Origin of the sequence: Tenacibaculum sp. MEBiC06402 (assembly GCF_049239625.1) — a bacterium.
Classification (GTDB): Bacteria; Bacteroidota; Bacteroidia; order Flavobacteriales; family Flavobacteriaceae; genus Polaribacter.
The window spans coordinates 57,672-115,342 of sequence record NZ_JBMKKT010000099.1; the positions used below are offsets into that span (position 1 = coordinate 57,672).

Genomic DNA, 57,671 nt, shown 5'->3' on the forward strand with positions numbered 1-57,671 from the left:
GACAAAGCATTACAAACCATGATTAACAATATGCCTGAAAAAACAGGTAAGTCTTTAAACGAATGGAAAGCTATTTTAAAAGAAAAGGCTTTTGCTAAACATTCGGAAGGTGTGAAGTTTTTAAAAACAGAGCATAATGTAACTCATGGTTTTGCAAATACCATTGTTACTTTATCAAAAGAAGAAAATAATGCTCCCGATGATTTAGTAAGTAACCAATATAAAGGGAAAGAAGTACTTTTTCCTATCTATGAAAAGCTTATCGAATTTGTAAAAACATTAGGTAATGATGTAACCATTACACCTAAAAAAGGTAGTGTTAGTATTATTCGAAAAAGACAATTTATTCTCATAAAACCTGCAACTAAAACTAGAATAGATTTAGGGTTTAAGCTAAAAGACAAACCGACTACTGAAAGACTTGAAAACTCTGGTCCATTCGGAACCATGTGTACACATAGAGTAAAATTATCTGAAGTTTCACAAATTGATGATGAATTAAAAAACTGGATTTCGGAAGCTTACTCAAAATCTATATAAGTTACATGTTTAAAATATTTGCACTAAATTTAAATCGCTGAATAAAAAAAGATGATAAAATATATAAAATACTTACTCTCTCTAATACTTGTTTTTGGTCAAGCCGGTGGTGAGTATTCTATATATTCTGAATTAAGTCCTACATCTTGCTATCAAATTCTTTTTAATAGTAGAAAAAGTTCATCTACTAAAACTTCATTTTCTTATAGTATAGAAGTTGCTAAAACAAATACACAAACTTTACTTTTAAAAGACTTTTCATTTGTTTCAAATGAATTTAGCAAGCGATATAGAGTCTTAATTAAATTATACCTTGAGTATTTTGAATCTTATAAAAATATATTTTCTCAACTACACTTCTTAAATACCAAAATTACTACAAGTAACCTAGTTTAAAGTTTATACATAATTAAAATGGCGTACTACGTCTAACACGCTTTTGCACTCTCGCAAAAGCTAAATCTTATGTTTAATTATCTATAAGTATGTCATGTATAAACACACAAAAAACACTCGAGATAAAATTGTAAAAGGAAAAAAATCTTGGTTAAAAAGAAAACTACTATATATCATCACTGCATTCATGTTAGGAATGTCAAATGCAATGTATGATGAAAGTAAAATGATTACTGGAAATCAAGATTATATTGAACAAAAACAAAAGAAAGAGTAAATTTTCACAAAAATTAATGATATTGTAGTTGAAAAATTCAATCAACCATATTTATGAATATTCATATAGAAACGGAACGTTTAATTATTCGCGACTTAGAGGAATTTGATGTAGACGGAATGTTTGCTTTAGATTCGGATCCTGATGTCCATAAATTTTTAGGAAACAGACCTATTTCAACTAAACAAGAAGCTGAAGAAGTAATTGCCAATATCAGACAGCAATATATTGATAATGGAATTGGACGTTGGGCAATTGTAGATAAAAAATCTAATGATTTTGTGGGTTGGACCGGTTTAAAGTATGAAACTGGTCTGAGAAAAGAGTTTAATTATTACGATTTAGGCTATCGGTTACGAAAAGAATATTGGGGAAAAGGTATTGCAACCGAAACAGCTGTAGCTTCTTTAAAATACGGATTTGAAAAAATGAACTTAAAAGAAATTGGAGCTGCTGCTGATATAGATCATATCGTTTCAAACAAAATTTTACAACGTATTGGATTACAACTTGTAGAAACCTTTGAATATGACAATACACTTAACAATTGGTATAATTTAACTAAAGAAGAATGGTTAAAAAATAATGAGCTTTAATATTACAAAAACCATAGAAATTCTAGAAAGAACACCTAAAACCTTAAAGTCGTTGTTGTTAGGAGTTTCAAAAGAATGGATTTATAACAACGAAGGTGAAAATACTTGGAGTCCTTATGAAATAGTAGGTCATTTAATTCATGGCGAAAAAACCGATTGGATTCCTAGAGCTAAAATTATTTTATCTAACTCAGAAAATAAGACATTTGAGCCTTTCGATAGGTTTGCGCAAAACAAAGTTGAAAAAAAGCCAATCGATGAATTAATTAAAGAGTTTGAAAACTTGAGAAAAAACAACATAAAAACACTCAAATCTTTTCAAATTGATACCAATAAACTAATGCAAAAAGGAATACATCCAGAACTTGGTGATGTAAACCTAAAACAATTACTATCGGCTTGGGTTGTACACGATTTAGGGCATATTGCTCAAATTTCTAGAGTAATGGCGAAACAATATGATAAAGAAGTTGGTGTATGGAAAGAATATTTAGGTGTTTTAAATAAATAATTCGTGTTAGATATCAGTTTCTTTTAATTTCTACTTTATCTATTAATTCATCTAATTTTTCCTGAGGAACAAAACTCTTCAACATCATTAAAGCTCCAAAAGCAATCAATAAAACCCCCATACCTCTTTTAATACGATAGATTACTAATGGGGTTAATTTATTACGAAGTTGTTTTGCCAACAAAATTTTAAGAATATCTGTAGCAAAATAACCGATGATTACCAAAGTAAAGTACCAAAAAATTGACTTCGGTTCCATGTTTAAACTCGGTCCAACTACAACCATAATACCAAGCCATCCAGCTAAAACACCAATATTAATAAAGTTTAAAAAGAAACCATTTAGAAAAAGTTTGAAATAATTATTCCCTTTAGGTACTTCAATTTTAGCTTGATCTAGTTCTTTTTTATTGTTTTTATCTAAATAAGTAATGAGTCCGTAAACAATTAAAATCAATCCGCCTGCAAAAAAAAGTCTAGGATCATCCTTGATTTTTTCTAGTAAGTTTCTACTTCCGTAATACGCGATACTAATAAAAACAATGTCTCCTAAAATTACTCCCACATCAAAAGCAAGAGCTGCCCTAAAACCTTTAAGAACACTTGTTTTTAATAACATAAAGAATACAGGACCAATCATAAAAGACATGAAAAGTCCAACTAAAAAAGCATCTTTATAATCTAGTATACTCATAATTTTTAAGCAATTTTATACATCATCGAAATCAACTGTAATTTTTGATGTTGTTGGGTGCGCTTGGCAAGTTAATATAAACCCTTCTTCTAATTCAGCATCTGTTAAAATTTGATTTTTAACCATTACCGCTTTTCCTTCAGTAACTTTAGCAATACAACTACTACAAACTCCTCCTTGACAAGAATAAGGTGCATCTACATCGTTACGTAAGCTTTCAGATAAAATATCTTTGTCCTGAGGCATTGTAAATGAAATTGTTTCTCCATCTAATAATACATCAACTTGAGTTTGCCCATCTTTAACTTGACTCGCAGCTTCTTCATCTATTGAAGAAGTAAATAACTCAAACAAAATAGCGTCTTCAGCGAAACCATTATCTGCTAACGTTTCAGAAGCTGTATTAATCATCTCTTCAGGTCCACATAAAAAGGCTTTATCAAGCTTCATTTCTTTGTAAACATTCTTGATAAAGTAATTTACATGAGCTTTATCAATTCTTCCAAATACAGAACCTTCAACATTTTCTCTACTAAAAACATAACTTAAGTTAAATCTAGAATCATACTTAGACTTCAAATCATTCAATTCAGCATAAAAAATAGTATCTGCAATAGATTTGTTTCCATAAACTAATGTGAAACTTGCAGAATCATTACTTTCTAAAACAGATTTTACCATTGATAAAACAGGGGTAATTCCACTACCCGCAACAAAACCTAAGTAGTTTTTATTAGCTTCTGGATTTAAAAGAAACTTTCCTTCTGGCTTGGAAACTTCTAGCTCATCTCCTGCTTTCAATTTTTCATTAGCATAAACTGAAAATGTTCCATTTTCTACTGCTTTTACCGCTACTTTTACAATGTTACTATTTGGAGAAGAACATAAAGAATACGCTCTACGAACTTCATCTCCGTTAATTGTTGCTTTTAAGGTAATGTACTGCCCTGCAACAAAGTTAAATTCTGATTGTAAGTTGGTTGGTATATCAAAAACTAAAGAAACTGCCGCCGCTGTTTCTCTTATCACTTCTTTTATCTTCAGTTTGTAAAATTGACTCATCTAAAAAAATTTGACCACAAAAATACGGAAACAAAAGAAGATTTGTAGCTAAAGTATTCTTATAAAAACATACCTAAGATTTTTATGTATAAGAAAATTATGTATATTTGCATACCTAAAAATCTTAGGTATTTAAAATTTGATATGGGAAATCAGAAATTATACAAGGGTTCTTTACAAACAATTATTTTAAAGCTATTGGCTGAAAATGATAAAATGTATGGATATGAAATCACACAAAAAGTAAAAGAATTAACAAAGGGAGAATTGCAAATTACTGAAGGAGCATTATATCCGGCACTGCACAAATTAGAAGCAGAGGGATTGTTGGATGTTGAAGTTGCAAAAGTGGGAAATCGCTTAAGAAAATATTATAAGCTTACTGAAACAGGAACTAAAGAAACTGTAAATCGGTTAGCACAAATGCAAGAATTTTTAAGCACTATGCAACATTTAGTAAATCCTAAATTTAGTTTAGAATAACAGCTATGGAATTAAATAAAGAACAAATAAAAAAAATAGACTCATTTCTTGAAGCTATTGGTGTTGAGTACATTGATATCCGTTTTGAAATGGTAGATCATATTGCAACTGAAATCGAAGAAAAAATCAACGATGTAGACTCATTTTTTAAAGAAGATGGTTTTCAAACTCCTTTTTTAAAATATATGTTAAGCAAGCAGCAATCATTAATGACTAAGTACGATTCACAAATAAAAAAATTGAATTGGTATTATTTTAAAGATTTATGTAAAGGTGTTATTAAATTGATATTTAATCCAAAAGTTCTAACAATTATCTCATTATTAATTTTCTTAGTGTTGCAGTTTGGAAATACATATTCGAAAGAAATTTCAATATTGTTTTTTGTGCTAATCACTATAACTTCTGCATATGCAGCATACTATTTCTTAAATTTTGAAAAGAAGTTTAAAGAGATAAAGTTCGTCGATTTTTACATCAAACTAAATCTTTTTATTCTTGGCGTTCAGATTATACTTCCAAATTTCTCTAATCGCTTTTTCATGTACTTGGGCTTAGCAAATCTTATCGCGAATATATTTGTTAATCTAAACTTATTTGCAAAAAAAGAAATGATTGAAAAGAAATATGGTTTTTTAATTGAATAGCTATGAAATTAACAGATAAAAACATACAAGAATTATACAAGTTCACTCGCCAACATTATGTTGAACATTATGATGTTCAAACCGAATTAGTAGATTATTTAGCAAATGATATTGAAGCTATTTGGAAGGAAAATCCCAATCTTAGCTTTGAACAAGCTAGAGATATTTCTTTTAAAAAATTCGGTGTTTTTGGTTTTATGAATGTAGTAGAAGAAAAACAAAGTCAGTTGTCTAAAAAATACTACAAAATCATACTTTGTTTTGTTCAAGAATGGTTTAAGCTTCCTAAAATAATTCTTACAACATTTTTAGTTTGGTTTTTTTATGAAATTCAAAATATAAACTACGTATATTATATTTATGTAGTGATTTATTTTTCTATTATTTCTTTTGAATTAATAAAAATGTTTCAGTCAAGAAAAAAAATCAAACAAAAAGAAAAAATAACTGGGAAGAAATGGATGCTTGAAGATATTATTTTAGCTCAAGGTGTGGGTAGTTTAGCCTTGATTTTATTTTATGTTGTTGATTTTTCGATGCCAGATAGTGATAACTTCTTAGATTTAAGTCAAACTGGTAGATTATTCTGTGCTAGCGTTATAGTATTAACTATTATAATAGGCCATGTTACTATGCATGTAATTCCAAATAAGGCTGAAGAGTTATTAGAAGAACAGTATCCAGAATACAAGCTAGTCTAACTTATTTTTTACCATCAACAATAATTACAATTTCGCCTTTAGCTGGTTTTTCTGTATAATATGATAACACTTCTTTTACACTTCCTCGCTTGGTTTCTTCAAACATTTTGGTGAGCTCTCTAGAAACAGAAACTTGACGATCTTCTCCGAAAAATTCAGTAAAATTTGACAAGGTTTTTAACAATTTGTGCGGGCTTTCATAGAAAATCATCGTTCTGGTTTCTTCTGACAATAATTTCAATCGGGTTTGTCTACCTTTTTTAACAGGTAAAAAACCTTCGAACACAAATTTATCATTAGGTAAACCTGAATTCACTAAAGCAGGAACAAAAGCTGTTGCTCCCGGTAAACACTCTACCTCAACTCCGTTTTGAATACAAGCTCTTGTAAGTAAAAATCCTGGATCAGAAATTGCAGGAGTACCAGCATCAGAAATTAAAGCAAACGTTTCTCCTGCCTGAATTCGTTTTACAATATTTTCAACTGTTTTATGCTCATTATGCATATGATGCGATTGCATTGGTGTACTAATATCAAAGTGTTTCAATAGCTTTCCACTAGTTCTTGTATCCTCAGCTAAAATATAATCCACTTCCTTTAAAACAGTTAATGCTCTAAACGTGATATCTTCTAAATTTCCTATCGGTGTAGGTACCAAATACAGTTTACTCATATAACAAAGCTACAACAAAGTTTTAGTACATTTGTCTCATGTCTGAAAAGTTGTTACAACATATTAATTTTCCTGATGATATTAGAAATTTAAATCCTGAGCAATTGCCCAAATTAGCTCAAGAATTAAGACGTTTTATTATTGATGTTGTAGCCACAAAAGAAGGACATTTAGGTGCTAGCTTAGGAGTTGTAGAATTAACAATTGCGTTACATTATGTATTTAATACTCCTAAAGATTTATTGGTTTGGGATGTTGGACATCAGGCATACGGACATAAAATTTTAACGGGTCGAAAAGATGTTTTTCATACGAATCGACAATTGAATGGAATTTCAGGCTTCCCTAAGCGAAGCGAAAGTGAATACGACACTTTTGGAGTCGGGCATTCTTCTACTTCTATTTCTGCGGCATTAGGAATGGCAATCGCTTCTCAAATTAAAAAGGAAGACAAACAACATATTGCCGTTATAGGTGATGCTTCTATCGCCAGCGGAATGGCATTTGAAGCCTTAAATCATGCTGGAGTTACAAATGCTAATTTGCTCGTTGTTTTAAACGACAACGCTATTGGAATTGATCCTTCAGTGGGTGCATTAAAGGAATATTTAACAAGAATGAAATCAAAGCGAAGTGATATTGAACAACACAATATTATTGAAGCTTTAAACTTTGATTATTCAGGTCCAATTGATGGTCATAATTTAGAAGAATTAATTTCTGAATTAAACCGATTAAAAGAAATCAAAGGTCCAAGATTCTTGCATGTTACTACAACCAAAGGAAAAGGATTAAAACAGGCAGAAGAGGATCAGGTAAAATACCATGCTCCAGGAAAATTTGATAAAGAATCTGGAGATTTATTGCCAAAATCGACTATTACACAACCTCCAAAATATCAAGATGTATTTGGTAAAACAATTGTGGAGTTAGCACAACAAAATGAAAAAATTGTAGGAATCACTCCAGCCATGTTAACTGGAAGTTCTTTAAAATTTATGTTAGATAAATTTCCTGAAAGAACTTTTGATGTTGGTATTGCTGAGCAACATGCCGTTACTTTAGCTGCAGGAATGGCAACTGAAGGAATTATTCCGTTTTGTAATGTGTATTCTACTTTTTTGCAAAGAGCTTATGATCAAATTATTCATGATGTTGCTACTCAAAACCTTCCTGTAATTTTTTGTTTAGATAGAGCAGGTTTAGTTGGACAAGACGGAGCAACACACCATGGCGTTTTTGATTTAGCATACTTTCGATGCATTCCGAATATGATCATTTTCGCTCCACGAAATGAAATGGAGTTACGAAATATTATGTACACCGCTCAACTTGGGTTAGATCATCCAATTGCAATTCGCTATCCTAGAGGAAGAGGAATAACTTTAGATTGGCAAAAACCTTTTGAAGCTATAGAAATTGGAAAAGGAGTTTGTATAAAAGAAGGAACAGGTATTGCTGTTTTATCCATAGGAACTATTGCTCTAAATGTTTCAGAAGCAATAGATTTAGCAACTAATAAAGCTAAGGTTGCGCACTATGATTTGCGATTCGTTAAACCTTTAGATGAAAAATTATTACACTCTGTATTTCAAAAGTTTGATAAAATTCTAACTATTGAAGACGGAACTGTAAATGGAGGTTTTGGATCTGCTATTTTAGAATTCGCGGCAACACATAAGTATAACAATTCAATAACTGTTTTAGGAATTCCAGATACTTTTGTCAATCATGGAACTATTGATGAACTTCAGCAACTTTGCAAAATAGATTCAGCTTCTATTGCTAATCAAATCAATGATTTAATAAAATAAGTTTTTCTTAAAATACGAAGGTATCTTCAGATTTTAACATGGCGTGAATATAGCATTGGTTATATTTACCTTAATATATCAATCAAATATGAAAGCACAACTTACCAAATTATCGCTTTTACTATTATTGGTAGTTTCTTTTAGTTGTAAAACGACTCCGAAAAAAGAAACAGAACCAGTAAATTATGTAAAAGAAAACTACACTAAGAAAGAAGTAAAAATTGCAATGCGAGACGGCGTAAAATTACATGCCACGATTTACGCTCCAAAAGACACTACTAAAACTTATCCTATTTTATTGCAACGCACACCTTACAGTTGTAGACCTTATGGTGAAGATCAAATGAGATCTAAAATTGGTCCGAATGAGATCTTAATGAAAGAAGGTAATATTATAGTTTATGAAGATGTTAGAGGACGTTGGATGAGTGAAGGTGTTTATGATAACATGCGGGCTTATATTCCAAATAAAACTGAAAAACAGTCGGACGAAACTACTGATACTTATGACACTATTGATTGGTTGATTAAAAATGTTCCTCATAACAATGGAAAAGTTGGAACTTGGGGAATTTCTTATCCTGGACATTATGCTACAGTTTCAACAATTGATGCGCATCCTGCTTTAAAAGCTGCTTCTCCACAAGCTTGTATTGGAGACTTTTTCTTTGATGATTTCCATCATAATGGAGCGTTTTTATTAAGCTATTTTAGAGCAATTTCATTATTTGGAACATATAAAGATCAACCAACAGATAGTGCTTGGTATTCTTTCCCAAAAATGAATACACAAGATCAATATCAATTCTTCTTGGATAAAGGTCCGTTGAAAAACTTAAACGAGTATTTCCAATACGACAAACCAGACTCTAAAAATGTGGCTTCAAAAAGCGATATTGATGATTTCTTCTGGAAAGAAATTGTAGAACACCCAAACTATGATTCGGTTTGGCAGAGTAAAGGAATCATTCAACATTTAGATAAAGTACCTTCTACAGTAGCAACAATGATTGTCGGTGGATGGTTCGACGCAGAAGATTTATACGGTCCGTTAGAAACGTATAAAGGAATTGAAAAAAATCAACCTAACAATTATAACACCCTTGTATTTGGTCCGTGGGATCATGGAGGATGGTCTCGTAGTAAAGTAAAAAATACTGTTGGAAATTATTATTTCGGAGATTCAATTTCATTAAACTTCCAGAAAAATATTGAAACAAAATTCTTCAATCATTTCTTAAAAGGCAGTGGTTCAAAAGAAAGCGGATTGCCAGAAGCTTATGTTTACGATACTGGTAAAAAAGAATGGAAGTCATATGATGTTTGGCCTCCAAAAAATGCACAAAAACAATCTTTGTTTTTAGCTGAAGATCAAAATCTATCAAATACAAAAACGAACACGTCTAAAATTTCATTTGTAAGTGATATTAAAAGACCTGTTCCATATTCAGAAGATATTAAGACTGTTTTTACTCCTAGAAAATATATGACCGATGACCAACGTTTTGCAGCGAGAAGACCAGATGTGTTGGTATTTGAAACTGAAGTAATGCAAGAAGATATGACATTAGCTGGAGATATTTTGGCGAAACTAAATGTGGCAACAACAGGAACTGCTGCAGATTGGATTGTTAAAGTAATAGATGTGCATCCAGGTGATTTGAAAAACGATAATGAAGATATGCAATCTCACATGAAGCTAAGCAACTATCATATGATGGTGCGTAGCGAGGTGTTAAGAGGACGTTTTAGAAATAGTTTTGCTAATCCGGAACCGTTTACGCCAAATAAGAAAACAAGTGTTAATATAAAGCTACAAGACGTTTTTCACACAATTAAAAAAGGACACAAACTTCAAATTCAAGTTCAAAGTACGTGGTTCCCTTTAATTGACTTGAATCCACAAACGTATGTAGACAATATTTATAAAGCAGATGAGAAAGATTTTAAAACACAAACACATTCTGTATATACAGATTCTAGAATCGAATTTACAGTTTTGAAATAAACTCTCTTAAAATATCAAATAAAAAAAAGCGAATCCTAACGGATTCGCTTTTTTTTACGATTTAATACTTTAATTGAAGAGGTAAGACATACTTTACATTCACCGGATTTCCTCTTTGCATTCCTGGTTTCATTCGAGGTAATAGACTCATTACTCTTTTTACTTCGGTAATAAAATCACCACTTTTATTAATTACTTTAACATTAGTTATATCTCCTTTTTTATCGACTACAAATTGGATATAAATTCGATGGTAACCTCGTTCTAGAGTTTCAGTACATACTTCCTCTTCCTCCCCTGTTTCTGAATTCTTAACTAATTCTTTTTTTACACAGGTAACATTATTAAATCTGAATTTATGTTGGATGTGCTTTGCTATCATTATATTCATACATCTTTCTATTTCACCTTTCGTATTTTTATCAGTACAAGATGGGTGCATTGGAGGTTGCTCATCAATAATTTCAGTATCAATATCCGTTTTTGATAGTTCACTGTTATTTTTAGCTTTTTGATTTTGTGCTATTGATGCAATAGAAAAGAATATTAGAAACAGAAGTGTTAGTTTTTTCATAATTTTTAGATTGGTTTGAAATTAAAAAAGCGAACCTAATTTAGATTCGCTTTCTATATATTAATAATTAAATATCTTCTAGTTATTCAATGCTTCTGCACCACCAACAATCTCCAAGATTTCGTTTGTAATGGCAGCCTGACGAGCTTTGTTATATGTTAATAATAAGTCGTCTCTTAATTCCTTAGCATTATCTGTCGCTTTATGCATTGCAGTCATACGAGCACCGTGCTCGGCAGCAAATGAATCACGGATGGCTTTATATAACTGAGTTTTTAAAGACTTTGGAATTAATTCTAAAATAATTTCTTCTTTAGATGGTTCGAAAATATAATCTAAACTAACGTTAGAATCATTTTCAACTGGTTTTATTGGTAAGAATTGCTCAACCATTGCAATTTGCGTTGCAGCATTTTTGAAACGGTTATAAACAAGTTCAATTCTATCATAAGATCCAGCAACGAATACATCCATTAAGTGTTGTGCAATAGCAGCAGTATTATCAAAAGTTAAATCATCGAAAATCTTATTATTATTTTCAACAACATTGTACTCTTTTGATAGGATGTCATTACCTTTCTTACCGATCGAAAACACATCAACTTCTACTCCATTGTACTTCTCGTCTATTGTGCTAACTGTCTTCTTTATAATTGAAGAATTAAATCCTCCACACAATCCTCTATTAGAAGTTACAGCAACCAATAAAACCTTTTTTACTTCTCTTTGCTCAGAATAAGCACCACCAACGTTTCCGTCTAAAGTAGCACTAATACTTTGTAAAAGCTCAGTTAATTTTGATGCGTATGGGCGCATTGCTGTAATTGCATCTTGAGCTTTCTTCAACTTCGCAGCAGATACCATTTTCATGGCAGATGTAATCTGCATTGTTGATCCAATTGAAGTAATTCTGTTACGTATTTCTTTTAAGTTTGGCATCTATATATGAACTTAAAATTAGTTGGATTTCCACATCTTGGTGAAGATGTGGAAATATTGTTTTTTTATAATTAAGCTGAGTACTTAGCTGAAATTTCTTTTGCAACTTCAGTTAAAATATCAGTAACCTCATCAGTTAATTTTCCTGACTTTAATGTGTCTAACGCATCTCTATGTTTAGCGTTTAAGTATTCGATATAATCTGCTTCGAATTCTTTTACTTTATTTACAGGAACCTCTCTTAATAAGTTCTTAGAACCTGCGTAGATAATTGCAACCTGATCTTCAACAGTAAAAGGATCTCCTTGATTCTGCTTTAAGATTTCCACGTTACGCTTACCTTTTTCAATTACATTCATTGTAGCAGCATCTAAATCAGAACCAAACTTAGCGAATGCTTCTAATTCACGGTACTGAGCTTGATCTAACTTTAATGTACCTGATACTTTCTTCATTGATTTAATCTGAGCAGAACCTCCTACACGAGATACTGAGATACCTACGTTAATTGCTGGACGAACTCCTGAGTTAAATAAATCAGACTCTAAGAAAATCTGTCCATCAGTAATCGAAATTACGTTTGTAGGAATATATGCAGAAACGTCACCTGCTTGAGTTTCAATAATTGGTAATGCAGTTAAAGATCCTCCACCTTTTACTTTACCTTTTAAAGACTCTGGTAAATCATTCATCTCACTTGCAATTTTATCATCATTGATAACTTTTGCAGCTCTTTCTAATAATCTTGAGTGTAAGTAGAATACATCCCCAGGATATGCCTCACGTCCTGGAGGACGACGTAATAATAAAGAAATCTCACGGTAAGCAACCGCCTGCTTAGATAAATCATCATAAACAATTAAAGCTGGTCTACCTGTATCTCTAAAATATTCTCCAATTGAAGCTCCAGCGAATGGTGCATATACTTGCATTGCTGCAGGATCTGAAGCGTTAGCAGCTACGATAGTAGTATAAGCTAAAGCTCCTTTTTCTTCTAACATGTTTGCGATTGCAGCAACTGTAGAACCTTTTTGACCTACAGCAACGTAGATACAATATACTGGCTCACCTGCATCGTAAAATTCTTTTTGATTTAAGATAGTATCAATAGCAACTGTTGACTTACCAGTTTGACGGTCTCCAATGATTAACTCACGTTGACCTCTACCGATTGGAATCATTGCATCAACAGACTTAATACCTGTTTGTAATGGCTCAGTTACTGGTTGACGATAAATAACTCCTGGTGCTTTACGCTCTAAAGGCATTTCGAAAGTTTCTCCTTCGATTGGTCCTTTACCATCTATTGGGTTACCTAAAGTGTCTACTACACGACCAACAATTCCTTCTCCAACTTTTAAAGAAGCAATTCTTTCAGTACGTTTTACAGTAGAACCTTCACTGATTCCTTTAGATGGGCCTAATAATACAACCCCAACGTTATCTTCTTCTAAGTTTAATACGATTCCTTCTAATCCGTTTCCGAAATCTACTAATTCTCCATATTGTACGTTAGATAAACCGTAAACACGTGCGATACCATCACCAACTTGTAATACAGTTCCTACTTCGTTTAACGTAGCTTTTGACTCGAAATTTGTTAATTGTTCCTTTAAAATTGCTGATACTTCAGCTGGTTTAATTGCTGCCATCTTAAATCTTTTGATGTATAATTAAATTTTTGGAATATAATGACTATTGTCAAATTCTCTTCTTAATTCGTTTAATTGGTTTGAGATACTTGCATCATATTGCACATCTCCTACACGTAAAATAAATCCTCCTAAAATATCAGGATTTACTATATTTTCAATTGATGCACTGTTTCCTGTAATTTCAACTATTTTTTTCTGAATTTTAGCTTCTAGTTCGCTAGTTAATTCAACAGCTGTGGTTACAGTAGCAACTTGCATCTTTTTGTAATAATCGTAAATAATAGAATATTTCTTTGCTACACTTTCTAGCATTAACATTCTCTTATTTTCTGCTAAAAGATTGAATAATCCTTTAGAGATATTATTTACTTTATCTCCGAATAATGCATCTAATACTTTCTTTTTATCAGCTGCCTTTATTACTGGACTTTTAAGCATTGCATCTAAATCGTCACTCTCAGCAATGGTAGCAACAATAACTTTCATGTTATTGTTTACCTCCTCATCTGAACCTTGCTCTTTAGCTAAGTTTAAGATTGCTTTTGCGTAACGTAATGCTGGTCTTGCTTCTTTCATTTTTACTTAATTAGTTTAAAGTAACGTCTTCTAACATTCCTTCAACAAGCTTTAATTGATCATCTTGTGAAGCTAACTCTTTTTTCACAACTGTTTGAGCGATACCAATTGATAACTCAGCAACGTTCTTTTTTAATTCAGCGATAGCTGCTTGTTGTTCTTGCTTGATAGTAGCTTTTGCGTTCTCAATCATTTTAGAAGCCTCTTCACTTGCCTCTTCCTTAGCATCAGCAATAATCTTATCTTTAATTTCGCGAGCTTCTTTCATCATTGCGTCTCTTTCAGCTCTTGCTTCTTTTAATAATCTATCGTTATCTGCTTGTAAGTTTTGCATTTCTTTACGTGCCTTTTCAGCCTCGTCTAATGCATTTTGAATACCTTCTTCTCTCTCATCTAAAGAGTTTAAAATTGGTTTCCAAGCAAACTTTGCTAATAAAAATATTAAAACGATAAGGATTATCATTTGCATGAAAAATAACCCTGGAGAAAAATCATTTAATAACTGATCCATTATATACTAATTTATTCTTTTAAAATTCTTTTTGTTTAATTTTAAAACATTCCCTGCAACCAACCGTTACAGGAAAATGTTTTGCTTTTTGTTTTTTTCGGAAATTATTTTCCTAAGATTAAAGCACCAAATGCTAAACCTTCTAATAATGCTCCGATGATGATCATCGCAGTTTGGATTTTACCAGCAGCCTCAGGTTGACGAGCAATTCCTTCCATTGCTTTTCCACCGATTTGACCTAATCCGATTCCTCCACCGATTACGATTAATCCTGCTCCAATTAAATTGTACATACTAATTGATTTATATTAAATTAAACAAATTCTTATTCTATTCTTAATGATGTGCATGATCATGTTCATGCTCTTCTACCGCCATACCAATAAACAAGGCAGATAACATGGTAAAGATAAACGCCTGTAAAAACGCAACTAAAATCTCAATCACCATGATGAATGTCGCTAACACAAATGACATTCCTGTTGAAGCAACCGCACCGAAATCTTTCTTTAACACAATCATTAAAGCAATTAAACTCATCACCACGAAGTGACCTGCTGTAATGTTTGCAAATAAACGTACTAAAAGAGAGAAAGGCTTAATAAGCACGAAACCTACTAATTCGATAACTGCTAATATTGGTCTTAAAACTACTGGAACACCTGGCATCCATAATGTGTGTGCCCAGAAATCTTTAGAACCATTTGTAAGATAAATTATAGCTGTAAATAACGCTAAACACATAGTTACAGCAATTTGTCCTGTTACGTTAAAACCTATTGGGGTTAACCCTAATAAATTTAATATCCAAATAAAGAAGAATACCGTTAATAAATATGGCATAAACTTCTTGTATTTTTTCTCACCAATATTTGGTCTTGCAATCTCATCTCTTACATACAACACTAATGGCTCTAAAACACGACCTACACCCGTTGGAATAGCTCCTTTTTTGTACCCTTTAGCTAGAGAACCAAAACCTAAAAACATTAACAACGCAGCCACTAACATCCCAACAACACTCTTAGTAATAGAGAAATCTAACACTTTGTGTGCATTTGTTGCATGATGAGTCTCATCGAAAGCAACGTGATCCGCATTTGCATCTAACTCATAAATTTTACTATGAATTTTCGCTAACTTCACTCCTCCTGCATTTACAATCTCATGACCATCATCGTTGTGGTGAAACTTTGAAGACATAAAAGTTCTCAAACCCTTACTCGTCCAAACAATTACTGGTAATGGAAAACCAAAGTGTTTTCTTTCACCTGCATCGTTTGTATAAGAATACAACGTAAAATCGTGAGAATCTGCCAAGTGATGTTTGATATATCCTTTGATATCTTCTGGAGTATTAATTTGACCTCCTTTTTCAGAAGTTCCTCCGCCTCCAGCGAAAACGTTTAATGAAGAAAATACTATTGCTAGTATTGCTAAACATTTGATAGATTTTTTTGCTATCATCATACCTTTACTAAATATAGAATTATGGTCTCTAAATTTCCGTGCAAAGGTACACATTTAATTAAAACTACAAACTCTTTTTTAGATATAGTTTGAAGCCCGTTAAATTTAAAACAAAATTGAAGTAAACTACTTACTATTAAGGAGTTTTGAAACGGCTACTGCTTCTGTAATTAAAAACAGAAACAATGGAACAACCAAAGAGATTCTTTCTGGTTTAGATAAGTTGGGATTTGCAAAAACCGAAGAATTAAAAATCACAACAAAAAATCCAATTTTCAAGAAAATGGAAGCTAAATATGTATAACCTGCTTGATTTGGCATTTTATCGGCAATAAATTCTACTACGGCGTATACTAATAATGACGCTATGGTATGAAACAGATATACACTTAATAACGAAAACGAAAACTTTTCTTCTACCACCAGATAACTATTTAAAAAATAGCTAACAATAAAAAGTAAAACTAAAGCTGATAAAAAAAGTAAAATTCGCTTAATCATTATTTGAAAGATTTGTCACTTGCTTTATTACAGAATACATAGCAATGAATACTGCGGCTAAAGTACAAATTTTCACATACATTTGGTTTGGGTTTGGATATTTTCCATCAAGCCACTCTCCCAGCAAACTTCCCAAATAGATAGTTCCACCCATTTGAATGGCAATTCCACTAAACCTTACGTATTTATTAAGCTGAGGCTTGTTTTCCTTTTTTGGCATCTGAATTACCTTTCGCTAATTCTTTAATAGCTCCTTTCATATTGCAAGTTGCATTAAACGAAGCTCCTGGTTCTGTAGCTAATTGACCAACGATTACATTTCCAGTAATGTAACAAGATGACTTTGCAGTTAACGTATCAGAAACATTAAACTCACCAGAGAATTTACCTTCAACATCTGCATTTGTACACTGCACTGTACCGTTAATGAAACCTTCTTTACCAATGATAACTCTTCCTTTGGTGTTTAAAGTTCCTTCAAATTCTCCATCTATTCTGAAATCACCTTCAGAGATTAAATCTCCAGTAATTTTAGTTCCTTTTCCTATTACGTTTCTATTAGAAGACTTTCTATCTACGATAGATTCTTTTTTGTTTTTTTTACTTAACATGAGGATTATTTTAAAAGTTTAATTATTTCGGCTGCTTTCTTTCCTTCGATTCTATTGGCGAAAGTAAAGGCTACAAATTCAAGTTCTTTTTTGTATTCTTCTTTACTTTTGTACTTTCCAATTGCCAATGCCCTAAGGAGAACAAATTTAGGAAATAATTCTGAATTTTTTGCAGAATCGTTTAATTTATCTACTTGATCCACAACATCTTCAAACTGATTGAACTTATATAAACTATAAACCAGTCGGTATTTTTTATCTATTTCGTCATCTTTTTTCTCTTCAACAATTTTACTATCTGGTTTTCTTATTATTTCAGCGAATTTACTATTCGAGTAATTCGTTAAAATAATATCCTTCTTCTCTGATGCTTTTTCTTGTTCCCCAATTTCTTTATACAATTGATACAAGTGATAATTAATTGGTAATATTAAATCCGGGTTTTGATTTATCCCATACAGTGTTTCGAATTTACCAATTGCTAATTCTGGATTTTTAAACTGCTCTTTGTAAATAAGCCCCAACTGGTACAAAGCGTCGTTTCTCTCCTTTTTTAACGTAGCAATAACTATTGGGTCTGATGGAATTTTTTTTAGATATGTATCAACGACATACCTGCTGTCTGTTTTTTCTGTTTTAGTCCCATCTTCTGTAACTGTTTCTTGTCCTACTTCATTTTTATCTGACCATCGCCAATTATCTTCTAAAGTACGACTTCCCCATGTTTTTTGGAAAGCTACCTTACCAAAACCGACCGACTGTGTATTGTAGAAATACCATTTTCCTTGGTTATTACTTCCTCCAAAAGATGAACCTCCTCCAAACTGACTACCAAAGTCTTGTGAATTAAGTAAACGTTGTCTTTTCTTTTCATCATCCTCTTTAATCTTCTCAATATAACTCTCAAAAAAAGAAGTTCTCTCATCGCTGCTCATCGCAACTATTTTAAGAATACTATCGTTATTCTTAACAGTTTCTTCAAAAGACCTTAATTTTGTAAGTCCTTTATTCTTTCTTTTTATTCTTCGGATTCTCTTTTCTGTTTCAAACTCCTCAGTAGTTACATTTAAGACGCTATCGTAAAAAGAACCTGCTAATAAATACTCCTGTTTTTCGAAATAGATGTTTCCTAATTTCTCATACGCATAGGTTTTCTGATATACATCTGTACTAGGAACTTCCAAGGACTTTAAATAATATTCAATGGCTTTTTCTGTGTTACCACGATCCTCTTGTAACACCCCTGCTTGATAGTATAATTCATTCAAATACTTTCTATTGTCAGAATTTCTGATAAGTTTTCGTAAACGATCAACTAATAAAACATTTGATGAGTCTTTAGATTCGATATTTTTTACCATTTCAATACTCGCATGAATACGGTACTTTTCTGGAACCCATCTTTCATCAGCTAATTTTCTAAAAACCATTCTTGCTGAATCTTTACGATTTAATTCGCTGTATATCTGACCAAGCACAAATGCATTTCTAGCTGATTGATGATTTTTTACCAAAGAAGTTGATATGGCGAGGTTATCTATTACTTTTTGAATAGTATCTGTTTTTTCATAGGCCATTGCCATAGCTGTATAAGCTTGTTGCCTTTGAACCGGAGTTAGGTTTTTTTCATTTTTATCTAACTCTATCAACAACTTTAACGATTCTATTGCAAGTTTCTCATTTTCTAATCGAATGTTCGATTTTGCTCTCCAAACCTTTGTATCATATATTAAACTTGCTTTTGGATAATTTGCTATAATGTAATTGAAAGCTTCAATAGCAGGAATAAATCGTTGTGTATAATATCTTGATTTTCCTAATAACAAATAAGCATCATCGATTTGTCGGTTCTTTTCATAACCTTTGATATTCATAGAGTGTTTTTGAATAGCTTTTGCAGCTTTTTCTTCAGCTCTATCAAAAGGTGTTAATGGAGCTGTTTTTTCTCCTTTGGCATCGAAACCAGAACCCGGTGAACTAAACTTAATAACAACAGCACTTTTATCATCAAACTTTATTGGTTCAATAGGAAGTCGTTTCCAGAAGTTATCAGTGTAATTATTCTCGATATCCTTTAATCCTTTATTAAAGGCTTGCTCACCATTGAATAGTACGTTATACTTTGTAGTTAGTACATGAAAGTTTCTATTAATAACAGAATCTTTCTTGGTACTACATGATATTATAGCGCTAGCTACAATTAGAAATATGAATAGGTTATATGATTTTTTCATGAAAAAACGCTCTACAAGTACAACAGATAAAAATATCAACTATTGTACTGGTGAGCGTAAAAATAGAAATAAAAAGCTAATTTTCTAATTACGAAGCAAAATAGCTTTCTAATTCTTGTAAAGTAACTGGAGCTGTTTGAATATCTTTTACAACATTTCCTTTTTCAAGTACCACAATTCGCTCACAAACCTCGGTAACATGGCTTAAATCGTGACTAGAAACTAACACCGTAGTTTCTTTTTCTTGAGTTAATTTTTTGATGATGCTTTTAAGTCTTATTTGAGTTGTTGGATCTAAATTTGCAAACGGTTCATCTAAAATTACAACTTTCGGATTCCCCATTAAGGCTGCAACAATACCAGCCTTCTTTTGGTTTCCTTTACTTAAATCTCTTAAAAATTTTTTCTTTCCTAAGATTTCTCCATTGAAAAACTCTTCAAACTGACTTAAAAAGGTTTTAATATCAGCGGCGTTCATTCCTCTAATTTCTCCAATAAAGTCGAAATATTCATTAGGTGTTAAATATCCAATTAAGAAACTCTCATCTATAAAAGAACCTGTAAAAGTTTTCCATTCTTCACTTTTATTTACGGTTATGTTATGATTGTCAATTGAACCTGTAGTGGGTCTAATTAAATCCAGTAAAATATTGAATAATGTTGTTTTTCCTGCACCATTGTTTCCAACCAAACCAAATGATTCTCCCTTGGGAATATCTAAGGATGGAATATTTAAAACTTCTGTTGATCCGTATTTTTTTGAAATATTTTTTACTTGTATCATTTTCTATTTTTTTGTTTTTACTTCTTTTGATTAAAGGCGTGAATTGTGGCGTATTTATCTTTGATATACTTTTTCTCAATTAAATTCATAAAGTAGTCTTTCAATATAAGTCCTAAAACACCCACCGCTGCAATTGCGATAATTCCTGCGTTAAATCCTATAAACTTATTAAACACCCAAAACAATAACATCGGTAATCCCATTAATGGTAAAATGATTAAAAATTGAGTTGCACTTGTTCCTTGTGTATTTCCAAATCCACTAGCTTGTAAATCGATTCTTTTTCTATTAAACGAACCAGCAAACAACAAAAACAATGTATTAAAGCCAATATTGAATATGGCTCCTGCCGTAATCATTAAAAACTTATCGATTCCGTAGTAGATGTATGGAATACTTAGCACATATAACACAAAAGTCATAACACACATTAATAACCATTTACTCTCTAAAAACTTTCTGTAGCGAATATTCTGACTCATAATCATCTTGTAATATTCACTATCCCATGCAGGAATAAACTGTCCGAAGTTAATTGCAAAACCTCCAGTAACAAACAAGGATGCAAAAATTAAAAATGCAGGCATTTTCTCTTCATAGGTTTTATTTCCAAAGAAGATAACAGCATAAAACAGCATCAAAAACGACATTAGAAAAACTGTTTTCGTCCTTTTATTTCTCCAAATTAAACGCATGTCATTTTTTATGAACGGAGCTAAGTCTCCTAACTTATCTACAAATGATAAATCTGCCGTTGATGCTTCTTTCGTTTTAACCTGAACTGCATCGTCTAAATACAGTTGTGTCTTTAAATTTTTAAAGTTCAAAAAATACGATACAGTCAACAGCATCGTTGGAACCAAAACGTATAACCAATTATCGTAAAAACTCGTAAATATTGCAACGCTATCTTGTCTAAAATCATATACTCCAAACTGTTGTAAAGCGATAAAACTACCTAATATTACCAAAAGCACCCCAAACGCAACATTACTTTTGTTAGTTAAAAAGTTTAAGAAATTAGCAGTCAAAATAATTATAAGCATAGCAGTTAACCAACCTAAAACATTCGAAACTGGATAACCTTCTTTCATTAAAATCAAAGAAAATGGAATGTAAAAAAACAAACCAACAATATTGAAAAATGAAAAGATTGACTTCGTTAAAATATAGTTTACCAATGCGCTTTTTTTAATATTTAAAATAAGCATCGGCTTTACATTCATTACTGGCAATTTTTGCATAATGTATCGGAAGATTAAATCTCCAATTACATAAAACAATAGTATTCCGTTTACAATTTTAAGTGGATCTTGATTAGGAAATTGTTTTTTTAAAAAATTAAAACCTCCTAATCCTATTGCTAAAAAAGTTCCAATAAAGTATAAAGCAAAAATTCCCATTAAAATGTTTACCGCAATACTTTTCTGCCAAAACATAGAACGAAAGAATTGTTTCCACTCTAAACTTAAAAAGCGTGATATCATAAAGTTTGAATTAATAGTTGATTAATTAGTAAGTAAAACTCTCAATTTGTTACATAAAAAAAGCACCAAACATTTTGGTGCTTTAAAATTATTTAATTGGTTTTACAGCCATTGACAAACAATTCCTCCCATAATCGCTAAAGTTACTATCCAGTATCCTGCATTAATCGCAATATACTTAAAGCTCTTTCTTTCAAACATAGCCTGAATTGCTAATATTGGCATGGCAATAAAAAAGCCCGTTAATCCTCCATGTAATGCTCCATGTTTAAATGTTCTAAAACGATCTCCATAGGTTTCCATTAATGAACTAAATGTATTAAATGCTTCACCTGTTTGTTCATTAAAACCAGGCTCACCTGCAAGAGTTGAAAATACTCCCATCTGGTGAACGACAACGGGCATTAAACCAGCAGAAATAACAAGTCCGAGAACATAGCTTAATCCGAAAATAAGAGCCATATTACCTCCTTTTAAGTTTTCTTCGGTAAAGTTCATCTCTTTCATCCAAGCTTTTTGAAATAATGGTCCGTACCATACAAAACCAGTAATTAATGGCACTAAAGCAGAAGCAAATAAAATTAAGAAATTGAAATCCATGATATTGTAGCGTTAAAAGTTGATACTATCAAATATAAAAAAAAGCAGCAAATAAACTTTGCTGCCTTGATTATCAAATAATTGTAACTATATATTATTCTTTAATTTTGATAGATTTACCGATAGCCTCTAACTCAAATATAAAATCTCTTTTATTAACAGCTGGAGCATAGGTAAAACCTTCAAAAACTATTAATCGATTATTCTTTTTGTCTAAAATAGTATAATTTAAAAAAGGTCCAGCCATGAAACTATTTTTCACCTCCCACTTACCTCTTGTTTCGTAGGCCTTTTTATTGTCTATTTGTGTTTCATAAGTAAAGGGAGTGTAAGCCTTTTCAGTAATCATATACGTTCCTTCTCTACTTCCCGGAATAAAAATTTCTCCTATACTATCTCTTACTTTAGTAATATTATCTACGACCGAATTTTCATCGTTTAGAGGCAAGCTATACATTAAAATATTATTTGTTCCATCACCTCTAGCGATTCCGTTTTGAAGATGTTGACGCATCCATAAAAAGTTGTTTAATGTATCTTGCACTAAACGATATTTATTAGGAATAGTTATGTCTACCCCTAAACTTTTGATTGTAGAAAACTGATTTTGATCTAATTTTTCTCTGTAAAAAATGTTTTGTACAAATTTTACGTCTGCTTCTTTAAAAATCTCGATGATTTCTTTACCTCTTTCTTGAACCAGCTTAATCATTTCCTCTTTATTTTTAGCTGTAGCAACTACTATCACTTGAGGCGAAGCGTATTTGTCTTTTACTACTGAAATATTAGCCGTATCAGCTTTTTGAAATAATAATATCGCTTTATTATGTCGTATAAAAGAACTGAATCCTGATGGGTCTATTTGTGAGACTGACAATAGTGTTTCTGGTTGTGGTAAACCGACTTGATGCTCTCCAAAAACCTTTCGGATTTCATCCCCATGTTTTCCAGCCCAATCACTAGCTTTCATAACAACAAGAACTCGATTAATGTTTCCTGTTGCGGTAGGAAGTATTACCTCTCCTTTTCCATTTTTACAATTAACAAGTAAAATTGCTAATGTTAATAATGCTATAATTTTTTTCATGGTAGTGTTTTTGTTTGATTAATTTGATAGTGACAAAAATTATTCCATTTACATTCTTCTAGGATAAATATATAAACGCTGTCCAATACTTAAATTAGTTCCTCGCATATTATTCCATCGCTTTATGTCTTTAACTTTTACACCAAATCTTCTAGCTATTTTACCCAAATAATCGCCAGATTTAACCTTGTAACGAATTCTTTTATCCATTTCAAAGTACTTTGGTAAAGGCTTTTCACGCAATGAGTCTTCCGCTGCAGCTAAAGCATAAATTTCTCGTTCTTTATCTAAAAAATCGACAACCTTATTTCTAGGTAATCGCACGCTAAACTTTTTCTTTTTTACATACGGAATAACATCGATTTTATATTTCGGATTTAGAAAGGATAAGGTTTCCTCATCAATTCCTATTTTTTCAGAAATTTGATCAAAAGTGATTGTTCTTTTTACTTGAATTGTATCTGTTTCGAAGTGATATAACTTTGGTGCTTCCGGATAAATACCTAACTCTTCATTGTACTTAAAAATGTACATTGTTGCATAGAAAGCTGGAACATAACCAGCAGTTTCCATTGGTAAAAACGGACGAATATTCCAGTAGTTTCTATATCCTCCTGAACGTTTAATCGCTTTCAAAACATTGCCCGGACCAGAATTATAAGCCGCTAAAGCTAAATCCCAATCATTAAAAATATCATGTAAGTAACTTAAGTATTTACAGGCAGCGACAGTTGCTTTTACCGGATCTTGTCGTTCATCAACATAAGAGTTAACAGCCAGTTTATATTGTTTTCCTGTTCCGTACATAAACTGCCACAAACCTGTTGCACCAACTCTAGATTTTGCCTTTGGGTGTAAAGCAGATTCCACAATCGCAAGATACTTCATCTCCAATGGAATATCATACTGATCTAAGTACTGTTCAAACATTGGGAAATAATACTTGGCTCTAGCCATTAAAGCTGGGTAATACTTTTTACGATGTTTTAAGTAGCTATTGATAACTTTTTCTAAAGCTGGATTAAAAGCTAAGTTAAAAGGTGTACTTGAATTAATTTCGGCTAATCGAGCTTTTAAAAGTTCCGGAGTAATAACATGTGTATTTGTTCCAACAATATCTTTATCATTCAACACATATTCAAACTTATCAAATAGAGGAGAATTGAACTTAGCATCGATTAATAAACTATCGATTCTTTTTAAATCATCATCAGTGTATTTTGTTGTTTTTAAAGTAGCAACAGGAACTGACTTCACACCTATTTTAGGAATGGAATCTAGCTTTACAACAGTGTCGTTAGGCTGAACCTGAGCAAAGGAATTAAAACAAAAAACAGTAACAACAAACAAAAAAATCTTCTGCATCATAAAAACAATCTCTGTCTTTTAAAAGTCAAATTCAACTGCAACAGGACAGTGATCTGAATGTTTAGCCTCAGGCAAAATATAGGCTCTTGAAATTTTATCTTTTAATGGCTCAGTAACCATACAGTAATCTAAACGCCAACCTTTATTATTAGCTCTAGCATTTGCTCGATAACTCCACCAAGAGTATTCTTGTCTATCTGGATTTTTGAAACGGAAACTATCAATAAAACCACTATCAATAAACTTACCTAACCATTCTCTTTCTTCTGGAAGAAAACCAGAAACACCTTTCATTTTTGGGTTGTGAATATCAATCTCTTCATGACAAATGTTGTAATCTCCACAAATAACTAGATTCGGAATAGTTTTTCTTAACTCAGTTGCATAATCCAAAATCTCATCCATGTAGTTAAATTTGTAATCTAACCTATCAGAATTTGTTCCAGAAGGCAAATACATACTCATAATAGAAACGTCGTCATAATCTACACGAATATTTCGCCCTTCATTATCCATAGACTCGATTCCCGTTCCGAACTCAACGTGATTTGGTTCTTTTTTACAAAATACAGCTACACCTGAATATCCTTTCTTTTCCGCCGAGAACCAATACTGATATGGATAGCCTGCTAGTTCAAAATCTTCAGCATCAACCTGTTCTTTTTGCGCCTTTGTTTCCTGGATACAAATTACATCAGGACTAGCGGCTTTTAACCATTCCGTAAGCCCTTTTTTCAAGGCAGCTCTTATTCCGTTTACGTTATATGAGATTACTTTCATTAAATATCCATTTCAGGGATTTCACCATTTACAATTAAAGTTCCTTCCGTAGCTTCTTGAATTTCTTCTACAGATACTCCCGGTGCTCTTTCTAACAAATAGAACTTATCGTCTTTAATTTCTAAAACAGCAAGGTTTGTAACGATTTTGGTTACACAACCAACACCTGTTAACGGTAAAGAACACTTTTTTAATAACTTTGATTCACCTCTTTTATTGGTATGCATCATAGCTACAATAATATTTTCAGCAGACGCAACCAAATCCATCGCTCCTCCCATTCCTTTTACCATTTTACCTGGGATTTTCCAGTTTGCGATATCTCCATTCTCTGCTACTTCCATAGCTCCTAAAATGGTTAAATCAACGTGCTTTCCACGAATCATAGAAAAACTAGTTGCAGAGTCAAAAAAACTTGCTCCCGGCAATGTTGTAATAGTTTGTTTTCCTGCATTAATAATATCAGCATCTTCTTCACCTTCAAATGGGAACGGTCCCATTCCTAACACTCCGTTTTCACTTTGAAATTCAACTTCAATATCATCTCTAACAAAGTTTGCTACTAAAGTTGGGATTCCAATTCCTAGATTTACGTAATATCCGTCTTTTACTTCTTTTGCAATACGTTTTGCGATTCCGTTTTTATCTAAAGCCATGATTAGTTTCTTTGTCTTACTGTGCGTTGTTCAATTCTTTTCTCATATTTTTCTCCTTGAAAAATACGTTGTACAAAAATCCCAGGAATATGAATTTGATTTGGATCTAATTCACCAACTGGAACTAATTCTTCTACTTCGGCAACTGTAATTTTTGCCGCTCCACACATATTCGGATTGAAATTTCTTGATGTTCCTTTGAAAATTAAATTTCCTGCGGCATCACCTTTCCAAGCCTTTACAAAACCAAAATCTGCTTTAAAAGCTGGTTCTAAAACATACATTTTTCCATCGAATTCTCTTGTTTCTTTGCCTTCTGCCACTTCTGTTCCGTAACCAGCTGGTGTATAAAACGCTGGAAAACCAGCTTGCGCTGCTCTACATTTTTCTGCTAAAGTTCCTTGAGGAGTTAATTCAACCTCTAACTCTCCAGAAAGCATTTGACGCTCGAATTCATCATTTTCTCCTACATAAGAAGAAATCATTTTTTTTATTTGACGATTTTGCAATAATAAACCTAATCCAAAATCATCAACTCCAGCATTATTTGAAATACACGTAAGATTATCAACTCCTAATTTTACTAATTCACCAATAGCATTTTCAGGAATACCACATAATCCAAAGCCTCCAAGCATTAAAGTCATTCCACTCGAAACACCTTCTAACGCTTCTTGCACATTATTTACTTTTTTATTGATCATTATTTAGTTGTTTGCTAAGTTTTGTTTCTTTGATTTGATTAAAAATCGTCTTCCTTCTTCTCTTCTTCTTTTTGTTCTCCTTCTTTCTCTTGTTTTTTATCGTCTTCGTGTTTTTCACAATCGATATTAATAGAAAGATCCGATGGTTTCTCAAAAGCCTCTTTACTTATATCTAGTGTTTTATCATTATAACATTTACGCATATAAATCGCCCAAGTAGGTAAAGACATTGCTGCTCCTTGCCCTTTATCGATTCCTGCAAAGTGAATAGAGCGATCTTCTCCTCCTGTCCAAACACCAGTCATTAAATTCGGAACCATTCCCATAAACCATCCATCAGTGTGATTTTGAGTCGTTCCTGTTTTTCCTGCGATTGGGTTACTAAACTTGTAAGGATATCCTGTTACATATTTAGGTCTGTTATACGTTGTTCTCAATCGAAGTCCAGATCCACCTTGCGTTACACCTTCCATTAAATTTAAAATAACATAAGCGGATTCCTCATTTAATACCTCTTTTGTTTCAGGAACAAATGTATCTAGTACAGTTCCATTTTTATCTTCGATTTGCGTGATAAACATTGGTGACACGCGCATTCCCTTATTAGCAAAAGTTGAGTAAGCACTTGCCATTTCTAATAAGCTTAAGTCTATAGCTCCAAGCGCAATAGAAGGATTAGCCTGAAACTCAGTTTCAATTCCGGCAGACTTAGCCAATCTTGCTACATTTACTGGCGAAACCTCATCAATTAAACGAGCCGTAATCGCATTAACTGAACCTGCTAATGCCTCTTTAAGCGTTAATTCACCTCCATATTTTTCACCAACATTTCTAGGAGTCCAATCATCATCCATTCCGTATTTTTCTTTCGGAATTGTATAAGGCGTATTTGGTAATTTATCACATGGAGATCTCTTCAACTGATTGATGGCTGTTGCGTATACAAACGGTTTAAAAGTTGACCCTACTTGACGTTTTTGCTGCTCAACAGCATCGTACTTGAAGTGCTTATTATTAATTCCTCCAACCCATGCTTTAATGTGACCTGTTTGCGGCTCAATAGAAACTAAACCTGAACGCAAGAAGTATTTATAATAACGAATAGAATCATACGGACTCATGATTGTATCTCGATCTCCTTTCCATGTGAAAACTCGCATGTCGGTTTTAGTTTGGAAAGCTTTTTCAATTTGCTTATCCGTTTTACCAGCAGCTTTCATTCTTTTATAGCGATCAGAATTTCTTTTTGCTCTATCTAATATTTTGCGGATATCACTTTTATCTATATCATAAAAAGGCGCGGTTCTATTTTTCTTTTGCTCTTCAAAAAAGTACTTCTGAAGATTAGACATATGCTCAGTCATTGCTTCCTCTGCATACTGTTGCATTCTAGAATCGATAGTTACATAAATTTTTAATCCATCTTTATAAATATCATAAAACTCACCATCTGGTTTAGGGTTGTTTTTGGCCCATCTTTTCATGAACTGTTTTAAATACTCTCTAAAGTAAGTAGCCAAACCATCACTGTGACTTTCTGGAGTGAAATTTATTTTTAATGGTAATTTTTGTAATGAATCTTTTTGTTTCTCTGAAATAAAACCATTTTTCTCCATTTGAGAAAACACAACGTTTCTTCGTCCAAGAGATTTCTGCTTTGATATTTCTCTATGCGGATTATATTGACGAGGGTTTTTTAGCATTGCCACTAAAATCGCAGACTCCTGTAAATCTAAATCTTTTGGCTCTTTACCAAAATAAATTCGAGCCGCAGAACGAATACCTGTTGCGTTGAACAAGAAACCTTGTGTGTTTAAATACATAGTGATTATTTCTTGTTTGGTGTATTGTCGCTCAAGTCTGACAGCGATTACCCATTCTTTAACTTTCTGCGTAAGTTTTTTTACCAATGATGCATTTTCTCTTTTATGAAATAAATTTTTAGCTAGCTGCTGTGTAATTGTACTAGCTCCTCCATTTCTTCCAAGATTAGCAACAGCTCTTGCTAAACCTCTAAAATCAATTCCTGAGTGCTCATAAAAACGTTCATCTTCTGTAGCAACCAAGGCTTTTACTAAGTTTTCTGGTAAATCCTTAAACTGAATAGGTGTTCTATTAGCTTTTAAATAATATTTTCCTAAAGTTTTTCCATCAGAAGAAATGATTTCTGTTGCTAAATCGTTTTTAGGGTTTTCGAGCTCTTCAAATGTTGGCAGTTTTCCAAATGCTCCCCATGAAGCAAGAAGAAACACAAAGCAAATTGCGAACAAACCTCCTAAAACGATTCCCCAAAACCATTTAATATATCTTGCGAAATTCATAGTTTTCTTTTTTGTCATTCTTTAATTTATTTTCTCTATCCTAAATCCCACATTTACAACACCGCTTAATTCGTCGATTCCATTTACTTCTCCTCCTTTTCTCATAGCATGAAAAACATCTAAAGTATATGTTCCTTGAATTGGGAATAGAATTTGTTCTTTATAAAATAATTTATTCTCTTTTAATTCGGAAAAACCTTTACCTAAGAAATTACCGTTTTTATCCGCCATATCATATTCCAACGTGTCGATAATTTGGTATCCATCAGGAAAACTCATTTTTGTAATTAAAAATAAGTTACTGTACTCATAATCATTATTATTTCTAATGTTTATAAACAGGTTTCTTTTAGCTAAAGTATCTTGAACTTCAAAGTTATACGTAACAGGAGTATTTATTTTCCATTTTCCGTCCTCAATCGAAGTGTATTCATCATAAATTCTTTTGGAATCACAAGAAACCAGAATAAATAAAAGTGCAACGAGCTTTACAATTATGTTATTGCTTATTCTTTTGAGCATTGTTATTATTTCCAGAATTACGACGTTTATTTCTTCTCTGATTATTATTAGTCTTCTTATTTGAAGGAGAAGTGTTCTGTTTCTGATTTTGCTTTGTTTGTTTGTTTTGGTTTTGACCAGACGGTTTATTTGTTTTATTAGCACCTCCTTTTTTTGGAGTATTCTTTTGATTTCCTTTTTTAGATTTATTAGAAGGTGAATTACTAGCTCTCTTTTGATTCGAGTTTTTATTTCTATTCCTGCTTCTATTTCTTTTTGGTTTTTTTGGAGTATCGAAACGCGTTAAACTATCTTGACCAACAACATTTTCAAAATCAATTTTTGCTTCTTCTGTAATCTCTGCTTCATAATCTTCTAGAGGAGAACCTAACTCATTATTAGCATTCAACTCTATAATTTCTAATACCTGATCTAAAGATAATTTATACCACTTAAATTTTTCCTCTTTGTATGTATACCAGATAAGCTTTTTGAAAATGTCCATTTTCACAAAAATAGCCTCTCCTTTTTCTGTCTTAAGAACGACATCTTGCTTAGGAAAATTGCTTAAGGCGTCCAGATATGAATCCAACTCAAAATTTAAACAACACTTTAATTTCCCACACTGACCAGCTAGTTTTAATGGATTCAATGATAATTGTTGATAACGAGCAGCAGCTGTATTTACCTTTCTAAAGTCTGTTAGCCAAGTTGAACAGCACAACTCTCTTCCGCAGGAACCGATTCCTCCGAGACGAGCAGCCTCTTGTCGCATTCCAACTTGTTTCATCTCAACACGAATAGAAAAAGCACTCGCTAAATCTCTAATTAATTGGCGAAAATCAACTCTATCATCTGCTGTATAGTAAAAAGTTGCTTTATTTCCATCTCCCTGAAACTCAACATCCGATAATTTCATTTTTAAACCAAGTTTACTAATGATTTCTCTTCCTTTTCGCTGTGTTTCTAGTTCTCTATCACGCGCAGCATTCCAAACATCAATATCCTTTTGTGTTGCCTTTCTGTAGATTTTTTTGATATCTGGACTATCAAGAGCAACTTTTCTTTTCTTCATTTGTACTTTAACAAGCTCTCCTGCTAAAGACACAACTCCTATATCGTGCCCTGGATTTCCTTCAACAGCAACAACATCTCCCATACTTACCGTATGTTTTTTTTCTGTGCTTTTGAAAAAATGTTTTCGTCCGTTTTTAAAACGTACTTCGAATATATTAAATGGAGCTTCACCTGAAGGTAAAGTCATATTTGATAACCAATCAAAAACAGCTAATTTATTTCCACTTCCACATGTTCCTGTTCCACAATTTCCATTGCTTTTACAACCGTTTGGAACGCCGCTTTTGTTAGTTGAGCAACTGCTACAACCCATATTTTATATTTTTTTAATAACTTCTTAAACCTGATGTCGTATTCAGTATCAAGAAATTAATTGTAATTCTTTGATTTATAAATAGATGAAAAAAAAGCATTTTCTTTTTAATCAATTCGTAAATATACTCATTCCTGTGGAATGTAAAAACCTCTTTACTCATTGATATGGTTAGTTCCCTAAAAATGATTTACAAACTGCAACGACTTTTTGCAAATCGGTAGGTAAAATATCGTCCTCCCAGGGATGTTTTGCACCAAAAACATGATTTGCTTCATTAATTATATGCAATTCGCTATTCGAACTCCATGAATGCAGTTTTTCGGCTTCATTCATTATTATTGAAGTATCTCCACTACCGTGAATTATACATAAAGGAACTTTCAATTTTTCAACAGCTCTTTGAATCGTTAATCGTTTTTCATTTGCTTTATAATTTTCATAGAATTGATAATAATGTGGCATTTGTTGTTTTGTTCTTCCATTCAAAACATATTTCACTCCATCTTTTTTCCATTGCTCTAAATCTCCAACTGTAGAAGATTGTTCACTAAAATTTGAAACACCGCCCAAGGTAATTACCTTTTTTACTCTGGAATCTTCTGCTGCTTTAATAGAAACAATTCCACCTCCTCTACTATGACCAATTAACGTAACTAAATCAGTATTTATTTCGTTCGAAAATTCTTCGTTCTCAAAAACCCAATCAATCACCGATTCTAAATCGTCTAATTCTTTAGTGTAGTTATTGTTTCCGAATACTTCTAAATCAGGGAAATCGATGGGTTGTTCGACAGTACCACCATTATGAGAAAAATTGAATTTTACAAAAAAAGTGTCCTTAGCTAAAGCTTCAGCCATTAAATCCCAAGCTCCCCAATCTTTAAATCCTTTATAGCCGTGACAAAAAATTACTATTGGCTTCGGCTGGTTATTTCTCTTAAAAAAAGCATCTAGTAAAATTGGCTTATCATGTTTTCCCTGAAGAACTATATTCTTGATTTTTTCCATAGGTATAAAAATAAAAAAAGCTCATCAGTAAAACCGATGAGCCTTTTTGAGAAATATATTGAATTTTTTAGATAATTCCCTGTGCTAACATTGCATCTGCAACTTTCACAAATCCAGCTATGTTTGCTCCTTTTACGTAGTCAATATAACCTGACTCATCAGTTCCATACTCAACACAAGCTTTATGAATATCCTTCATAATTCCTTTTAATCTTTCATCAACTTCCTCGCGAGACCAGCTTAAACGTAATGAGTTTTGGCTCATTTCTAAACCAGAAGTAGCAACACCTCCAGCGTTTGAAGCTTTACCTGGTGCGAATAATATTTTGTGTTCGTGGAATGCTGCAATTGCTTCTGGTGTAGAAGGCATGTTTGCTCCTTCACTTACACAGATACATCCATTTTTGATTAACGTCTCAGCCTCTTCTCCATTTAACTCGTTTTGAGTAGCACATGGTAAAGCGATATCACTTTTTACAGACCAAGGACGCTCTCCTTTAAAGAACTTAGCAGATGGATACTTTTCAGTGTACTCACTAATACGTCCACGCTTAACATTCTTTAACTCCATAACGAAAGCTAACTTCTCAGCATCGATTCCTGCTTCGTCGTAAATATATCCTGAAGAATCAGATAATGTTACAACTTTAGCACCTAACTCAGTAGCTTTTTCACAAGCATATTGAGCAACATTTCCTGATCCTGAAATAGTAACAGTCTTTCCTTTAAAAGAATCTCCTTTAGTAGCTAACATATTTTCAGCAAAATATACTGCTCCATATCCAGTAGCTTCAGGTCTGATTAAAGAACCACCCCAAGATTGTCCTTTTCCTGTTAAAACCCCAGTGAAAGTATTGTTCAACTTCTTATACATACCAAACATAAAACCAATTTCCCTAGCACCAACACCAATATCACCAGCAGGAACATCTGTATTATGACCAATATGTCTATATAACTCTGTCATAAAAGCATGGCAGAAACGCATAATTTCGTTGTCTGATTTTCCTTTTGGATCAAAATCAGAACCACCTTTTCCACCACCCATTGGTAATGTTGTTAATGAGTTTTTAAATACTTGCTCAAAAGCTAAGAATTTTAAAATACTAGCATTAACCGTAGGATGGAAACGTAAACCTCCTTTATATGGCCCAATAGCTGAATTCATCTGAACTCTATATCCTCTGTTTACTTGAATTTCACCTTTATCATCTACCCAAGAAACACGGAAAGAAATTAAACGCTCAGGCTCAACCATTCTTAATAAAATGTTTTTCCCGTTATAAATATCATGCTTAGCAATATAAGGGATCACTGTTTCAGCTACTTCTTGAACTGCTTGTAAAAATTCTGGTTCGTGGCCATTACGCTTTTCAACCAGCTCCATAAAAGCCTTTATTTTAGATTCCATAATTTAGTTATTCGAAAAATGTTTTTTTAATAAAAATAATGCACAAATATAGTTAAATAACTAATCTGACGATTTAAAAAACATCTTTTTTTGCTGAAACGAAAACGTTATAGTAAACTCGAGAAAGAAAAATGCTAATTCAGTAAAAAAACGTAAATTTGCCACTCATTTTTTTGAAGGATTATGTTAGATAAAGTAAAAGAACTCATTGGAGACGTGCAAGCATTTCAAGCAACTACAAAAGAAGAAGTAGAAGCTTTCAGAATAAAATACTTAGGAAGTAAAGGATTACTTAAAGGTTTATTTGCTGAGTTTAGAAATGTCGATGCTGAGTTGAAAAAAGATTTTGGACAAGCTTTAAACAATTTAAGAAATGCCGCAGAGGGTAAAGTTGCTGAATTAAAAGAGGCGCTTGACAATGCTGTAGAGGAAAAAGGTGTTTATGGGGATTTAACTAGACCTTCTGAACCAATTGAATTAGGATCGCGTCATCCTATCTCTATTGTTCGAAATAGAATTATAGAAGTTTTTAACCGAATCGGATTCACTGTTTCTGAAGGACCAGAAATTGAGGATGATTGGCATAACTTTACTGCATTAAACTTACCAGAATATCATCCAGCAAGAGATATGCAGGATACTTTCTTTATTGAAAAGAATCCAGATACTTTATTAAGAACGCATACTTCTTCTGTTCAGGTTCGTTATATGGAAAACAATGAACCACCTATTAGAACTATTTCTCCAGGTAGAGTTTTTAGAAATGAAGATATTTCAGCACGTGCGCATTGTATCTTCCATCAAGTTGAAGGTTTATATATAGATACTGATGTTTCTTTTGCAGATTTAAAACAAGTGCTTTTATATTTCACAAAGGAAATGTTCGGTAAATCAAAGATTCGTTTACGTCCATCATATTTCCCATTTACTGAGCCAAGTGCAGAAGTAGATATTTATTGGGGATTAGAGACAGAAACAGATTACAGAATTACGAAAGGAACTGGTTGGTTAGAAATTATGGGATGCGGAATGGTTGACCCTAACGTATTAAAGAATTGTAATATCGATCCAACTAAATATTCTGGTTATGCTTTTGGAATGGGTATAGAGCGTATTGCAATGTTGTTATATCAAATTCCTGATATTAGAATGTTCTATGAAAATGATGTTCGTTTCTTAGAGCAGTTTAAATCTGTGATTTAATTTCATGAGAAAAGATATTGAAATTTCCGAAGTAACTGACCTAGAAATGGCGGTTGTTTTAGAGCCAAATGAAACACATGATTCTGATGATTGGTACGTGTATTTAATCAATAAAAAAAATATTGATTTAGACATGGTAATTATTGTCTCTCAAGGATTTTCGGAAACAAAAACTACTACTGTTTTTAGAAAAAAAATTGATAAACTTCCAACAAATTCTTTTGTTAAAGTTGAAATGATTCATCCAGATGTTTTTTCATTAGATAATCGATTTCAAGTTTCTTTTTTTGAAGGAAATCAAATCTTTGAAAAAACCTTCCAATTTGATAAAAACACTATCAAAGAAGGAAATTTACGTATGATTTCACTTTTAAACAAAAGAGGTGTTTTAGTAAAATAATTTAGTGAAAATTGTTGGGAGAGTACTCTGAAAAAGTAATTGGAGTAAACCTATTTTGAATTAGATAACAAATCGTTTAAAAAAAGAAAACCCTTCTACATTTGGGGCTTGTAAAAGGATTTTGTCTAGTTAACCAAATAAATATAAAAACTTTTAATTCAAATAATGAATAATTGTATTTTAAGGGGATAAATACTTTTTAATATTCTTATTTACACTTCAAAGTTACGTTAGATTGCTCTAATTACTCCCTTGAATTCGACGTTTTCATTACATACTATAGATTAACTGTTTGATTTGTTCGTTTAACTAGTTTTACGAATTATAATTATTTTTATTTGACACCTTTCTTGTTTTTATTCCATAAAAAAACTCTCTTACTGTAGGGGCTGTAAGAGAGTCAACATGATTTAATCAATCACAAAACTTTAATTCAAATTCAAAATGAAAAACAAAACTTTATAGGGATTAGTTTATTTTTATTTACACTACAAATGTAATTTTATTTAATCGTCTGTTAATCAGATATTCGACGTTTCGTTTTTTTTCTATAGATAAACCGTAACTATTTATAGATTAGTAAAATTTAGTAGTCATGGTCCAATTGCTTCTCAGTAAAAAGTGCTTTATAAAAGAAAAAAACCTCTTGCATTAGGGATTGCAAGAGGCGGGCTTTTTAACTCAAAAAAATGAAAAAGTATATTGTTTGGGGATTATTACTTTTTAAATTTTCTTTACTACTATTAACACTTCAAAAGTACATTAGATTAAGAATTTATTAATCCAATATTCGACGTTTCAATTCTTACTTTAGATAAAAGGTTCTTATCCTTAGACTAATAAATTTTAAACTAAAAAAAATGGAAAAAAGGAAATATTTAGAAAAGTATACAAAAAGAAAAACCTCTTACATTTGGGGCTTGCAAGAGGATTATTTTTTAACTCAAAAAATGAAAAAGTATATTGTATGGGGATTATTACTTTTTAAATTTTTTACTACTATTAACACTTCAAAGATACCATCAATTTGTAGTTTACAACTTAACTTTTAGCTTTAGCGTTCCATTCTTTAGGTGAATGGGTTATATGCTTCGGTGAATGGAATTTTAGTTAAATTGATTCATAAGTTTCAACTGTAATATCTGCAATAACATCTCCGGTGTGCTTTGTTGATAATGGTTCAAAAAGAAGTAAATGAACTTCCTCTTTTGCGATAGGCTTATGTAAAACACCTTTCGGAACAATATAGAATTCCCCTTCATTTACTATTACTGAAGAATCTTCCATATCTAATTGTAGTTTCCCTTTAATTACCATGAATAATTCGTCTTCATGGTCATGCTTATGAAAAACAAATTCTCCTTGTATTTTAGCTAATAAAACTTGTTGTCCGTTTAATTCTGCTACTTTTTTAGGAGACCATTGATCTGTAAATAAATTCAACTTATCTTTAATGTTAATGACTTTAGACATATTCTCGAACACTTAATTTTTATGAACCTTTACATTTTCTGTTTCAATTCTAGAAACCTCCTTTAACTTATTCTCTTCATACAATAGAGGTAAGTCGGCTAGTGGTGTTCCTACTTCAGCCTTGTAGTTTATATAATCCTGAAACAAGATTCCACCAACATTTCTCCTATTATAGCTACTTCGAAAACGTACACCACCTCCATTCACTTTATAATTATAGGCCAAGTAATCCATTGTATTTGTTTTCTTATTTATCCAATAGAAATACTGATCTTCAAAATCTTTTCCTCCCCCTTCTTGATTGAAAGTTACTTGAACAACATTATAAATTTCTCCTTTAATATGAACTTCACCTTTATAAGTTTTGTTTACAGCAATATCATTTAATTTGTATGGAAGCGTAGCGAAATAAATCACAGAATTCAAAGATTCTCCATACTTAGAACCATCTTCTTCTGATAAGTTTACTTGTTCTCGATTTATTGTTCTTTTGAATTTCCCATTATCTAAAACATCAACAACCTCGTCTTTTAAATCATTTTTCTTTCTTACAGTGTATTTATATGAGCTACCATTATTTTTAAATATGTATTCCTTTCCTCTAAAAGTAAAAATATATGAGGCTTGGTTGTACAGTTCTCCACCATGAGCTTCTATTGAGTTATTAATAATTTTTTGTGCTTTACTCAGCTCCGTAACCTTTGATTTTTCTTGCGGTTTTTTTACCGATTCTTTTTGCTCTGGTTTACAAGAAAATACTGACAAAACTAATATAGAGAGGCAGGTAATTTTTAAAATGGAATTCATTGTCATTTGTTTTACTTCTGTAAATATGTCCTATTTTTTCGAACAACTTACAACTATTAATAAATATTTAATTGTTTTAACCTTATAAAAAAAGCCGTTCAAAAATTTTTGAACGGCTTATCACATATACTTATGTTATCTTTTTATCGTAAACTAATATTTCCTTCTCCCGCCTTCATATCATCAATATAAACAACAACTTTATAATCTCCCTTCTCCATGTAATTTCTATCAACCGAAATTAAAGAAACAACACCGATTTTCTGGTTTTCATAATTTACTTTAATGAAGTCATTGTATGGCATATCACCATTATTTTCTCCAGTATTCTTATCAGAAAGAATAACGTTATTTTCTTTATCCAAGATTTGTATTAGAATATCTCTAACCCCAACCTCAGCTAATTTATTTTCAAGCAAATCGAATTTAATCTTAAAAGCATCTGTTTTATCAGATCTAGAAGTGCTTGTATATCTTCCGTTATTTCTTTCTTTGTAAGAGAAAATGGAAATATGACTAATTTCTACATTCGCCGCTTTACCAATTTTTTCCCTTAATGCCTTTTCCTCGTTTAATAAAACCTCATTACTCTTAATCAATGATTCGTGAGATTTTTTATGAGCTCTTAGCTTTCTTCTAACAGTAGTATTTTCTTTCTGAAGTTTCTCATTTTTCTGATGAAGATTATCAGCTTTTAGCAGTAATTCTCTGTTTTCTCGCTCTAATTTTGCTGCTTTAACGCTGTACTTCAACAACAAATCGTAATTGCCTTTTTTAATTTCTTTAATTGAATCTTTAAGTGCAATAATTTTGTTGATACTTGTAATAATTCTTCTTGACAGTCCTTTCTTTTTTACTGCCATTTTTTTGTAGTCTGCTACAATATTATCAAGTTCTTTCTGTAAAATAAGTTTTTCCTTTCGAAACTCATCATCCAATCTGTTTTGACTTTCATGTGTTTTAAAAGAATAAACTACTAATGATATTAAAAGTACAATGGGTGAATACCTCAAAAATTTGTTCACCGCGGATTTACTTATTTTTGTCATTGTAAGGGGGAATTGAAGTTATTGTGTTAAAATTATGAAAAATCTTTTGTTTTTGACCTCATATTTTTCATTTTTTCGATAAAGAGTTAGAAAGACTCCTTGAACGGTTCTTTTTCATCAAAAAAAATAAAACCTTGTAAAAGAATTATTTAATTATGTTACTTTCGTTGAAAAACCAAAAATGTTTTTAAACTTCCAAGATAGCGTTGCACAATTTTCTTCATGGGTTTGGGGAATTCCGTTATTAATTCTCCTTATTGGAGGTGGATTATTTTTATTCATTTATTCAGGATTAGTCCATTTTCGTTATTTAGGTCATGCTGTAAATATTTTACGAGGAAAATACGACAAACATGACTCTCCAGGAGATTTATCGCATTATGAAGCCTTGTCTTCTGCTATTGCTGCTACTGTTGGAATGGGAAATATTAGCGGAGTTGCTATCGCTATTGCCACTGGAGGACCTGGAGCAATATTTTGGATGTGGGTAAGTGCTTTTGTAGGAATGGCAACTAAGTTTTTTACTTGTAGCTTATCTATAATGTATCGTGGTAAAGATGAAGAGGGAAATGTAAAAGGTGGACCAATGTATGTAATTACTGAAGGATTAGGCAAAAGATGGAAACCTTTGGCTGTTTTCTTTTCATTAGCAGGTTTAATCGGGACACTTCCGGCATTTCAAGCGAATCAATTAACCCAAACATTAATTGATGTTTTTGAAGTGAATTCATCGAATGAGAGAACAGCAAAGTTTTTATTGGGAATTTCAATAGCGGTTATAACTTCTTTAGTGGTTTTTGGAGGAATTAAACGAATTGGAAAAGTTGCAGGAAAACTTGTTCCGGTAATGGTTGTTATTTATCTCATTACAGTCTTAACTATTTTGACTTTAAGATTTGATGTTATTCCTGAAATATTTTCACTAATTTTTACTGATGCATTTTCTGGTAACGCTGTTATGGGAGGTGCTTTAGGGGCATTAATTATAACTGGAGTAAAACGAGCAGCTTTTTCAAACGAAGCTGGAATTGGAACCGCTCCAATGATGCACGGAACTGCTAAAACCAAAGAGCCTATTAGAGAAGGTTTGGTTGCCATGTTAGGTCCGGCAATTGACACTCTATTAGTATGTACTTTAACTGCGTTAGCAATTTTAGCTTCGGGTATTTGGAAAAATTTTGAAGGAAATGGAATTTCATTAACGCTATCGTCTTTTGATGCTGTTTTACCTTATGGAATGGGAAGCGTTATCTTGACAATCTGTGTTTTAATTTTTGCCTTTTCAACATTATTCACCTACTCATTTTACGGTTACTCTTGTTTAAGCTTTTTAACGAATAGCAAGATTGGAAAGTTTTATAACTACATTTACATAGCGACTATTGTAATTGCATCAGTTATTAAGCTAGATTTTGTTATTAATTTAATTGATAGCGGTTATGCTTTAATGGCAATACCAACTGTTATTTCAACGTTAATTTTAGCTCCGAAAGTAAAGAAAGCAGCAAAAGACTATTTCACTAAGTTAAAAACAGAAGAAGCCTAAATTAATGTAACTTTTTATCGGTGTTTTAAATAAAAACGAACACTCTTCCAGAGTAAAAAGAAGCTCATCAACAAAATTAATCCACCCCAAAACCAATAAGTTCCAAATGTATTTGCAGCTATGTTTTGTGTGTCTGAAGTCATGACTTGACCATTACGTTCAAATTGTTTTGTAAACAAATAATTTAACTGAAGATATGTACTCAAAATGCATTGAAGTCCTAAAAAAAGCACAGTTATTGTTTCTACCTTTTTATTCTTCAAAAACATAATTATCACAAATAACACAACAAAACTACTTAAAACAATTATTCCCCAGTAAGAGCGTATCCAAATAATTAAAGACAAGAGGATTACTCCTGTTAATATTCTTAACAAAATTGCCGCGTGTTTCTGTGATCTAGCAGACATAATTAAAACACTTCCAGCAATTGCAGGACCAAATAATCCGCCTGCCGCCGAAAATGCTCTGGCCAACGGAATTGACATGAATTTATTGGTAACCGTTGAATACGCTACACCTCCTCCATTTGCATAAATTTCTAGATAATGAAACTTTCCTCCAACCAATAATGCTGTTAACCCATGTCCCATTTCATGAAACCAAGTTCCCAACAATCGGAAAGGATATTGAATATGAACAAAATAAGGCAACTGCATTAATAAGAAAATTACAACTGCAATAATTAAAACGGTATAGTCTAATTTTTTAGAAATCACTTTTTAGTTTTTCAATAGCAATTATGAAAAGAATTTATCTTTTCTATTTTTCATTTCTTCTCCCAACAGCTTATCTAAACCTTCTTTTTTATCCAGTTCATTCAATATGTTTGAATAGGTTTCTTCATTTACATCTTGACTTAACTTAAAAACACCTTCGATTTTTTCTACTTTAATTTCAAAACCTGCTATGTGAGGCATTAAACGCTCTTTATAGGAATCCGGAAGATTATCGAATATTGTCGGAGAATTCTTGTCACCTTTTTCATGCTGTAATGTAAAATCTCTCATCAAATTGATTAATTTATCTCCTTCAAAGAAGGAAACACTTCCGTTTACATGAACCGTCATATAATTCCAGGTAGAACCTTTGCTTTTATTTGTTCCCCAAGAAGCACTTACATATCCATTTGGACCATTAAAAACTACTAAAACCTTACTATTATTGAACATTGCTTGATAATGATCTGTTTGTTTCATCATATGACCAACTAAAAACATTTCATTATTTCTTTTTTCAACTACTAATGGAATATGTGTTCCTACAAAATTTCCATTTTCGTCTAAACCTGTGATAAAAGCCAAAGGATAACGATTTATGAAACTTATCAATTCATCAACGTCATCCTCTTTATAATTTGGTATGTTATACATGTGTTACTTTCCTTTGAATTTAAATACACAATGTAGTGAATTTAGTACTCATCATACAAAGTTGTATTTAATTCATTCAAATCAATCGTGTACATTTTTTTTGAAGGCTTCACTTGATATTGGTCTTTAACAAAACCTCCTAAGAGATAAAATTTGTTATCGACCAAAAACATTTTGCTCGATTCGTATGGAAGATCTATTTTATACTCTTTTAAACCTTTGGTTTTAGTATTAAAAACATAGAAAAAGTTCTTATCAAAAATGTAAAATAAATCTCCTTTTTTATCAATTGCAGGCATTTTCATTGTTCTTGGTAAAACTTTCTCAATTTCCCATTTCCCATTTTTCAGATTGAAAGAAGTAATTCGATTCATCTTCTCAGTTCCTTTGCCTCCAATCATAAATAACTTATCATTTACCTTTATGCACTCCGTTTCTTTTGGATCTGGAAGTTTACCAATTGAATACCATTTATCTTCTTTTGTATTGTACAAAGAAACATTATTAGAAAACTTCAGTTTGCCTTTCTTTAATTTCCTTACAGACCCTCCAAGTAAGATAATACTATTATCAATTTTTGCTACTCCTTGGTTCACTCCATTTTGCTTACTTTCAATTGATTTTTCAAGCTTGTTTGTTTTTAAATTAAAAACTTCAATATCGTCAATTAAATACTCTCTTGATTTATTCTTAGCCAATTTCTTGCCTCCTAATAAGTATGCTTTCCCATCAATTAAAACTGCCTTATGATATGCTCTTTTAAGCACAGGTTTTTCTAAAGAAGACCAACTTTTATTTTTTATATCATAAACATGAACCTTATTACTGTATCCTTGATAGCTAGAATATCTCGTTGTTCGCATAACAAATTGATTAAAAGTAGCATTTGATTCTTGAAACTCATTAAGTTCTTGAAGAGCCAATCTCATACCATCGGTTAAAGATGATTTATCACCACCAAAAACATAGATTTTATCTTTATACAATACACAAGCGAATCCGTGCAGTCCTTTTTCAAGTTCTGGTAACAATCTAAAATTTAATTCTTTCTTCTTTTTTTTTGTGATTAAAACTTCGGATAACTCAACTTCTTTTTCAGTAAGAAAAATAGACTGATTCACTATTTCTCCAAACTTAATATCTCTATCGAAATATTTTACATGCGATAGAAAAATCCTGTCTTTATCTTTAATTTTTTCTATAACTACCTTTCCATTCTTATCTGTTACATAAACTTTCTTCTTTTTCTTTATGTGTACATTTTGGATTGGTTCTTTAGTTTTAGAGTTTAAAACTGTAATAGTATGTTGGCCAAAAACAAGTTGAGAACAAATAATTAGAGCAAATAGTAAGAATTTATTTTTCATGAGCTTAGCGATTTGGTATTCCTATAAAAATACATCAAAATCTAAAGTAAATCAATCCTTTAACCTTTTTTAACGGAGATATTTCGTTCAACTAAAACTCAAAAAAAAGTCGAAGTTATAGTTTGATTAGTGTTCTATTTTCAAAACTCAACCCTTCAAAGCCAGTTTTCATAAAATTTCTAATATTCTGGTGTCCATTTCCATTTGGATCATTCACAACCTCAGCATAGTATTGACCGAAACAAGCTAAGGTTTCCTCTATTGATAATCCTTCTTGAATTGCAAACGAAAACACTTTACATGAACCTTGATTTTCTGTTGATTGATTTTCTAACTCACCGTTTTTAAATGCCGATGGAGTAAAATTGTAGTTGTTTTCTATAAGATTAATCGTTTCTTTAAAATCAATTGTAGTAGCTTCATTTTGTAATTTATTTTTAAATTCAGATATCGTCATTTGTAATCATATTTTAGAACTACAAAAAAATAGATTATTCAACTTAAAAACTAAACTCTAGTAATTTTTTACAAACTAACATTTATAGTTAAATTTGCGCATCTAAAATTATAGAAAATGTACAGATCGCATTCATGCGGTGAGTTAAGAGCATCGCATATTAATACAGAAGTTACCCTAGCAGGATGGGTTCAAAAATCAAGAGATAAAGGTTTCATGATTTGGGTTGATTTACGAGATCGTTACGGAATTACTCAGTTGATTTTTGATGAAGAGAGAACTTCTAAAGACTTAATGGAAAAAGCAAAAACATTAGGTAGAGAGTTTGTGATTCAAGTAAAAGGAACTGTTATTGAAAGAGCTTCTAAAAATCCAAATATAGAAACTGGAGATATTGAAGTTTTAGTTTCTGAATTAAACATTTTAAACGAAGCAAAATTACCTCCATTTACAATTGAAGATGAAACTGACGGTGGAGAAGATATTCGAATGAAGTATCGTTATTTAGATATTCGTCGTAACCCGGTAAAAAACAGCTTAGTTTTCCGTCATAAAGTTTCAATGGAAGTTCGTAAATATCTTTCTGATAAAGGATTTATTGATGTTGAAACTCCGTATTTAATCAAGTCTACTCCAGAAGGAGCTCGTGATTTCTTAGTTCCTTCAAGAATGAATGCTGGTCAGTTTTACGCGTTACCACAATCGCCACAAACTTTTAAGCAGTTGTTAATGGTTGGTGGAATGGATAAATATTTCCAGATTGTAAAATGTTTTAGAGATGAAGATTTACGTGCCGACCGTCAACCAGAGTTTACACAAATAGACTGTGAAATGGCCTTTGTTGAGCAAGAAGATATTTTAGAGATTTTCGAAGGAATGACTCGTCATTTATTAAAAGAAATTAATGGTGTTGAAGTTGATAAATTCCCAAGAATATCTTTTGATGACGCGATGCGTTTATACGGAAATGACAAACCTGATATTCGTTTCGGAATGCAGTTTGGTGAGTTAAACGAAGTGGCACAACATAAAGATTTCAAAGTATTTAACGAAGCGGAATTAGTTGTAGGTATTGCTGTTCCTGGTGGAGCTTCATACACTAGAAAGGAAATTGATAAATTAATCGATTGGGTGAAGCGTCCGCAAATTGGTGCTTTAGGAATGGTATATGTTAAATGTAATGAAGACGGAAGTTTTAAATCGTCTGTAGATAAGTTTTACGACCAAGATGATTTAGCTAAATGGGCAGAAACTACTGGAGCCAAAGCAGGAGATTTAATTTGTGTTTTATCAGGAAAAACTTCAAAAGTACGTGCACAATTGTCTGCTTTACGTATGGAATTAGCAGAGCGTTTAGGTTTACGTAGACCTGATGAATTTGCGCCATTATGGGTTGTAGATTTCCCATTATTAGAATTAGATGAAGAAACTGGACATTATCATGCAATGCACCATCCATTTACATCACCAAAACCTGGTCAGATTGAATTATTAGATTCGGATCCTGGAGCTGTAAAAGCAAATGCATACGATTTAGTATTAAATGGTAATGAAATCGGTGGTGGTTCTATTAGAATTCACGATAAAGAAACTCAAGCTATTATGTTTAAGCATTTAGGGTTTACTCCTGAAGAAGCAAAAGAGCAGTTTGGTTTCTTAATGGATGCATTTGAATATGGTGCTCCTCCTCACGGTGGTTTAGCCTTTGGTTTAGATAGATTAGTAGCTATTTTAGGTGGACAAGAAACCATTCGTGATTTTATTGCATTCCCAAAGAATAATTCTGGTAGAGATGTAATGATTGATGCGCCTGCAACAATTGACAACGAGCAATTACAAGAATTAAGTATTCAATTGAATGTTCAAGAAGAAGCTTAAAAAATAAATAATACAGACTTTAAAAATCCCGCTTAATGCGGGATTTTTATTCATATTACCTATTCATAGGGATACTTTCATCATGTTGATAAGGTTAGTTTTGAAACTTATTAACTAACTGAAATTCAACAATGAAAAAGTATTTATACCTAGTCTTATTTTTTTGTCCTCATCTTATTTTTGGACAAGAAGAGCTAAACTCCTTTTACAGAAAACTCACAAGTGATATTTCGTTCTTTAAATCTCTTGATACCACTCAATCAAAAGGGTACAACAAAGCCTTAGATTATGTAAAAATGTTGATTGATAGTGAAACTGAAATCGACAAATTAAAATTAAAAATAGCCTTTGGTCTTAGTGGAAATGATAACGGTACAACCAGCAAGTATGTATTTAACTCTGATGCCCGATTAACAAAAGATTTTTACCCATTTAATCTAGATGTCCAAGCATCTATCAGCACCCAAATATTTAATGGAGTTCTTCAAGAAAACATCTCTAATTATCACGTAGGTTTAGACTTCTTTATAACAAGAGCAAATCCAATAGAGCCTGTTAATGAATCGTTGAGTTATTTAAGAAATGATTTAACGATTGAAGGATATGTATATGCTGATAGGTATGCTAATCAATATTTAAACATTAATCAAAGATATGAAGTGGGTGGAGGTTTTATATTCAATTTTTTCAGTGGAAGCTTAACAAAAGAAAAAAGAGCAGGTGACGGAGGAATTACCAGTTTTGACAACTATAAGGACAGTGATTTTGTGGGACTAACTCCTGGAGGAAAAACCAAAATCAAAGCTTTTTATAATAAAACTGCTGTTAAATTGGAAGAGAAATCCATCAATGAAAATCCAACCCCGAGTTCGAAAGATAAAAAAGAAGTAAAACTCATCTTATGTGGAAAAGCAGACTGTAAAGATTTACCGGTAAATGATAAAATAAAAATAACAGACAATTCACTGCTAACAAAAGCTAGAAGAAAAATTTCAAATGCATTTAAAAAACGACATAGTAGCTTCCGCTTAGCTCTTTTGACGGGTGTATTTTATGAAATTGAAAAAGGTAACGCAAGTGATTCCTTATCTCTTGCAAATAGTGATGCTGTACAATTTGAAACAAGAGAAATTCCTACGACAAATTTCTTACGTTGGCAATTTCGACCTACGTTCGAGTTTCAGAACGATAACTTTTCTATAAAATTTAAACATTATTTTAAAATGCCTATGCCTTGGGAATGGAATAGTAAGGTTGAATCTCAAGTAGATTTGACCAAAGTAAATGAAAAGGTAGATTATTTAATCGACAGTCAAATTTCTGCTTCTTATTCAATTAGTAAAAAATTCAATGTTGTTCTTACTTTTCGTCATATTTATGACAATGCTCCAAAACGGGTTTTTATTGATATCAATGGAGAGCAAGAGCTATTATCTGCTAGGAATAATAACACTCAGTTTAATTTTACCCTCGAATATAAATTATTATAACGTAGTAAAATTGACTAATAAAAAATCTCGTATTTATGCGGGATTTTTTATTACTTTTATGTATTACCAACTACACACCATGACTAGAAATATCTTTTTTTTCGTTTTCGTTATTACTTTTTCTATTTCTTACGCTCAACAATTAACAGGAAAACAGTTGTTAGATAAATCAATTCAATATCATGACCCAAATGGAAATTGGGCAACTTTTAATGGAACTCTAAAAGTAACCATGACAATTCCTGACAAACCAAATAGAGACAGCGAAATAAAGATTGATTTACCCAACGAATACTTTTATGTAAAAGCTGCAAGAGGAAAAAACACAACTGAATACACGGTTGATAAAGGAAATTGTATAATCGCTTTTAACGGTGTTAAAAACCCTTCAGAAGCTATTTTAAAAGAACATAAACTGAGTTGTGACAGAGCAAATCTCTATAAAAACTATTACACTTATTTGTATGGGCTTCCGATGAAGTTAAAAGACAATGGAACAAACATTCATGAGAAAGTAGAAAAGAAAAAGTTTAAAGGAAAGGAGTATTTAGTGTTAAAAGTAACTTATGACGAAAGCATTGGAAAAGATACTTGGTATTTTTACTTTAATCCCACGACTTATGCCATGGAAATATATCAGTTTTTTAAAGAAACTAAAGATAGTGGCGAATATATTTTACTTTCTGATGAAGAAGAAATCAATGGCATTAAAATGCCAAAAGTAAGAGCTTGGTATTATAATAAAAATGATGGGTATTTAGGAACGGATACTTTACTGAAATAATACATTCATGCTATTCTCTAAAAACACTTTAAAACAGATTTTAATCTGGCGTTATAAAAATGTTTCTGAGCGCCAGTTTGTTTATATTTTAAGTGTTTTAGTGGGTTTTTTAGCCGGTTTAGGAACATTAGTTCTAAAAAACCTTACCTATTTTTTCCATTGGGTTTTGGAAGGAAATTTAATTAAAGACTATCATTACTCTTTTTACTTTCTATTTCCAATTATAGGATTACTTATTGTAAACGGAATCAAAAAATACTTTTTAAAGAGAGAAATAGGACACGGTATTTCTACAACTCTAGAAGCTATTTCTAAAAGAAATGGAATCATCAAACAATATAGAATTTACGCTTCAATTATTACTGCTCCAATCACTGTTGGTTTTGGGGGTTCTGTGGGATTACAAGGTCCCGCAGTAAGTACAGGTGCCGCTCTAGGTTCTGGGATTTCCCAGTTATTTCATATGAATACCAAAACTAGAATGCTATTAATTGGTTGCGCAGCTGCCGGAGCTATGGCATCTATGTTTCAATCTCCAATTGCAGCTATTATTTTTGCTATTGAGGTTTTTAGTTTAGATATGGCTTTTGTATCCTTAATTCCTTTACTATTAGCCTCTGTATCGGCAATTATTACTTCCTATTTTTTTCTAGGACATGACCTTCTTTTTTCCGTAAAAATTCAAGAAGTATTTGAAATAAGAGATCTTGCTTTTTATATTCTTTTAGCAATTGTAACAGGATTTGCCTCCGTATATTTTTCAAAAATCTACTTTAATATTATCAACTTTTTTAATCGCTTTAAAAAGTCATCTCATAAGTTATTTTGGAGTTTAATAACTATCGGTTTGTTACTTTTATTAATCCCGCCTTTGTATGGTGAAGGATATACAATTATTAATAATTTATTATTGAACAATGCTCCTGAGGCATTACAAGGTTTGCCTTATGATTTTGATAAATCTAATGTGTGGACGGTCATTATATTTTTACTATTAATTGGTGTTTTTAAAGTAGTCGCAATGACAACTACGTTCGCTGCTGGAGGTGTTGGTGGAATTTTTATTCCAACCTTGGTAATGGGCAGTATTTTAGGAAACGTTCTTGCTAAAAGCATTAATATGTTGGGTTTTTCAGTTTCTGAAACAAACTTTACACTTGTTGGTATGACAGGACTTATGGCTGGTGTGCTACACGCGCCTTTAACTGCTATTTTCTTAATTGCAGAAATTACTGGAGGTTATGAGTTGTTTGTTCCTTTGATGTTAGTTGCTGCGGTTTCATACTCCATAACAAAATATTTTGTATCAAATTCTATTTACACTGTTGAACTTGCCGAAAGAGGAGAACTTCTAACACATGACAAAGACAAAAATGTTATGATGATGATGGATATTAAAAAAATCATCGAAAAAAACTTTGTAAGAGTTTCTTTAGAAATGAGTCTACGACAAATGCTTGTCTCAGCCGTAACGAAATCCAACCGTAATATTTTTCCAGTTCTTAATAAAGAAAAAGAATTTTTAGGAATTGTACTATTAGATGATATTCGACCAATAATGTTTGATGAAAAACTGTATGATGAACTAAGCGTTTCAGATTTTATGAAAAGTGCTCCTGCTGTAATTTTCGATACAGATACTATCGAACAAATAATGCAAAAATTTAAAGAAAGTGGCGCTTGGAATTTACCTGTAGTAAAAGATAATGGCGTTTACATAGGTTTTATATCAAAGTCAAAATTACTCTCAGCATACCGAGCTAAACTTCTTCAATTTACATCGTAATATCTTAAAAGACTATTTATTTACTTCAAACTTTATAGCCATTAAGTGTTTTACATTAACTAGCTCATCATCTATTTTACCTGGATTAAACTTCGGTAAATTTTTAATCACTTTTGCTGCCTCAACTTCAAATAATTCTCCGTTTATCGGTCCTAAGGTTACGATATTTTTAACGTCTCCGTTTACGTCTATTACAAAACTGGTCCAAACAATTCCCTCGACGCCATTATGTTCTAATACAGAAGGGTATATCAAATTATCAGATACATAAGCCTCCAGCACATCTTTAAATCTTCCTTTATATTTAGCTTGGTTTTCTAAAGAAACTAAAGTAGGCTCCTGAGTAACTTCCCCTAAATAAACATCTTTAGCTTTTATCTTTTTTACAACTATATTTTTGGTGGAACTAACACTCTTCAAATTCTTTCTAAGTGTATGATAGTAGTTATTTCTTCTAGTTCTTAAATATCTTTTAGTTTTTACTTTAGGAAGTTCTTCTTTTACTTCTTCATTTTGACTTAAGCATTTATCGATAGTATTTAGTTCCATTAAAAGGTCATCTTCTGAAGAGCCTGTACAAACTTCGTTTTGAGAGAATAATAAAGAACTCGTAAATAGCGAAAAGCTCACAATGAATAGTTGTTTAAATGTCATAATAATTTGTTTTAGTGGTGGTTAAAAATGATTTGTTATGGTTTTATAACACCACAAATAACCTTCAGAAGAAGTAGATGTGAAAACAAATGTATGTGAGAAGGAAAAATGACGTTTAAAAAGGAATAAAATGTGGTGAAAATATATGCAACACCTTTATTTTAATAGAAAGCATCATTACATCGGTTCGTTAAAAACGAAAAAAAGGAGGTTGAAAAAACCCATATAATGAAGTGTAATTATTTACCTTTTCTATTCTAACGCTTCAAAATTTCGATTACTTTATCTGGAAAATCGGTAAAACAACCATCAACATTTGCTTCAAAAAGAAGTGTTTTTACATGCTCTTCAAATGAAGAAAAATCTCCTAATTGATCGGCTCTTAATGTATATGTATGAACTTTTAAACCTAATTGATGAGCGTTTTTAACTAAGGAAGTAAACTGCCATTTTCCATCAATTTTTTTATCTACGATTTGCTTGTACCAAGGCCCAATTCCATCGGCATAAGTTGCGAAATGGTCTAGTTTTTTAGTTTCTTCAGGAAACTCAATTAATTGAATTAAGAATAAATCAGATTTTAGCTCCTTTCTTACACGCTCAAGCTCTTTGGCATCGAAACATTGGAAGATACAATTATCTTTCTTAGAAGTATATCCGTATTCAGAAAGAATATCTAAAGTGATTTTTGCAATATCTTTTCCGTTTTGATGATGGAATTCAGGATTTTTAATCTCAGGGTAAATACCAATATTATTCCCCGTACTTTTATTTAAGCCTTGAATTAACTCTATTTCTTGCTGTAACGAATGAAGTTTAAAACTTCCTTTTCCTTTTGGAAAACGATTTGGATAAAATTGTTTTCCTGTTTTAGGATCAAAGCGTTCAGAAACATTCAAACTCTGCAATTCGTCAAACGTAAAATCGATAACATAATACCTATCATCTTCTCGTTTTCTTTCAGGAAATTTTACAGCAACATCGGTAACATCATCTAAATAAATATCATGAATCACTACAGGAACATCATCTTTACTCAATACTAAATCTTGCTCAATAAAATCAGGCTTCATTGCATACGCCATTGCTTTCGCTTCCATTGTATGTTCTGGTAAATATCCTGAAGCTCCACGATGAGCAACAACAATTTTTGAGTTCATAATTTCTTTTTTTAAATTCTCTTTTGAAGGTGTTTCACAATTCCAAAAAAACAGAATAATTACTATTGGAAAAAACCATTTCATAAATATGATGTTTCCCGTAAAAATAGATAAAATGTAAAAAAGTAATTTTAATATTCTATTAAGAATTCATTGATTGCATCTGGACTTAAAGTAACCGCTTCTGTTCTTCGGTTTTCATAAACTCCGTTCTTTTTAACTGTATAATCAAGATAAACTTTTCTATATGCCCCAGGAACTTTCCCTTCTATTACAGAATGCACGTTTACACCATTCCACTCTAACATACTGGCGACTGTATTTCCATTATCAAAAAACACATTTGTGTTTTCATAATTAATAAGAGATTGCCTTACCAATCCATAACGTCTTAGACCTTCTTCATTATCTCTAAAATGACCAATTGTGATATTATCTTCTTCATTAAATGGATTCGTATTTTTCACTGTTATTTTTATTGAAGCATACCTATTTACTTTAATTACTGGCAACTCATCATTCATTAATTTTTCTATGGAATAACTTTGTTGAAAAGAACTCGCCTGATAATTTTTATTTTTACTTTTTGTAAAAAATTTTAAGTCATTATCCTTTTCCTCATAATTTACTAAAACAGAAAATTCTCCATTATCATCTGTGATTGTAGTTCCTTCGTCTTTTGTAACACATGTATACAAAATTCCACTACCAACGGGTTTACATACTTCATAATCTATTTCAATACCTGAAACAGGTTCGTTCGTTACATTATCAACAACTTTGCCTTCAAATAAAAAGTCGTTTAAGTTTTCGTTATTTTCAAAACAGGAAAAATTGACAACCAAAAACAACAACATTACATACTTTAAGTTTTTCATTTTAGTAGATTTAAATTTGAATAACGAAAGTAATTTTCACCCCAAAAAAAAGTATCCCAAATCATACAGACTATAAGATTTGGGATACTTTTTAACACTTTTTAAACTTCCGCTTATGCTAGAATACTAAAAAATCGATTGTTCAGTTTCTGTGGTAAACGCCTCTAAAAACTTCATTCCACGATAGGAGTTTCCTTTTTCATTCAACTTCGGACTCCAAACTGTAATACAATATTTCTCAGGATAAACTGCCACGATTCCACCTCCAACTCCACTTTTACCTGGTAATCCTACACGAAAAGAAAACTCACCAGATTCGTCGTAAAAACCACACGTTTGCATTATAGCATTGATTCTTTTCGTTTTACTCAAACTCAATACTTTCTTTCCTTTTGATGTGGTAAAATTCGGGTTTGCCAAAAACATAAAAACTCTCGATAATTCCTGACAACTCATTTCGATAGAACAGATATGAAAATAAAAATCTAACACTTCTTCAGGTTCGTTTTTAATATTTCCAAAAGACTTGATAAAATTGCACAAAGCCTTATTTCTATAACCAACCGAAGCTTCTGATTTCGCAACTGCCTCAGAATAATTTATCTCACTAGAATGACACAATTCTCTAACCGCATTTAAAAAATCTCCTTTTGGGTTTTTATAATAACTCACCAGCATATCACATATAACCATAGCGCCACTATTCATGAATGGATTTCTCGGAATTCCAAGATCTGATTCTAACTGAACTAATGAGTTAAACGGTGTTCCCGAAGGTTCAACATCTACTCGTTTCCAAATTTCATCACCAAAAATTTGATATGCTACACATAATGACAATACTTTAGAGATACTTTGAATGGAGAATTTTGTTTGCCAATTCCCTATTCCATATTCATCGTTTTGGATGGTTCGCAAACAAACTCCAAAATTATCTGAATCAACTTTCGCCAACTCTGGTATATACGTGGCAATTGCTCCATTGTCTTTTTCCGAAATTACCTCTCGATATATTTTCTCTAAAATACTATTATACTCAATTGTTTTTCCTTCTATTCTCATGTCTTCATTCTTAAGAATTACTAAAAAGCAATGTAGAATAAATTATCTGAATTTGTATAAATCAGTACTTAAATGTAAAAACAAAAAAAGACCGCCGAAAAGCAGTCTTTATATCTTCAATTGTGCGTTTAATTAATACGCTCTTTTATTGTTTCCTTCGTAAAAGTTAATGAAAGCTTGATTAACAACTCTGTGTCCACCAGGTGTTGGATAATCACCAGTGAAATACCAATCTCCTTTATGATCTGGACACGAATTATGCAATCCTTCAACAGTTTGATAAATGATTTCTACCTCCGCGTTGATTCCATCAGTTTTTAACATCTCCGCAATTTTTGCCGAAATTTCCTCATGTGTAAAAGGGGCATAAATTTCTTTTACAAAATTTACAATAACTTCTTTATCCTCAATAGATTGTTGTGCTTTACATTTTTCATAAACCTCATCTACGATATGATACATGTTTCGCTCTTTAAGTAATTCTAAAGCCGCTTTAAATGCGATAAAATCACCAATTCTAGCCATATCAATTCCGTAGCAATCTGGATAGCGAATCTGTGGAGCAGAAGAAACTACTACTATTTTCTTAGGCGACAATCTGTCTAAGATTTTAATAATACTTTTCTTTAATGTTGTTCCTCTTACAATACTATCATCAATAATAACTAGGTTATCCGTTGGTTTTACAACTCCGTAAGTAACATCGTAAACGTGAGCTACTAAATCATCACGACTACTATCATCCGTAATAAACGTTCTTAGTTTTGCATCTTTAATGGCGATTTTTTCAAAACGTGGCCTTTCTGATAAAATTTCAGTAACACGCTCAGCAGATAATTTTCCACCACCAGCTAAGATTTCAGCTGTTTTCTGTTGATTTAAAACATCTTCAGCGGCTTCCATCATTCCATAGAAAGAAGTTTCAGCTGTATTCGGAATGTAAGTAAACACTGTATTTGAAATATCGTCATTGATAGACTTTAAAACTTCAGGAAACACAAATTTCCCTAAGTTTTTACGCTCTTGATAAATATCTGCATCACTTCCTCTTGAAAAATAAATACGCTCAAAAGAACATGAAAGTTTTTCTCTTTTCTTAATAACTCTTTCTAAAGAAGTACTACCATTTTTCTTAATAATTAAAGCTTTACCACGAGGTAATTCTTTAACATCTTCAATAGGAACGTTAAAAGTAGTTTGAATAACAGGTCTTTCAGAAGCCACTACAACAACTTCATCATCTTGATACCAGAAAGCAGGACGAATTCCTGACGGGTCTCTTAATACAAAAGCATCTCCATGTCCTAGTAAACCAGCCATTGCGTAACCTCCATCCCAGTTTCTAGAAGATCTTTTTAAAATTCGTTGAATATCTAAATTCTCCTCTATAAAAGGTGATGCTTGTTTTTTATTAAATCCAGCAGCTTTGGCTTTTTTATACGTTTGAGAAACTTCGTCTTCTAAAAAATGACCGATTTTCTCCATTACAGTAACCGTATCGGTAGCTTCTTTTGGATGCTGACCTAAACTAACTAACTCCTTCATCAATTCTCCAGAATTTGTCATGTTAAAGTTACCTGCAACAATCAAGTTTTTGTGCTTCCAGTTACTCTGACGTAAAAATGGGTGAACGTTTTCGATACTATTTCCTCCAAAAGTTCCATATCGAACATGTCCTAAAAATAAATTTCCGATATACGGCATATTTTCTTCTTGCCATTTTACATCTTCTAATTTCTCAGGATCTTTCTCAAAAATATCATTGATTCTATTATTAATTTGACCAAAAATATCTTGAATCGGTTGTGTTTTGTTTGATCGGATTCTGCTAATGTATCTTGTTCCTGGATCTACGTTAAACTTAATACTTGCCAAACCTGCACCGTCCTGTCCTCTATTGTGTTGTTTCTCCATAAGAAGATACAACTTGTTTAAACCGTAAAAAGCAGTACCGTACTTTTCTTTATAATACTCAAGGGGCTTTAATAATCTAACTAAGGCAATTCCACATTCGTGCTTTAAAAAATCACTCATTAATTATTCTTTATGTTGTGTTGTGTGTTTGTTTTATAAAATAAAAATCCGCGCAACAAGGCGCGGATATGTGTTAAACTAATTCGATATCAAATTGTGTAAGCTGTTTAAATGCTTGTAAACGAGATTGCACTTCTGGTTTTGTTAGTTCTTCCATGCGTTCTGTTCCAAATTTCTCAACGCAAAATGACGCTAAGTTTGATCCAAAAATAATTGCGTTCTTCATATTCTCGAATGAATAATCTTCTGTTTTTGATAAATATCCACAGAAACCACCTGCAAATGTATCTCCTGCTCCTGTAGGATCAAATACTTCAGCTAATGGTAATGCAGGCGCAAAGAACATGTTTTCTTCATTAAACAATAATGCTCCGTGCTCTCCTTTTTTAATTACTACATATTTAGGACCCATTTCATGGATTTTCTTAGCAGCATTCACTAAAGAATATTCTCCACTTAACTGACGTGCTTCTTCATCATTGATAGTGATTACATCCACTCTTTTTAACACCTCGTGTAAATCGTTTAATGCGATATCCATCCAGAAGTTCATTGTATCTAAAACTACTAACTTCGGTCTTTCGTTCATTTGATCTAAAACAGAAGCTTGTGTCAAAGGATGTAAATTTCCTAGCATTACAACAGGTGAATCTTTAAAAGATTCTGGAACAACAGGATTAAATGTTTCTAATACATTTAACTCAGTTACTAAGGTATCTCTAGAGTTCATATCATTATGATACTTTCCACTCCAGAAAAAAGTTTTTCCGTCTTTTACGATTTCAATTCCTGTAGTATCAATTCCTTTTTCCTGCATCATATCTAAATACGATTGTGGAAAATCTCCTCCAACTACAGAAACTACTCCTGTTTGTACTCCAAATTGAGAAGCTGCTAACCCAACAAAGGTTCCAGATCCTCCTAAAATTTTATCAGTTTTGCCAAAAGGTGTTTCAATTGCATCAAAAGCAACTGTTCCTACTGCTAATAGTTTACTCATTTATTAATTTTTATCAGTAATTTTGCACAATAAATGCACAAAACAATTTGTAAAGTGCAAAAATAGTTCTAAAAAATGACTATCAAAGAAATACAAGAAGAAATTATTGATGAGTTTTCAATGTTTGAAGACTGGATGGAGCGTTACGAATATATTATTGAGTTAGGAAAATCTTTACCTATCATTGATGAGCAATACAAGTTAGATGAAAATTTAATTAAAGGTTGCCAATCAAAAGTATGGATGCATTCTGAAATTGAGGGTGACATTATCAAGTTCACAGCCGATAGTGACGCTATTTTAACAAAAGGAATTGTTGCGTTATTATTACGTGTTTTTTCCGACCAAAAACCACAAGACATTTTAAATGCGGATACTAATTTTATTGACGAAATTGGTTTGAAAGAGCATTTAAGTCCAACAAGAGCGAATGGTTTAGTTTCGATGGTGAAACAAATTAAAATGTATGCCATTGCTCAGCAATCTAAATTAACAAGTTAATATTTTATTATGACTGAAGAGAACTTAGAAGAATTAGGAGATAAAATCGTACGTGTTTTAAAAACCATATTTGACCCGGAAATTCCTGTAGATATTTACGAATTAGGATTGATTTATGATGTTTTTATTTCAGAAGAAAACGATGCAAAAATATTAATGACATTAACATCACCTAACTGCCCTGTTGCTGAAACATTACCAGTTGAAGTAGAAGAAAAAGTGAAAACCTTAAAAGAAATTAATGATTGTGAGGTAGAAATTACTTTTGATCCTACTTGGACTCAAGATATGATGAGTGAAGAAGCAAAACTTGAATTAGGAATGTTGTAAAAATCTTTTCTATGGCAGAAGAAATTATTAACAGAGTTGCAAATAGTAAGCTAGTCACTGTTGATCTAGAAGATTTTTATCCTTCAGGACAACGTATTGTATTTGACATTTCAGATTGGCTATTCGAAGGTTTACTTTTAAAAGAAAAAGACTTCAGGGAGCAAGTGAAAAACTACGATTGGTCTCAATATAAAGATGCCTATGTAGCTTTGACTTGTTCAACAGACGCTATAATTCCTTCTTGGGCTTATTTGTTGTTAACAACACAACTTAATCCCTTTGCTAAAAAAGTAGTTATTGGTAATTTAGAGCTGTTAGAAACAATAGTATTTACTGAGATTATAAGTGAATTGGATGTAAGCTCTTTTCAAGACAAACCTGTTATTATAAAAGGTTGTTCATCTAAACCAATTCCTGAAACTGCATACACTTTATTAATCAGTAAGGTACAGCCAGTTGCAAAATCAATTATGTTTGGTGAAGCTTGTTCAACTGTTCCATTATACAAGAAAAAATAATTCCCTATGTTTTTTAATACAATAAAAAAACTAAGTTTCTTTATTTTATTATTAAGTCAAATCACGTTTTCGCAAGAAACGACAGCAGAAGAAAGTACAAAAAAAGACAGTATTCCTAAAAAGTGGAATACCATAACCAAGTTAACGTTTATTTTAAACCAATCTACTTTTTCAAATTGGGTAGCGGGTGGTACTAACACAGTTGCCGGAAATGTGAATATCAATTACGAGTTTAACTACAAAAAAAAGAATTGGAATTGGGATAATAAAGTTACCTCAGCTTATGGATTGAGTTATATAGACAAACAAGGAGTTAGAAAAACTGATGATCGACTTGAATACAATTCT

General features: G+C 31.9%; 61 protein-coding genes (2 of these 61 cut by a window edge). 21 read left to right on the forward strand and 40 right to left on the reverse strand.

Annotation, left to right across the window (positions count from 1 at the left end):
• The 5 genes from ACOSP6_RS12095 to ACOSP6_RS12115 all read left to right on the forward strand — a co-directional run.
• On the forward strand, window positions 1-540 hold the 3' portion of the coding sequence (locus ACOSP6_RS12095; protein WP_422094684.1) for a DUF4287 domain-containing protein. It extends 3 nt beyond the left edge of the window; only the last 540 of its 543 coding nucleotides appear in the window; its start codon lies beyond the left edge, outside the window; its stop codon occupies window positions 538-540.
• Between the two features lie 51 nt (window positions 541-591).
• Window positions 592-936 carry a hypothetical protein gene (locus ACOSP6_RS12100; protein ID WP_422095726.1) on the forward strand — a complete coding sequence of 115 codons (345 nt, stop codon included), beginning with the start codon at window positions 592-594 and terminating at the stop codon, window positions 934-936.
• 94 nt (window positions 937-1,030) lie between these two features.
• Complete coding sequence (locus ACOSP6_RS12105) at window positions 1,031-1,213, forward strand: hypothetical protein (RefSeq protein WP_422094685.1); 183 nt, start codon at window positions 1,031-1,033, stop codon at window positions 1,211-1,213.
• Between the two features lie 53 nt (window positions 1,214-1,266).
• Window positions 1,267-1,809 carry a GNAT family N-acetyltransferase gene (locus tag ACOSP6_RS12110; protein ID WP_422094686.1) on the forward strand — a complete coding sequence of 181 codons (543 nt, stop codon included), beginning with the start codon at window positions 1,267-1,269 and terminating at the stop codon, window positions 1,807-1,809.
• Window positions 1,799-2,320 carry a DinB family protein gene (locus ACOSP6_RS12115; protein WP_422094687.1) on the forward strand — a complete coding sequence of 174 codons (522 nt, stop codon included), beginning with the start codon at window positions 1,799-1,801 and terminating at the stop codon, window positions 2,318-2,320. Before ACOSP6_RS12110 ends, ACOSP6_RS12115 begins: the two co-directional genes overlap by 11 nt.
• Before the next feature lie 13 nt (window positions 2,321-2,333).
• On the opposite strand, the gene ACOSP6_RS12120 is transcribed toward ACOSP6_RS12115, so the two are convergent.
• Window positions 2,334-3,014, reverse strand: coding sequence for a LysE family translocator (locus ACOSP6_RS12120; protein WP_422094688.1), 681 nt, complete (start codon window positions 3,012-3,014; stop codon window positions 2,334-2,336).
• 15 nt (window positions 3,015-3,029) lie between these two features.
• Window positions 3,030-4,076, reverse strand: a complete 1,047-nt coding sequence (locus ACOSP6_RS12125) for a 2Fe-2S iron-sulfur cluster-binding protein (RefSeq protein ID WP_422094689.1) — start codon at window positions 4,074-4,076, stop codon at window positions 3,030-3,032.
• 144 nt (window positions 4,077-4,220) lie between these two features.
• On the opposite strand from ACOSP6_RS12125, the gene ACOSP6_RS12130 reads away from it, so the two are divergent.
• From ACOSP6_RS12130 to ACOSP6_RS12140, 3 genes are read left to right on the forward strand one after another with little or no spacing between them, the layout of a single operon-like run.
• Window positions 4,221-4,559: a PadR family transcriptional regulator gene (locus tag ACOSP6_RS12130; protein WP_348711053.1), complete on the forward strand. Its 339-nt coding sequence runs from the start codon at window positions 4,221-4,223 to the stop codon at window positions 4,557-4,559.
• 5 nt (window positions 4,560-4,564) lie between these two features.
• Window positions 4,565-5,206, forward strand: coding sequence for a hypothetical protein (locus ACOSP6_RS12135; RefSeq protein ID WP_422094690.1), 642 nt, complete (start codon window positions 4,565-4,567; stop codon window positions 5,204-5,206).
• 2 nt (window positions 5,207-5,208) lie between these two features.
• Window positions 5,209-5,907 (forward strand): hypothetical protein, encoded by a 699-nt coding sequence (locus tag ACOSP6_RS12140; protein ID WP_422094691.1) that lies wholly within the window; start codon window positions 5,209-5,211, stop codon window positions 5,905-5,907.
• Between the two features lies 1 nt (window position 5,908).
• Here the strand turns inward: ACOSP6_RS12140 and rsmI are convergent, their stop codons facing one another.
• Entirely contained in the window at window positions 5,909-6,580 is a 672-nt protein-coding gene (gene rsmI / locus ACOSP6_RS12145; protein ID WP_422094692.1) for a 16S rRNA (cytidine(1402)-2'-O)-methyltransferase, read from the reverse strand.
• Between the two features lie 38 nt (window positions 6,581-6,618).
• Between rsmI and dxs the strand changes: the two genes are divergently transcribed.
• A complete protein-coding gene (gene dxs / locus ACOSP6_RS12150) occupies window positions 6,619-8,394 on the forward strand; it encodes a 1-deoxy-D-xylulose-5-phosphate synthase (RefSeq protein WP_422094693.1) in 1,776 nt (591 codons plus the stop codon).
• 88 nt (window positions 8,395-8,482) lie between these two features.
• Window positions 8,483-10,402, forward strand: coding sequence for a CocE/NonD family hydrolase (locus ACOSP6_RS12155; protein ID WP_422094694.1), 1,920 nt, complete (start codon window positions 8,483-8,485; stop codon window positions 10,400-10,402).
• Between the two features lie 61 nt (window positions 10,403-10,463).
• Here ACOSP6_RS12155 and ACOSP6_RS12160 read toward each other — a convergent pair whose 3' ends face one another.
• From ACOSP6_RS12160 to gdhA, 24 genes are all read right to left on the reverse strand, one after another.
• Window positions 10,464-10,976 (reverse strand): energy transducer TonB, encoded by a 513-nt coding sequence (locus tag ACOSP6_RS12160; protein WP_422094695.1) that lies wholly within the window; start codon window positions 10,974-10,976, stop codon window positions 10,464-10,466.
• Between the two features lie 78 nt (window positions 10,977-11,054).
• Entirely contained in the window at window positions 11,055-11,915 is an 861-nt protein-coding gene (atpG, locus tag ACOSP6_RS12165; RefSeq protein ID WP_422094696.1) for an ATP synthase F1 subunit gamma, read from the reverse strand.
• 71 nt (window positions 11,916-11,986) lie between these two features.
• Window positions 11,987-13,567 carry a F0F1 ATP synthase subunit alpha gene (gene atpA, locus ACOSP6_RS12170; RefSeq protein ID WP_422094697.1) on the reverse strand — a complete coding sequence of 527 codons (1,581 nt, stop codon included), beginning with the start codon at window positions 13,565-13,567 and terminating at the stop codon, window positions 11,987-11,989.
• A gap of 21 nt (window positions 13,568-13,588) precedes the next feature.
• The gene (gene atpH / locus ACOSP6_RS12175; protein WP_422094698.1) at window positions 13,589-14,146 is read right to left on the reverse strand and encodes an ATP synthase F1 subunit delta; all 558 of its coding nucleotides are present in this window, start codon (window positions 14,144-14,146) and stop codon (window positions 13,589-13,591) included.
• A gap of 10 nt (window positions 14,147-14,156) precedes the next feature.
• Window positions 14,157-14,657 carry a F0F1 ATP synthase subunit B gene (locus ACOSP6_RS12180; RefSeq protein ID WP_422094699.1) on the reverse strand — a complete coding sequence of 167 codons (501 nt, stop codon included), beginning with the start codon at window positions 14,655-14,657 and terminating at the stop codon, window positions 14,157-14,159.
• 104 nt (window positions 14,658-14,761) lie between these two features.
• On the reverse strand, window positions 14,762-14,950 hold the full coding sequence (gene atpE, locus ACOSP6_RS12185) for an ATP synthase F0 subunit C (RefSeq protein ID WP_004569351.1): 189 nt from the start codon (window positions 14,948-14,950) through the stop codon (window positions 14,762-14,764).
• Between the two features lie 43 nt (window positions 14,951-14,993).
• A complete protein-coding gene (gene atpB, locus ACOSP6_RS12190; protein WP_422094700.1) occupies window positions 14,994-16,127 on the reverse strand; it encodes a F0F1 ATP synthase subunit A in 1,134 nt (377 codons plus the stop codon).
• A 126-nt stretch (window positions 16,128-16,253) separates the two neighbouring features.
• Window positions 16,254-16,628, reverse strand: a complete 375-nt coding sequence (locus ACOSP6_RS12195) for a DUF6168 family protein (protein ID WP_422094701.1) — start codon at window positions 16,626-16,628, stop codon at window positions 16,254-16,256.
• A complete protein-coding gene (locus ACOSP6_RS12200; protein WP_422094702.1) occupies window positions 16,621-16,848 on the reverse strand; it encodes an AtpZ/AtpI family protein in 228 nt (75 codons plus the stop codon). The genes ACOSP6_RS12195 and ACOSP6_RS12200 overlap by 8 nt, the downstream gene beginning before the upstream one ends.
• The gene (locus ACOSP6_RS12205; protein WP_422094703.1) at window positions 16,817-17,239 is read right to left on the reverse strand and encodes a bactofilin family protein; all 423 of its coding nucleotides are present in this window, start codon (window positions 17,237-17,239) and stop codon (window positions 16,817-16,819) included. Before ACOSP6_RS12205 ends, ACOSP6_RS12200 begins: the two co-directional genes overlap by 32 nt.
• A gap of 5 nt (window positions 17,240-17,244) precedes the next feature.
• A complete protein-coding gene (locus ACOSP6_RS12210; RefSeq protein ID WP_422094704.1) occupies window positions 17,245-19,473 on the reverse strand; it encodes a tetratricopeptide repeat protein in 2,229 nt (742 codons plus the stop codon).
• Between the two features lie 88 nt (window positions 19,474-19,561).
• A complete protein-coding gene (locus tag ACOSP6_RS12215; protein WP_422094705.1) occupies window positions 19,562-20,257 on the reverse strand; it encodes an ABC transporter ATP-binding protein in 696 nt (231 codons plus the stop codon).
• Window positions 20,258-20,274: 17 nt separating this feature from the next.
• On the reverse strand, window positions 20,275-21,744 hold the full coding sequence (locus ACOSP6_RS12220) for a DUF5687 family protein (protein WP_422094706.1): 1,470 nt from the start codon (window positions 21,742-21,744) through the stop codon (window positions 20,275-20,277).
• Between the two features lie 102 nt (window positions 21,745-21,846).
• Window positions 21,847-22,344 (reverse strand): DUF1761 domain-containing protein, encoded by a 498-nt coding sequence (locus ACOSP6_RS12225; protein WP_422094707.1) that lies wholly within the window; start codon window positions 22,342-22,344, stop codon window positions 21,847-21,849.
• 94 nt (window positions 22,345-22,438) lie between these two features.
• On the reverse strand, window positions 22,439-23,431 hold the full coding sequence (locus ACOSP6_RS12230; RefSeq protein WP_422094708.1) for a DUF4837 family protein: 993 nt from the start codon (window positions 23,429-23,431) through the stop codon (window positions 22,439-22,441).
• A gap of 48 nt (window positions 23,432-23,479) precedes the next feature.
• Window positions 23,480-24,796 carry a transglycosylase SLT domain-containing protein gene (locus ACOSP6_RS12235; RefSeq protein ID WP_422095584.1) on the reverse strand — a complete coding sequence of 439 codons (1,317 nt, stop codon included), beginning with the start codon at window positions 24,794-24,796 and terminating at the stop codon, window positions 23,480-23,482.
• A gap of 21 nt (window positions 24,797-24,817) precedes the next feature.
• Complete coding sequence (locus tag ACOSP6_RS12240) at window positions 24,818-25,579, reverse strand: exodeoxyribonuclease III (RefSeq protein WP_422094709.1); 762 nt, start codon at window positions 25,577-25,579, stop codon at window positions 24,818-24,820.
• On the reverse strand, window positions 25,579-26,235 hold the full coding sequence (locus ACOSP6_RS12245) for a CoA transferase subunit B (protein ID WP_422094710.1): 657 nt from the start codon (window positions 26,233-26,235) through the stop codon (window positions 25,579-25,581). Before ACOSP6_RS12245 ends, ACOSP6_RS12240 begins: the two co-directional genes overlap by 1 nt.
• Before the next feature lie 2 nt (window positions 26,236-26,237).
• Window positions 26,238-26,939 carry a CoA transferase subunit A gene (locus ACOSP6_RS12250; protein ID WP_422094711.1) on the reverse strand — a complete coding sequence of 234 codons (702 nt, stop codon included), beginning with the start codon at window positions 26,937-26,939 and terminating at the stop codon, window positions 26,238-26,240.
• A 38-nt stretch (window positions 26,940-26,977) separates the two neighbouring features.
• Window positions 26,978-29,278, reverse strand: a complete 2,301-nt coding sequence (locus tag ACOSP6_RS12255) for a transglycosylase domain-containing protein (RefSeq protein ID WP_422094712.1) — start codon at window positions 29,276-29,278, stop codon at window positions 26,978-26,980.
• Between the two features lie 3 nt (window positions 29,279-29,281).
• Window positions 29,282-29,782, reverse strand: coding sequence for a gliding motility lipoprotein GldH (locus tag ACOSP6_RS12260; RefSeq protein ID WP_422094713.1), 501 nt, complete (start codon window positions 29,780-29,782; stop codon window positions 29,282-29,284).
• Window positions 29,760-31,151 carry a PSP1 domain-containing protein gene (locus ACOSP6_RS12265; protein ID WP_422094714.1) on the reverse strand — a complete coding sequence of 464 codons (1,392 nt, stop codon included), beginning with the start codon at window positions 31,149-31,151 and terminating at the stop codon, window positions 29,760-29,762. The genes ACOSP6_RS12260 and ACOSP6_RS12265 overlap by 23 nt, the downstream gene beginning before the upstream one ends.
• Before the next feature lie 171 nt (window positions 31,152-31,322).
• Window positions 31,323-32,162: an alpha/beta hydrolase family protein gene (locus ACOSP6_RS12270; RefSeq protein ID WP_422094715.1), complete on the reverse strand. Its 840-nt coding sequence runs from the start codon at window positions 32,160-32,162 to the stop codon at window positions 31,323-31,325.
• 67 nt (window positions 32,163-32,229) lie between these two features.
• Entirely contained in the window at window positions 32,230-33,573 is a 1,344-nt protein-coding gene (gene gdhA / locus ACOSP6_RS12275; protein WP_422094716.1) for an NADP-specific glutamate dehydrogenase, read from the reverse strand.
• A 183-nt stretch (window positions 33,574-33,756) separates the two neighbouring features.
• On the opposite strand from gdhA, the gene pheS reads away from it, so the two are divergent.
• Entirely contained in the window at window positions 33,757-34,776 is a 1,020-nt protein-coding gene (gene pheS, locus ACOSP6_RS12280; RefSeq protein WP_422094717.1) for a phenylalanine--tRNA ligase subunit alpha, read from the forward strand.
• Between the two features lie 4 nt (window positions 34,777-34,780).
• On the forward strand, window positions 34,781-35,176 hold the full coding sequence (locus ACOSP6_RS12285) for a hypothetical protein (protein WP_422094718.1): 396 nt from the start codon (window positions 34,781-34,783) through the stop codon (window positions 35,174-35,176).
• A gap of 1,110 nt (window positions 35,177-36,286) precedes the next feature.
• Here the strand turns inward: ACOSP6_RS12285 and ACOSP6_RS12290 are convergent.
• The 3 genes from ACOSP6_RS12290 to ACOSP6_RS12300 form a co-directional block, all read right to left on the reverse strand.
• Window positions 36,287-36,649, reverse strand: a complete 363-nt coding sequence (locus ACOSP6_RS12290) for a cupin domain-containing protein (RefSeq protein ID WP_422094719.1) — start codon at window positions 36,647-36,649, stop codon at window positions 36,287-36,289.
• Window positions 36,650-36,661: 12 nt separating this feature from the next.
• The gene (locus ACOSP6_RS12295) at window positions 36,662-37,456 is read right to left on the reverse strand and encodes a DUF6503 family protein (RefSeq protein WP_422094720.1); all 795 of its coding nucleotides are present in this window, start codon (window positions 37,454-37,456) and stop codon (window positions 36,662-36,664) included.
• Between the two features lie 143 nt (window positions 37,457-37,599).
• Window positions 37,600-38,469, reverse strand: a complete 870-nt coding sequence (locus tag ACOSP6_RS12300) for a hypothetical protein (protein ID WP_422094721.1) — start codon at window positions 38,467-38,469, stop codon at window positions 37,600-37,602.
• 217 nt (window positions 38,470-38,686) lie between these two features.
• On the opposite strand from ACOSP6_RS12300, the gene ACOSP6_RS12305 reads away from it, so the two are divergent.
• Entirely contained in the window at window positions 38,687-40,051 is a 1,365-nt protein-coding gene (locus ACOSP6_RS12305; protein WP_422094722.1) for an alanine/glycine:cation symporter family protein, read from the forward strand.
• Between the two features lie 14 nt (window positions 40,052-40,065).
• Here the strand turns inward: ACOSP6_RS12305 and ACOSP6_RS12310 are convergent, their stop codons facing one another.
• The 4 genes from ACOSP6_RS12310 to ACOSP6_RS12325 form a co-directional block, all read right to left on the reverse strand.
• Window positions 40,066-40,770, reverse strand: coding sequence for a M50 family metallopeptidase (locus ACOSP6_RS12310; protein WP_422094723.1), 705 nt, complete (start codon window positions 40,768-40,770; stop codon window positions 40,066-40,068).
• A 21-nt stretch (window positions 40,771-40,791) separates the two neighbouring features.
• Window positions 40,792-41,424 carry an FMN-binding negative transcriptional regulator gene (locus ACOSP6_RS12315; protein ID WP_422094724.1) on the reverse strand — a complete coding sequence of 211 codons (633 nt, stop codon included), beginning with the start codon at window positions 41,422-41,424 and terminating at the stop codon, window positions 40,792-40,794.
• A gap of 41 nt (window positions 41,425-41,465) precedes the next feature.
• Window positions 41,466-42,791, reverse strand: a complete 1,326-nt coding sequence (locus ACOSP6_RS12320; RefSeq protein WP_422094725.1) for a hypothetical protein — start codon at window positions 42,789-42,791, stop codon at window positions 41,466-41,468.
• A 115-nt stretch (window positions 42,792-42,906) separates the two neighbouring features.
• Window positions 42,907-43,248: a HopJ type III effector protein gene (locus ACOSP6_RS12325; protein ID WP_422094726.1), complete on the reverse strand. Its 342-nt coding sequence runs from the start codon at window positions 43,246-43,248 to the stop codon at window positions 42,907-42,909.
• Window positions 43,249-43,365: 117 nt separating this feature from the next.
• Between ACOSP6_RS12325 and aspS the strand changes: the two genes are divergently transcribed.
• The 4 genes from aspS (at window position 43,366) to ACOSP6_RS12345 (ending at window position 49,186) form a co-directional block, all read left to right on the forward strand.
• On the forward strand, window positions 43,366-45,126 hold the full coding sequence (aspS, locus tag ACOSP6_RS12330; protein ID WP_422094727.1) for an aspartate--tRNA ligase: 1,761 nt from the start codon (window positions 43,366-43,368) through the stop codon (window positions 45,124-45,126).
• A gap of 131 nt (window positions 45,127-45,257) precedes the next feature.
• Complete coding sequence (locus ACOSP6_RS12335) at window positions 45,258-46,616, forward strand: hypothetical protein (RefSeq protein ID WP_422094728.1); 1,359 nt, start codon at window positions 45,258-45,260, stop codon at window positions 46,614-46,616.
• A 79-nt stretch (window positions 46,617-46,695) separates the two neighbouring features.
• Window positions 46,696-47,400 carry a DUF6503 family protein gene (locus ACOSP6_RS12340; RefSeq protein ID WP_422094729.1) on the forward strand — a complete coding sequence of 235 codons (705 nt, stop codon included), beginning with the start codon at window positions 46,696-46,698 and terminating at the stop codon, window positions 47,398-47,400.
• Window positions 47,401-47,407: 7 nt separating this feature from the next.
• Window positions 47,408-49,186, forward strand: a complete 1,779-nt coding sequence (locus tag ACOSP6_RS12345) for a chloride channel protein (protein ID WP_422094730.1) — start codon at window positions 47,408-47,410, stop codon at window positions 49,184-49,186.
• 12 nt (window positions 49,187-49,198) lie between these two features.
• Here ACOSP6_RS12345 and ACOSP6_RS12350 read toward each other — a convergent pair whose 3' ends face one another.
• The 6 genes from ACOSP6_RS12350 to ACOSP6_RS12375 all read right to left on the reverse strand — a co-directional run bounded on the left by ACOSP6_RS12350 (window position 49,199) and on the right by ACOSP6_RS12375 (window position 55,974).
• On the reverse strand, window positions 49,199-49,840 hold the full coding sequence (locus ACOSP6_RS12350; protein ID WP_422094731.1) for an energy transducer TonB: 642 nt from the start codon (window positions 49,838-49,840) through the stop codon (window positions 49,199-49,201).
• Between the two features lie 257 nt (window positions 49,841-50,097).
• Entirely contained in the window at window positions 50,098-51,000 is a 903-nt protein-coding gene (glpQ, locus tag ACOSP6_RS12355) for a glycerophosphodiester phosphodiesterase (RefSeq protein WP_422094732.1), read from the reverse strand.
• Between the two features lie 131 nt (window positions 51,001-51,131).
• The gene (locus ACOSP6_RS12360; RefSeq protein WP_422094733.1) at window positions 51,132-51,878 is read right to left on the reverse strand and encodes a hypothetical protein; all 747 of its coding nucleotides are present in this window, start codon (window positions 51,876-51,878) and stop codon (window positions 51,132-51,134) included.
• Between the two features lie 126 nt (window positions 51,879-52,004).
• Window positions 52,005-52,919: a glutaminase gene (locus ACOSP6_RS12365; protein ID WP_422095585.1), complete on the reverse strand. Its 915-nt coding sequence runs from the start codon at window positions 52,917-52,919 to the stop codon at window positions 52,005-52,007.
• Between the two features lie 153 nt (window positions 52,920-53,072).
• Window positions 53,073-54,974, reverse strand: coding sequence for an amidophosphoribosyltransferase (locus tag ACOSP6_RS12370; RefSeq protein ID WP_422094734.1), 1,902 nt, complete (start codon window positions 54,972-54,974; stop codon window positions 53,073-53,075).
• 73 nt (window positions 54,975-55,047) lie between these two features.
• Entirely contained in the window at window positions 55,048-55,974 is a 927-nt protein-coding gene (locus tag ACOSP6_RS12375; RefSeq protein WP_422094735.1) for a PfkB family carbohydrate kinase, read from the reverse strand.
• 75 nt (window positions 55,975-56,049) lie between these two features.
• Between ACOSP6_RS12375 and ACOSP6_RS12380 the strand changes: the two genes are divergently transcribed.
• The 4 genes in view from ACOSP6_RS12380 to ACOSP6_RS12395 are tightly spaced (at most 11 nt apart) and all read left to right on the forward strand, a layout consistent with a single transcriptional unit that may run on beyond the window.
• Window positions 56,050-56,475 carry a SufE family protein gene (locus ACOSP6_RS12380; protein WP_422094736.1) on the forward strand — a complete coding sequence of 142 codons (426 nt, stop codon included), beginning with the start codon at window positions 56,050-56,052 and terminating at the stop codon, window positions 56,473-56,475.
• A 9-nt stretch (window positions 56,476-56,484) separates the two neighbouring features.
• Window positions 56,485-56,805 (forward strand): DUF59 domain-containing protein, encoded by a 321-nt coding sequence (locus ACOSP6_RS12385; protein ID WP_422094737.1) that lies wholly within the window; start codon window positions 56,485-56,487, stop codon window positions 56,803-56,805.
• Window positions 56,806-56,816: 11 nt separating this feature from the next.
• Window positions 56,817-57,323 (forward strand): DUF2480 family protein, encoded by a 507-nt coding sequence (locus ACOSP6_RS12390; RefSeq protein ID WP_422094738.1) that lies wholly within the window; start codon window positions 56,817-56,819, stop codon window positions 57,321-57,323.
• A 6-nt stretch (window positions 57,324-57,329) separates the two neighbouring features.
• Window positions 57,330-57,671, forward strand: partial view of a DUF3078 domain-containing protein gene (locus ACOSP6_RS12395; protein WP_422094739.1) — the start only. Its footprint extends 534 nt past the window's final position; the window shows 342 of its 876 coding nt (coding positions 1-342); it begins with the start codon at window positions 57,330-57,332; the stop codon falls past the right edge of the window.

Bases quoted from the DNA above. Each gene is read 5' to 3' on its own strand.
- ACOSP6_RS12100 (WP_422095726.1), top strand. From the start codon at position 592: ATGATAAAATATATAAAATACTTACTCTCTCTAATACTTGTTTTTGGT.
- ACOSP6_RS12105 (WP_422094685.1), top strand. From the start codon at position 1,031: ATGTATAAACACACAAAAAACACTCGAGATAAAATTGTAAAAGGAAAA.
- ACOSP6_RS12110 (WP_422094686.1), top strand. From the start codon at position 1,267: ATGAATATTCATATAGAAACGGAACGTTTAATTATTCGCGACTTAGAG.
- ACOSP6_RS12115 (WP_422094687.1), top strand. From the start codon at position 1,799: ATGAGCTTTAATATTACAAAAACCATAGAAATTCTAGAAAGAACACCT.
- ACOSP6_RS12120 (WP_422094688.1), bottom strand. From the start codon at position 3,014: ATGAGTATACTAGATTATAAAGATGCTTTTTTAGTTGGACTTTTCATG.
- ACOSP6_RS12125 (WP_422094689.1), bottom strand. From the start codon at position 4,076: ATGAGTCAATTTTACAAACTGAAGATAAAAGAAGTGATAAGAGAAACA.
- ACOSP6_RS12130 (WP_348711053.1), top strand. From the start codon at position 4,221: ATGGGAAATCAGAAATTATACAAGGGTTCTTTACAAACAATTATTTTA.
- ACOSP6_RS12135 (WP_422094690.1), top strand. From the start codon at position 4,565: ATGGAATTAAATAAAGAACAAATAAAAAAAATAGACTCATTTCTTGAA.
- ACOSP6_RS12140 (WP_422094691.1), top strand. From the start codon at position 5,209: ATGAAATTAACAGATAAAAACATACAAGAATTATACAAGTTCACTCGC.
- rsmI (WP_422094692.1), bottom strand. From the start codon at position 6,580: ATGAGTAAACTGTATTTGGTACCTACACCGATAGGAAATTTAGAAGAT.
- dxs (WP_422094693.1), top strand. From the start codon at position 6,619: ATGTCTGAAAAGTTGTTACAACATATTAATTTTCCTGATGATATTAGA.
- ACOSP6_RS12155 (WP_422094694.1), top strand. From the start codon at position 8,483: ATGAAAGCACAACTTACCAAATTATCGCTTTTACTATTATTGGTAGTT.
- ACOSP6_RS12160 (WP_422094695.1), bottom strand. From the start codon at position 10,976: ATGAAAAAACTAACACTTCTGTTTCTAATATTCTTTTCTATTGCATCA.
- atpG (WP_422094696.1), bottom strand. From the start codon at position 11,915: ATGCCAAACTTAAAAGAAATACGTAACAGAATTACTTCAATTGGATCA.
- atpA (WP_422094697.1), bottom strand. From the start codon at position 13,567: ATGGCAGCAATTAAACCAGCTGAAGTATCAGCAATTTTAAAGGAACAA.
- atpH (WP_422094698.1), bottom strand. From the start codon at position 14,146: ATGAAAGAAGCAAGACCAGCATTACGTTACGCAAAAGCAATCTTAAAC.
- ACOSP6_RS12180 (WP_422094699.1), bottom strand. From the start codon at position 14,657: ATGGATCAGTTATTAAATGATTTTTCTCCAGGGTTATTTTTCATGCAA.
- atpE (WP_004569351.1), bottom strand. From the start codon at position 14,950: ATGTACAATTTAATTGGAGCAGGATTAATCGTAATCGGTGGAGGAATC.
- atpB (WP_422094700.1), bottom strand. From the start codon at position 16,127: ATGATGATAGCAAAAAAATCTATCAAATGTTTAGCAATACTAGCAATA.
- ACOSP6_RS12195 (WP_422094701.1), bottom strand. From the start codon at position 16,628: ATGATTAAGCGAATTTTACTTTTTTTATCAGCTTTAGTTTTACTTTTT.
- ACOSP6_RS12200 (WP_422094702.1), bottom strand. From the start codon at position 16,848: ATGCCAAAAAAGGAAAACAAGCCTCAGCTTAATAAATACGTAAGGTTT.
- ACOSP6_RS12205 (WP_422094703.1), bottom strand. From the start codon at position 17,239: ATGTTAAGTAAAAAAAACAAAAAAGAATCTATCGTAGATAGAAAGTCT.
- ACOSP6_RS12210 (WP_422094704.1), bottom strand. From the start codon at position 19,473: ATGAAAAAATCATATAACCTATTCATATTTCTAATTGTAGCTAGCGCT.
- ACOSP6_RS12215 (WP_422094705.1), bottom strand. From the start codon at position 20,257: ATGATACAAGTAAAAAATATTTCAAAAAAATACGGATCAACAGAAGTT.
- ACOSP6_RS12220 (WP_422094706.1), bottom strand. From the start codon at position 21,744: ATGATATCACGCTTTTTAAGTTTAGAGTGGAAACAATTCTTTCGTTCT.
- ACOSP6_RS12225 (WP_422094707.1), bottom strand. From the start codon at position 22,344: ATGGATTTCAATTTCTTAATTTTATTTGCTTCTGCTTTAGTGCCATTA.
- ACOSP6_RS12230 (WP_422094708.1), bottom strand. From the start codon at position 23,431: ATGAAAAAAATTATAGCATTATTAACATTAGCAATTTTACTTGTTAAT.
- ACOSP6_RS12235 (WP_422095584.1), bottom strand. From the start codon at position 24,796: ATGCAGAAGATTTTTTTGTTTGTTGTTACTGTTTTTTGTTTTAATTCC.
- ACOSP6_RS12240 (WP_422094709.1), bottom strand. From the start codon at position 25,579: ATGAAAGTAATCTCATATAACGTAAACGGAATAAGAGCTGCCTTGAAA.
- ACOSP6_RS12245 (WP_422094710.1), bottom strand. From the start codon at position 26,235: ATGGCTTTAGATAAAAACGGAATCGCAAAACGTATTGCAAAAGAAGTA.
- ACOSP6_RS12250 (WP_422094711.1), bottom strand. From the start codon at position 26,939: ATGATCAATAAAAAAGTAAATAATGTGCAAGAAGCGTTAGAAGGTGTT.
- ACOSP6_RS12255 (WP_422094712.1), bottom strand. From the start codon at position 29,278: ATGACAAAAAAGAAAACTATGAATTTCGCAAGATATATTAAATGGTTT.
- ACOSP6_RS12260 (WP_422094713.1), bottom strand. From the start codon at position 29,782: ATGCTCAAAAGAATAAGCAATAACATAATTGTAAAGCTCGTTGCACTT.
- ACOSP6_RS12265 (WP_422094714.1), bottom strand. From the start codon at position 31,151: ATGGGTTGTAGCAGTTGCTCAACTAACAAAAGCGGCGTTCCAAACGGT.
- ACOSP6_RS12270 (WP_422094715.1), bottom strand. From the start codon at position 32,162: ATGGAAAAAATCAAGAATATAGTTCTTCAGGGAAAACATGATAAGCCA.
- gdhA (WP_422094716.1), bottom strand. From the start codon at position 33,573: ATGGAATCTAAAATAAAGGCTTTTATGGAGCTGGTTGAAAAGCGTAAT.
- pheS (WP_422094717.1), top strand. From the start codon at position 33,757: ATGTTAGATAAAGTAAAAGAACTCATTGGAGACGTGCAAGCATTTCAA.
- ACOSP6_RS12285 (WP_422094718.1), top strand. From the start codon at position 34,781: ATGAGAAAAGATATTGAAATTTCCGAAGTAACTGACCTAGAAATGGCG.
- ACOSP6_RS12290 (WP_422094719.1), bottom strand. From the start codon at position 36,649: ATGTCTAAAGTCATTAACATTAAAGATAAGTTGAATTTATTTACAGAT.
- ACOSP6_RS12295 (WP_422094720.1), bottom strand. From the start codon at position 37,456: ATGAATTCCATTTTAAAAATTACCTGCCTCTCTATATTAGTTTTGTCA.
- ACOSP6_RS12305 (WP_422094722.1), top strand. From the start codon at position 38,687: ATGTTTTTAAACTTCCAAGATAGCGTTGCACAATTTTCTTCATGGGTT.
- ACOSP6_RS12315 (WP_422094724.1), bottom strand. From the start codon at position 41,424: ATGTATAACATACCAAATTATAAAGAGGATGACGTTGATGAATTGATA.
- ACOSP6_RS12320 (WP_422094725.1), bottom strand. From the start codon at position 42,791: ATGAAAAATAAATTCTTACTATTTGCTCTAATTATTTGTTCTCAACTT.
- ACOSP6_RS12325 (WP_422094726.1), bottom strand. From the start codon at position 43,248: ATGACGATATCTGAATTTAAAAATAAATTACAAAATGAAGCTACTACA.
- aspS (WP_422094727.1), top strand. From the start codon at position 43,366: ATGTACAGATCGCATTCATGCGGTGAGTTAAGAGCATCGCATATTAAT.
- ACOSP6_RS12335 (WP_422094728.1), top strand. From the start codon at position 45,258: ATGAAAAAGTATTTATACCTAGTCTTATTTTTTTGTCCTCATCTTATT.
- ACOSP6_RS12340 (WP_422094729.1), top strand. From the start codon at position 46,696: ATGACTAGAAATATCTTTTTTTTCGTTTTCGTTATTACTTTTTCTATT.
- ACOSP6_RS12345 (WP_422094730.1), top strand. From the start codon at position 47,408: ATGCTATTCTCTAAAAACACTTTAAAACAGATTTTAATCTGGCGTTAT.
- ACOSP6_RS12350 (WP_422094731.1), bottom strand. From the start codon at position 49,840: ATGACATTTAAACAACTATTCATTGTGAGCTTTTCGCTATTTACGAGT.
- glpQ (WP_422094732.1), bottom strand. From the start codon at position 51,000: ATGAACTCAAAAATTGTTGTTGCTCATCGTGGAGCTTCAGGATATTTA.
- ACOSP6_RS12360 (WP_422094733.1), bottom strand. From the start codon at position 51,878: ATGAAAAACTTAAAGTATGTAATGTTGTTGTTTTTGGTTGTCAATTTT.
- ACOSP6_RS12370 (WP_422094734.1), bottom strand. From the start codon at position 54,974: ATGAGTGATTTTTTAAAGCACGAATGTGGAATTGCCTTAGTTAGATTA.
- ACOSP6_RS12375 (WP_422094735.1), bottom strand. From the start codon at position 55,974: ATGAGTAAACTATTAGCAGTAGGAACAGTTGCTTTTGATGCAATTGAA.
- ACOSP6_RS12380 (WP_422094736.1), top strand. From the start codon at position 56,050: ATGACTATCAAAGAAATACAAGAAGAAATTATTGATGAGTTTTCAATG.
- ACOSP6_RS12385 (WP_422094737.1), top strand. From the start codon at position 56,485: ATGACTGAAGAGAACTTAGAAGAATTAGGAGATAAAATCGTACGTGTT.
- ACOSP6_RS12390 (WP_422094738.1), top strand. From the start codon at position 56,817: ATGGCAGAAGAAATTATTAACAGAGTTGCAAATAGTAAGCTAGTCACT.